48 protein-coding genes, 2 tRNA genes and 3 pseudogenes (1 of these 53 cut by a window edge) are annotated in these 57,671 nt (G+C 59.9%); 21 read left to right on the top strand and 32 right to left on the bottom strand.

From position 1 onward, the window contains the following. The first annotated feature begins 50 nt into the window (after positions 1 to 50). The 3 genes from BLIJ_RS08655 to BLIJ_RS08665 are packed head-to-tail and all read left to right on the top strand — an operon-like array spanning position 51 to position 1,534. Entirely contained in the window at positions 51 to 257 is a 207-nt protein-coding gene (locus BLIJ_RS08655) for a hypothetical protein (protein ID WP_014484998.1), read from the top strand. Positions 258 to 285: 28 nt separating this feature from the next. Next, positions 286 to 1,131, top strand: coding sequence for a VirB6/TrbL-like conjugal transfer protein, CD1112 family (locus BLIJ_RS08660; RefSeq protein WP_012577976.1), 846 nt, complete (start codon positions 286 to 288; stop codon positions 1,129 to 1,131). A gap of 28 nt (positions 1,132 to 1,159) precedes the next feature. Then, entirely contained in the window at positions 1,160 to 1,534 is a 375-nt protein-coding gene (locus BLIJ_RS08665; protein ID WP_012577977.1) for a PrgI family protein, read from the top strand. On the opposite strand, the gene istB is transcribed toward BLIJ_RS08665, so the two are convergent. The 3 genes and pseudogenes from istB to BLIJ_RS08680 all read right to left on the bottom strand — a co-directional run. Then, complete coding sequence (gene istB / locus BLIJ_RS08670; protein WP_041982007.1) at positions 1,506 to 2,267, bottom strand: IS21-like element helper ATPase IstB; 762 nt, start codon at positions 2,265 to 2,267, stop codon at positions 1,506 to 1,508. The genes BLIJ_RS08665 and istB overlap by 29 nt on opposite strands. Continuing rightward, positions 2,264 to 3,722: pseudogene (gene istA, locus BLIJ_RS08675) on the bottom strand (IS21 family transposase). Before istA ends, istB begins: the two are co-directional and overlap by 4 nt. Positions 3,723 to 3,869: 147 nt before the next feature. Beyond that, positions 3,870 to 4,388 (bottom strand): annotated as a pseudogene (locus BLIJ_RS08680) (tyrosine-type recombinase/integrase); the annotation flags it as partial. A gap of 384 nt (positions 4,389 to 4,772) precedes the next feature. Here BLIJ_RS08680 and BLIJ_RS08685 point away from each other — a divergent pair. Together BLIJ_RS08685 and BLIJ_RS08690 are read left to right on the top strand one after the other, a co-directional pair. Continuing rightward, positions 4,773 to 5,435 carry a TetR/AcrR family transcriptional regulator gene (locus tag BLIJ_RS08685; protein WP_012577980.1) on the top strand — a complete coding sequence of 221 codons (663 nt, stop codon included), beginning with the start codon at positions 4,773 to 4,775 and terminating at the stop codon, positions 5,433 to 5,435. A 156-nt stretch (positions 5,436 to 5,591) separates the two neighbouring features. Then, positions 5,592 to 6,863: an MFS transporter gene (locus tag BLIJ_RS08690; RefSeq protein WP_012577981.1), complete on the top strand. Its 1,272-nt coding sequence runs from the start codon at positions 5,592 to 5,594 to the stop codon at positions 6,861 to 6,863. Positions 6,864 to 7,046: 183 nt separating this feature from the next. On the opposite strand, the gene BLIJ_RS08695 is transcribed toward BLIJ_RS08690, so the two are convergent. Next, the gene (locus BLIJ_RS08695; protein WP_014485001.1) at positions 7,047 to 7,196 is read right to left on the bottom strand and encodes a helix-turn-helix domain-containing protein; all 150 of its coding nucleotides are present in this window, start codon (positions 7,194 to 7,196) and stop codon (positions 7,047 to 7,049) included. A 319-nt stretch (positions 7,197 to 7,515) separates the two neighbouring features. After that, positions 7,516 to 8,772 (bottom strand): HipA family kinase, encoded by a 1,257-nt coding sequence (locus BLIJ_RS08700; protein WP_003829116.1) that lies wholly within the window; start codon positions 8,770 to 8,772, stop codon positions 7,516 to 7,518. Between the two features lie 173 nt (positions 8,773 to 8,945). Here BLIJ_RS08700 and BLIJ_RS08705 point away from each other — a divergent pair, with 173 nt between their 5' ends. Further along, entirely contained in the window at positions 8,946 to 9,191 is a 246-nt protein-coding gene (locus tag BLIJ_RS08705) for a type II toxin-antitoxin system RelB/DinJ family antitoxin (protein ID WP_003829112.1), read from the top strand. Further along, a complete protein-coding gene (locus BLIJ_RS08710) occupies positions 9,178 to 9,501 on the top strand; it encodes a type II toxin-antitoxin system PemK/MazF family toxin (RefSeq protein WP_003833460.1) in 324 nt (107 codons plus the stop codon). Before BLIJ_RS08705 ends, BLIJ_RS08710 begins: the two co-directional genes overlap by 14 nt. Positions 9,502 to 9,717: 216 nt before the next feature. On the opposite strand, the gene BLIJ_RS13750 is transcribed toward BLIJ_RS08710, so the two are convergent. After that, positions 9,718 to 10,332 (bottom strand): cupin domain-containing protein, encoded by a 615-nt coding sequence (locus BLIJ_RS13750; protein WP_012577983.1) that lies wholly within the window; start codon positions 10,330 to 10,332, stop codon positions 9,718 to 9,720. A 93-nt stretch (positions 10,333 to 10,425) separates the two neighbouring features. After that, positions 10,426 to 11,295 carry a class I SAM-dependent methyltransferase gene (locus BLIJ_RS08720; protein WP_003829104.1) on the bottom strand — a complete coding sequence of 290 codons (870 nt, stop codon included), beginning with the start codon at positions 11,293 to 11,295 and terminating at the stop codon, positions 10,426 to 10,428. A gap of 237 nt (positions 11,296 to 11,532) precedes the next feature. Between BLIJ_RS08720 and BLIJ_RS08725 the strand changes: the two genes are divergently transcribed. The 3 genes and pseudogenes from BLIJ_RS08725 to BLIJ_RS08735 form a co-directional block, all read left to right on the top strand. Further along, a complete protein-coding gene (locus tag BLIJ_RS08725; RefSeq protein WP_012577984.1) occupies positions 11,533 to 11,898 on the top strand; it encodes a YccF domain-containing protein in 366 nt (121 codons plus the stop codon). A 529-nt stretch (positions 11,899 to 12,427) separates the two neighbouring features. Then, positions 12,428 to 13,693 (top strand): Fic family protein, encoded by a 1,266-nt coding sequence (locus BLIJ_RS08730; protein ID WP_012577985.1) that lies wholly within the window; start codon positions 12,428 to 12,430, stop codon positions 13,691 to 13,693. A 469-nt stretch (positions 13,694 to 14,162) separates the two neighbouring features. Next, a pseudogene (locus BLIJ_RS08735) lies at positions 14,163 to 14,461 on the top strand (IS256 family transposase); the annotation flags it as partial. 95 nt (positions 14,462 to 14,556) lie between these two features. Here BLIJ_RS08735 and BLIJ_RS08740 read toward each other — a convergent pair. From BLIJ_RS08740 to BLIJ_RS08750, 3 genes are read right to left on the bottom strand one after another with little or no spacing between them, the layout of a single operon-like run. After that, positions 14,557 to 16,800: an ATP-binding cassette domain-containing protein gene (locus BLIJ_RS08740; RefSeq protein WP_012577987.1), complete on the bottom strand. Its 2,244-nt coding sequence runs from the start codon at positions 16,798 to 16,800 to the stop codon at positions 14,557 to 14,559. A gap of 4 nt (positions 16,801 to 16,804) precedes the next feature. Beyond that, positions 16,805 to 18,187: an MATE family efflux transporter gene (locus BLIJ_RS08745; protein WP_012577988.1), complete on the bottom strand. Its 1,383-nt coding sequence runs from the start codon at positions 18,185 to 18,187 to the stop codon at positions 16,805 to 16,807. A 24-nt stretch (positions 18,188 to 18,211) separates the two neighbouring features. After that, positions 18,212 to 18,499 carry a hypothetical protein gene (locus BLIJ_RS08750; RefSeq protein ID WP_231837825.1) on the bottom strand — a complete coding sequence of 96 codons (288 nt, stop codon included), beginning with the start codon at positions 18,497 to 18,499 and terminating at the stop codon, positions 18,212 to 18,214. Positions 18,500 to 18,574: 75 nt separating this feature from the next. On the opposite strand from BLIJ_RS08750, the gene BLIJ_RS13755 reads away from it, so the two are divergent. After that, positions 18,575 to 18,817, top strand: a complete 243-nt coding sequence (locus BLIJ_RS13755; RefSeq protein ID WP_012577989.1) for a TfoX/Sxy family DNA transformation protein — start codon at positions 18,575 to 18,577, stop codon at positions 18,815 to 18,817. Positions 18,818 to 18,859: 42 nt separating this feature from the next. After that, entirely contained in the window at positions 18,860 to 19,720 is an 861-nt protein-coding gene (locus tag BLIJ_RS08755) for an AraC family transcriptional regulator (RefSeq protein WP_003833466.1), read from the top strand. Positions 19,721 to 19,900: 180 nt separating this feature from the next. On the opposite strand, the gene ychF is transcribed toward BLIJ_RS08755, so the two are convergent. The 3 genes from ychF to BLIJ_RS08770 all read right to left on the bottom strand — a co-directional run bounded on the left by ychF (position 19,901) and on the right by BLIJ_RS08770 (position 23,496). Further along, positions 19,901 to 21,001, bottom strand: coding sequence for a redox-regulated ATPase YchF (gene ychF / locus BLIJ_RS08760; RefSeq protein ID WP_014485005.1), 1,101 nt, complete (start codon positions 20,999 to 21,001; stop codon positions 19,901 to 19,903). Positions 21,002 to 21,134: 133 nt separating this feature from the next. Next, a complete protein-coding gene (gene proC, locus BLIJ_RS08765; RefSeq protein WP_012577991.1) occupies positions 21,135 to 21,956 on the bottom strand; it encodes a pyrroline-5-carboxylate reductase in 822 nt (273 codons plus the stop codon). 61 nt (positions 21,957 to 22,017) lie between these two features. After that, positions 22,018 to 23,496, bottom strand: a complete 1,479-nt coding sequence (locus BLIJ_RS08770; RefSeq protein WP_012577992.1) for an alpha/beta fold hydrolase — start codon at positions 23,494 to 23,496, stop codon at positions 22,018 to 22,020. Positions 23,497 to 23,595: 99 nt separating this feature from the next. Between BLIJ_RS08770 and BLIJ_RS08775 the strand changes: the two genes are divergently transcribed. Both BLIJ_RS08775 and BLIJ_RS08780 read left to right on the top strand, forming a co-directional pair. Beyond that, entirely contained in the window at positions 23,596 to 25,983 is a 2,388-nt protein-coding gene (locus BLIJ_RS08775) for a sensor histidine kinase (protein WP_014485007.1), read from the top strand. Between the two features lie 83 nt (positions 25,984 to 26,066). Next, positions 26,067 to 26,927, top strand: a complete 861-nt coding sequence (locus tag BLIJ_RS08780) for a response regulator transcription factor (RefSeq protein ID WP_041982012.1) — start codon at positions 26,067 to 26,069, stop codon at positions 26,925 to 26,927. 35 nt (positions 26,928 to 26,962) lie between these two features. Here BLIJ_RS08780 and BLIJ_RS08785 read toward each other — a convergent pair whose 3' ends face one another. From BLIJ_RS08785 to BLIJ_RS08795, 3 genes are all read right to left on the bottom strand, one after another. After that, positions 26,963 to 29,818, bottom strand: a complete 2,856-nt coding sequence (locus BLIJ_RS08785; protein WP_012577995.1) for an ABC transporter permease — start codon at positions 29,816 to 29,818, stop codon at positions 26,963 to 26,965. A 28-nt stretch (positions 29,819 to 29,846) separates the two neighbouring features. Continuing rightward, positions 29,847 to 30,761 (bottom strand): ABC transporter ATP-binding protein, encoded by a 915-nt coding sequence (locus BLIJ_RS08790; protein ID WP_012577996.1) that lies wholly within the window; start codon positions 30,759 to 30,761, stop codon positions 29,847 to 29,849. Positions 30,762 to 31,240: 479 nt separating this feature from the next. After that, positions 31,241 to 32,557: an O-acetylhomoserine aminocarboxypropyltransferase/cysteine synthase family protein gene (locus BLIJ_RS08795; RefSeq protein WP_012577997.1), complete on the bottom strand. Its 1,317-nt coding sequence runs from the start codon at positions 32,555 to 32,557 to the stop codon at positions 31,241 to 31,243. A 475-nt stretch (positions 32,558 to 33,032) separates the two neighbouring features. Here BLIJ_RS08795 and BLIJ_RS08800 point away from each other — a divergent pair, with 475 nt between their 5' ends. The 7 genes from BLIJ_RS08800 (at position 33,033) to BLIJ_RS08830 (ending at position 41,673) form a co-directional block, all read left to right on the top strand. After that, positions 33,033 to 33,905 carry a pyridoxamine kinase gene (locus BLIJ_RS08800; RefSeq protein WP_012577998.1) on the top strand — a complete coding sequence of 291 codons (873 nt, stop codon included), beginning with the start codon at positions 33,033 to 33,035 and terminating at the stop codon, positions 33,903 to 33,905. Positions 33,906 to 34,140: 235 nt separating this feature from the next. After that, positions 34,141 to 34,644: a YraN family protein gene (locus BLIJ_RS08805; RefSeq protein ID WP_012471916.1), complete on the top strand. Its 504-nt coding sequence runs from the start codon at positions 34,141 to 34,143 to the stop codon at positions 34,642 to 34,644. A 54-nt stretch (positions 34,645 to 34,698) separates the two neighbouring features. After that, positions 34,699 to 36,234 carry a YifB family Mg chelatase-like AAA ATPase gene (locus tag BLIJ_RS08810; protein ID WP_012577999.1) on the top strand — a complete coding sequence of 512 codons (1,536 nt, stop codon included), beginning with the start codon at positions 34,699 to 34,701 and terminating at the stop codon, positions 36,232 to 36,234. Beyond that, the gene (locus BLIJ_RS08815; RefSeq protein ID WP_012578000.1) at positions 36,231 to 37,931 is read left to right on the top strand and encodes a DNA-processing protein DprA; all 1,701 of its coding nucleotides are present in this window, start codon (positions 36,231 to 36,233) and stop codon (positions 37,929 to 37,931) included. The genes BLIJ_RS08810 and BLIJ_RS08815 overlap by 4 nt, the downstream gene beginning before the upstream one ends. A 56-nt stretch (positions 37,932 to 37,987) precedes the next feature. Then, positions 37,988 to 39,853 carry an FAD-dependent oxidoreductase gene (locus BLIJ_RS08820; protein WP_014485009.1) on the top strand — a complete coding sequence of 622 codons (1,866 nt, stop codon included), beginning with the start codon at positions 37,988 to 37,990 and terminating at the stop codon, positions 39,851 to 39,853. A gap of 95 nt (positions 39,854 to 39,948) precedes the next feature. Further along, positions 39,949 to 40,914 carry a succinate dehydrogenase/fumarate reductase iron-sulfur subunit gene (locus BLIJ_RS08825; RefSeq protein WP_012578002.1) on the top strand — a complete coding sequence of 322 codons (966 nt, stop codon included), beginning with the start codon at positions 39,949 to 39,951 and terminating at the stop codon, positions 40,912 to 40,914. Positions 40,915 to 41,007: 93 nt separating this feature from the next. Beyond that, on the top strand, positions 41,008 to 41,673 hold the full coding sequence (locus tag BLIJ_RS08830) for an O-methyltransferase (RefSeq protein ID WP_012578003.1): 666 nt from the start codon (positions 41,008 to 41,010) through the stop codon (positions 41,671 to 41,673). A gap of 45 nt (positions 41,674 to 41,718) precedes the next feature. On the opposite strand, the gene BLIJ_RS08835 is transcribed toward BLIJ_RS08830, so the two are convergent. The 16 genes from BLIJ_RS08835 to BLIJ_RS08910 all read right to left on the bottom strand — a co-directional run. Then, a complete protein-coding gene (locus BLIJ_RS08835; protein WP_014485010.1) occupies positions 41,719 to 42,660 on the bottom strand; it encodes an LOG family protein in 942 nt (313 codons plus the stop codon). 110 nt (positions 42,661 to 42,770) lie between these two features. After that, complete coding sequence (locus BLIJ_RS08840; RefSeq protein ID WP_012578005.1) at positions 42,771 to 44,207, bottom strand: Na+/H+ antiporter NhaA; 1,437 nt, start codon at positions 44,205 to 44,207, stop codon at positions 42,771 to 42,773. 178 nt (positions 44,208 to 44,385) lie between these two features. Continuing rightward, positions 44,386 to 44,459, bottom strand: a tRNA-Arg gene (locus BLIJ_RS08845). Positions 44,460 to 44,488: 29 nt separating this feature from the next. Continuing rightward, positions 44,489 to 44,562: transfer RNA gene (locus BLIJ_RS08850), tRNA-Arg, on the bottom strand. A gap of 156 nt (positions 44,563 to 44,718) precedes the next feature. Beyond that, on the bottom strand, positions 44,719 to 46,098 hold the full coding sequence (gene clpX / locus BLIJ_RS08855; protein WP_012578006.1) for an ATP-dependent Clp protease ATP-binding subunit ClpX: 1,380 nt from the start codon (positions 46,096 to 46,098) through the stop codon (positions 44,719 to 44,721). 121 nt (positions 46,099 to 46,219) lie between these two features. Then, entirely contained in the window at positions 46,220 to 46,921 is a 702-nt protein-coding gene (locus BLIJ_RS08860; protein ID WP_012578007.1) for an ATP-dependent Clp protease proteolytic subunit, read from the bottom strand. Positions 46,922 to 46,926: 5 nt separating this feature from the next. Continuing rightward, complete coding sequence (locus BLIJ_RS08865) at positions 46,927 to 47,550, bottom strand: ATP-dependent Clp protease proteolytic subunit (protein ID WP_012578008.1); 624 nt, start codon at positions 47,548 to 47,550, stop codon at positions 46,927 to 46,929. Between the two features lie 205 nt (positions 47,551 to 47,755). Next, positions 47,756 to 48,136, bottom strand: coding sequence for a hypothetical protein (locus tag BLIJ_RS08870; protein WP_012578009.1), 381 nt, complete (start codon positions 48,134 to 48,136; stop codon positions 47,756 to 47,758). 55 nt (positions 48,137 to 48,191) lie between these two features. Continuing rightward, positions 48,192 to 49,658 carry a chloride channel protein gene (locus tag BLIJ_RS08875; protein ID WP_012578010.1) on the bottom strand — a complete coding sequence of 489 codons (1,467 nt, stop codon included), beginning with the start codon at positions 49,656 to 49,658 and terminating at the stop codon, positions 48,192 to 48,194. 184 nt (positions 49,659 to 49,842) lie between these two features. Beyond that, positions 49,843 to 51,222 carry a trigger factor gene (gene tig / locus BLIJ_RS08880; RefSeq protein WP_012578011.1) on the bottom strand — a complete coding sequence of 460 codons (1,380 nt, stop codon included), beginning with the start codon at positions 51,220 to 51,222 and terminating at the stop codon, positions 49,843 to 49,845. A gap of 54 nt (positions 51,223 to 51,276) precedes the next feature. Then, a complete protein-coding gene (locus BLIJ_RS08885) occupies positions 51,277 to 52,578 on the bottom strand; it encodes an HRDC domain-containing protein (RefSeq protein ID WP_012578012.1) in 1,302 nt (433 codons plus the stop codon). Further along, on the bottom strand, positions 52,575 to 53,213 hold the full coding sequence (locus BLIJ_RS08890) for a DUF3000 family protein (RefSeq protein ID WP_012578013.1): 639 nt from the start codon (positions 53,211 to 53,213) through the stop codon (positions 52,575 to 52,577). The genes BLIJ_RS08885 and BLIJ_RS08890 overlap by 4 nt, the downstream gene beginning before the upstream one ends. 62 nt (positions 53,214 to 53,275) lie before the next feature. After that, entirely contained in the window at positions 53,276 to 54,157 is an 882-nt protein-coding gene (pflA, locus tag BLIJ_RS08895; RefSeq protein ID WP_012578014.1) for a pyruvate formate-lyase-activating protein, read from the bottom strand. A gap of 109 nt (positions 54,158 to 54,266) precedes the next feature. Next, positions 54,267 to 56,642 carry a formate C-acetyltransferase gene (gene pflB / locus BLIJ_RS08900; protein ID WP_014485011.1) on the bottom strand — a complete coding sequence of 792 codons (2,376 nt, stop codon included), beginning with the start codon at positions 56,640 to 56,642 and terminating at the stop codon, positions 54,267 to 54,269. Between the two features lie 277 nt (positions 56,643 to 56,919). Next, positions 56,920 to 57,144 carry a hypothetical protein gene (locus BLIJ_RS08905; RefSeq protein WP_012578016.1) on the bottom strand — a complete coding sequence of 75 codons (225 nt, stop codon included), beginning with the start codon at positions 57,142 to 57,144 and terminating at the stop codon, positions 56,920 to 56,922. Between the two features lie 52 nt (positions 57,145 to 57,196). Beyond that, positions 57,197 to 57,671, bottom strand: the final stretch of a protein-coding gene (locus tag BLIJ_RS08910) for an NAD+ synthase (protein ID WP_012578017.1). It continues 1,223 nt past the right edge of the window; the window shows 475 of its 1,698 coding nt (coding positions 1,224-1,698); the start codon falls outside the window, past its right edge; it ends in the stop codon at positions 57,197 to 57,199.

Raw genomic sequence — 57,671 nt, forward strand, 5'->3', positions numbered from 1 at the left:
GCGTGGGCATGGCGGTGGGCCGTGCCGTTCCTGTGCGGAGGAGTGCGGCTGTGGATTTGATGAACCAGGTGCTGGAGTTGTTCGTGAAGTTCGCGACGATCGGCGGCGGCCTGTGGCTGGTGTGGGGCGCGGTGACATTCGGTGGCGGTTTGAAGGATCATAACGGGCCGCAGACGCAGTCGGGTCTGTGGCAGATCGTGGGCGGCGGCATGATCATCGCGGCGGCGCAGATCTTCAGCGCCGTGGCGATGGGCTGAGCCGGTTTGAGGCATCGGGGATCCCGGCATGGAGGATTTCATCGTTGCGATGCTCAACATGATCGGGGGCGGCGGTGCCGGTTCGATAGCCACTGGCATGCTGTCGCAGGGGCCAGAGACGTGGAATCCGGCGCTTTACCAGTTGGCCGTGAACGTGCATGACGTGGCGGTCAAGCCGTTGACCTCGGTGGTTCTGGCGGTGGTGTTCACCTTGGAGTTGGCGCGTAATTCCACGCGCATCGAGTCCGACCGCGAGTTGGGCGTGAAGATTGTGGCGGGCACGTTGTTCAAGGTCGCGCTGGTATTTCTGGCGGTTCAGAATGCGGGATTGTTCCTGCGTGCGTTCGATTCGGCCACCCAATTCCTCATGCAGGGTGCTTCCTCGCAATTGTCGTTCGATACGGCCGGCGATGGCGGTCAGCTGGGCGATCTGATGCGGGAACAGGTCAAGGACGCCGGCATGATGGGGCAGGCGGCGCTGTTCTTTCTGTTGGCGATTCCGTGGCTGGTCTCGCAGCTCGCGGCGGTGGTGTTCACCGTGGTGCTGTACATCAGGTTCATCGAATTGTATACCCTGACCGCGTTCCAGTCGTTGCCGTTCGCCTTGCTGGTGCATGAGGACACCAGGCCGGTGGGTGTGGGCTATTTCAAGGCCTATGCGCGCACGTCGCTCAACGCGGTGTGCGTGTTCGTGTGCCTGGTGTTCTATCAGCGCATCGTGATCGACGCGGTGCGTCTGCCCGAGGGCGATGGGTCGGGGATGGTGTCGTGGGTGACGGGCAATTTCGGCAACCTGCTGATGGCGGGCATCCTGTTGTTCTTCGTGATCGCGGTCTCCCAACGTGTCAGCCGCGCGATCGCGGGCGGCGAGTGAGCGCGATAGGGATTCAAGGAGGAGCTTGATGGCGTTGCAGATGCGCGTGTATGCGGAGATCGCCAGCGTGGAGGCGAAGGTCATGTGGGGCATGGGATGGCGGCAGTTGGCCGCCTCGGCGCTCATGCTCGTTCTGGGAGGCGGCGAGGTCGCCATGTTCTTCCTGATGCTGGACCAGCCCGACCTGGGCTCGTACTTGTTGTTCGTGGTGTGTCTGCCGCCGGCGTTGTGGGGCTGGTGGCGTCCCAAGGGCCTGAAGCCGGAACGCTATCTGGGCTGCATGCTCCGCCTGTTTTTAGTCAAGTCGGTGTTTCGTGTTTCGTCACTAATTTTTTTCGGTTTTCGGCATGAGGAGTGCCGGCCGGTGGTTTGTTTTACTGGTTGTCCGTCTTGCCGAACATGAGGGCTTGGCTGACGCGTCGGCTGGGGCTGGTGAATTCGATGAGGCGTCCGTGGTGGACGATGCGGTCGATGATCGCGGCGGCGAGTTTGTCGTCGGCGAAGATCGTCCCCCATTTGCTGAACTCGATGTTCGTGGTGAAGATGATGCTGCGACGTTCGTAGCTGCCGGCGATGATCTGGTAGAGGAGACGGGCCCCGTCGAGGCGCACGGGCGCGTAGCCGAACTCGTCGAGGATGATCAGGTCGGCACGGGCGAGGTCCCTGAGCAGGCTGTCGAGGGCGCCGTCGCGTTTGGCCTTGCCGAGCTGGAGCACGAGCTCCGCGGTCTGCCGGAACCTCACGCTCCTGCCTTGCTCGATGGCGAGCATGCCCAGGGCGGTGGCCAGGTGGGTCTTTCCGCGTCCCGTCTTGCCGTAGAACACGAGGTCCTGCGCCTTGGCCGCGAAATCGAGGCCGGTCAGCTGCTCCTTGGTATATCCGTCGGGCAGGCGCACGTTCGCGAAGTCGTAGCCGTCGAGGCTTTTGGGCACCGGGAACCGGGCCTGGCGCATGAGCCTTGCCCGTTTGGAGGCCTCCCTGTTGGCCAGTTCCGTGGCGAGCATGCGGTCGATGGCGTCCAGTTGGCGGGGCGTGGCCCATTCGAGCGTTTCGTCGATGGTGGCCTTGGAGATGAACAGGCTCCTCGCCCGCTCGCGCAGCGGGCCGGGGTCGGTCCGTCCGTTCTTCTGGTTCACTCGTCCTCCTTGGTGTAGGCGATGTCGTATTCGCTCAGGTCCACGGGGTCGTCGTAGGCCACGGGTCCCAGGCCCGAGGCGTGGCGTGCCGCGGCCAGACATACCCCGGCCCGGTCCGTGCCTCCGGTGGATTCGAGGATCACCGGGCATGCCGGCCACGGCCGCCCGCCAGCCGCTCTCGCCGTCGGCGTGCAGCAGGGCACGCAGGCTGTCGCGCCGCGTGGCCTCGTCCTGCGCGTCGATCCATTCGCGAAGCGGGTCGGGCATCGCGTCGCGCACCCGGCTGTTGCGCCAGGCCGCCGGCCGGTCGCACAACAGCCCGAGCTGGCTCGACGGGTCGCCGCTGTCGGTCGGCTTGTCCCCGTAGGACCTCGGATGCGTGACCACGCGTTTGCCTTCGGCATCGAGGATCTCCACCTCCAGGGCCCTCAGGCCGACGATCATCTCATGGCCGGCGTGTTCGGGCCCGGCCGCGTACCGGTGGCGGCCCTGGACGGTGATGTTGCCGTATTTGTCGGCCTTCATCCTCGTCCACGTGACCACGTCGAACGGCTTGGCGGGCAGGGGCAGCAGCGCCTTTCGGTCCTCGTCGAACAGGCCGGTCTGGCTCTCGCCCTTCCTGTAGTGGTCCTTGTCCCCCAGTTCGAGGCAGCGGCCGGGCAGGCGCAGGTTGAAGCTGTCGAGGTTCCATACGCCGGGCACCGGCACGAACAGCCTGCGGCGCACGGCCCCGACCCGGGCCTCGACGCCGCCCTTCTCGTGTCCCGAGTACGGGTTGCAGAACGTGTACTCGAACCCGTAGTGCGCCTGGAACGCCTGGAACAGGCGGGTCAGGCGGATCCTGTCGAACCATTTGCGTCCGACGCCGGCGGCGTTGTCATACACGATGCGTTCGGGCACCCCGCCCAGCCATTCGAATAGGTTCCTGAGGGCCTGGCACGTGCACTCCGCGTTCTCCCCGGGCATCAGCTGGCTCGGCCCGATGTTCGAGTACGGGAAATCCAACACGAAATGCCGCATTCGCGTCACGACGCCCCGGTAGCGCACGTCGACCTGGCCGAAGTCCGCCTGGCATTCGCCCGGATGCCACGACAGGTCCAGGAAACCGGCCTCCCGCTCCGCCGCGGCCTCGCGCCTGAGCCGCGCCACGGTCCGGGTCACCGTCGACAACGACACCCCGGCCCCGTACTCGTCGCGCAACCGCTCATGGATGCGGGTCGCGGTATGCCGCTGCTTGCGCCAGGTCTCCCGGTCCTCGGCGAGCATGCCCTCGATCATGGGCAGCCACTCGTCGATCACCGAACCACGACGTCGCCTCACGGGCGGCCTGGCCGATAGGTCGTCGACCCTCAGATACTTGCGCACGGTCGGCTCGCTGACCCTCTCGCTGCGCGCTATCGAGGCGATGGACTCACCGTTCCTGCGACGCGAACGGATAGACTGTATTTGGGGCATGCTGATCATTGCCTTTCCGGACCTTTCCCGAATGGAACTAGAAGCACCATCAGGCTAAGGCCCACGGGTGGTCGGCATGCCTTTCCGCCTAAACCCGAAAAACCTTCGTGACTAAAACCTCAACTTCCTATTGAACAAAAACACCGGTGTCGGCTCCACGCGCGGCGGCCGCACCTTCCTGCACGGGTCCACCGGTATCAGCTCCTCCAGTTCGGCGTCGTCCAGCACCATCTTCAGGCTGACGAAATGGTCCTTCAGCGTGGAGGGGGCGAGCCGCTCCCCCAGCACGCGCATGCAACTGCGGACATGCTCCGGAGTCAGGTCCGCGAGGCGCACGTGGCCGATGACCTGGCAGCAGGCATGCAGGCGGCCGGCCCGCGTCCGATAGGTGGTGGGCTTGACGCGAAGCCGGTAGTCCTCCAGCCAGCGTTCCACGTAGTCGTTGAGGTACGGGGATTTGGCGCCGGGCATGAGGCCGGTGCGTTCGAGCTCGGCGATCTTGGCGTCGAAACGTTCCCTGGCTTCGGCCTTGGTGCGCCCCTTGGCCTGGATCATGCGGCGTTTGCCGGTGGCGGGGTCCTTGCCGAGGTCCTTGCGGAAGTGCCAGACGCCGTTCGCGTCCCTGAACACGCTTCCGGCTCCAGGCGTGCGTCGTTTGGCTGCCATGTCGGCTCCCTTCTGTCGGGAGCGCCCTTTCGAGTGTGTCTCCGGATGCGGTCCCGCAAGGGTACTCTAAAGGTACTCAAACGGTGTCACAAACGGCCCGATACGTGGCAGAAACGGCCATTTTCCGCGCGTTCAAAAAACACGAAAAACGGCGTTTCCAGCGTTCCGGATAACCTGAAACCGTTGGAATCACGCCGTTTTCGCCATACTCAACAAGCTCAGTGGCTTATATTGAACTTGAACTCGGCGTCTTACCGGTCTTCTTCGTCCCGCCTTGCCGCGGATATTCAATCGCATCGCAGGGGTGACTTCCTCGATCATTTGACAGACCGACCGACGGTCTGTATGCTTGACGAGGACATGAACGAAAGGCAGGCCATCCGCATGGCGCACGATATACATTCCGGAGACACCGAACGACGAATCCTCGATTCCGCCCGCAGGCTCTTCGCTGAAAAGGGCTACGAGAAGACGTCCATCCAGGACATCCTGAACGACCTGGGACTGTCCAAGGGCGGGCTCTACCACCACTTCAAATCGAAGGAGGCGATTCTCGACCAGCTGAACGCCGACGAGTGGGCCGTAACCGCGCGTCTTCTCGACAAACTCATCGAGCGCAAGGACATGAGTGCGCTTGAGAAGCTGCGCGCGCTCATCGTTTCCGCTGTGGACGCCCCCGATCATCTGGACCTGGTCCGTTCCCAGCTGGCGCTGCTCAAGGATCCTGCGTTCTTTACGGCGAACATGCGCTTCTGGTCGACGAGACTGCCGGAGTCCTTCCGCTCGCTCATCGATATGGGCGTGCAGGACGGCTCCATTCCCACGGCATACCCCGAGGAGGCGGCGCAACTGCTCTCGCTCCTCGGCAACTACTGGCTCATGCCCTGCTTCTACCCCGCCGATCATGCCGGCATGGAACACCGCATCCGCTGCCTCGCCACGATGCTCGACGCCATCGGCGTGCCAGTGTTCGACGAGACGCTCATCCTGCGGACGACCGAAGAGCTCACGGCCCTGACGCCGGAAGAGGATACAGCGTCCGCATAGGAGACGCGCCCGGGTGCGCCGCATCTTGCGCATCCTGATGCCACAGATGTCGAAGCGCTTCCGCGCCCTTTTCCTTGGGCGTATTGTTATCACAATAACAGACCGACGGTCGGTTTGTATAAATGGCCGTGGCCAATCACAAGAAAGGAATCCACGATGACGAACGCATACGAATGCACGCCCCAACCACAAAGAAGCCAAGCCGCTGATCCTCTTCGCACACGCGACTTCCGCCTGCTCGTCGCGGGTCTCGGCATATCGCTCTTCGCCAACCTTATGCTGCGGTTTGCCATGTCCATGTGGGTGCTTGACGAGACCGGCTCGGCGGCGGCGTTCGCCTCCATTCTTACTGCAAGTATCCTGCCCACGATTCTGCTCTCGCCCCTTGGCGGCGTGATGGCGGATCGTACGAACCGTCGGACCGTCATGGTGGCGCTTGACGCGCTTTCCGCCGTGACGGTGCTCGTCTGCGCGGCGATCTTTTCGGCCGCCGGTTTCAATCTGGCGGCGATAGCCGTGATGCAGGTGGTGCTCGCCGTGCTTGACGCGATGGAGACGCCTACGGTGCAGGCGGCGCTGCCGCAGATGTTCCGCTCCCATGGCGAGGATGTGATGCGTCGCGCGATGGCCGTGGTGAACGTAGTGAACCAGACGAGCACGCTCGTTCCCGCCGTGCTCGGCGGCGTGCTGTACGCGGCGGTTGGTGCGATGCCCATGATGGGAATCACGATCGTGGGGTTCGGTGCGGCCGCCGTCGTGGAGTGTTTCATCCAGCTCGGCGCTCCCGACCGCGGCGACGCCGGCCGCGTCACCGCGGTTGACGACCTGCGCGCGGCCGGACGTTTCCTCACCCGCGAACGTCCTCATGTGCTGCATCTGGTGTTGATCTGCGCCGCGCTCAACTTCCTGGTGACGGGGTATGCGGAGGTCGGCTTCCCCTACATGGCGCGTACCGTACTGGGGTTCGGCTCCACGGCGTACGGCATTGCATATGGTCTCGTGGGAGCATCCGGACTGCTCGGCGCGCTCGTCGGTGGGCGGATCGCGAGGTCGCTGTCCATGCGGCGATTCCCGATGGCGATCGCCGCCTTCTCGCTCACCATCCTGCCCCAAGCGCTCGCCATGACGATTCCCGCAGGTGGAGTGATGCGACTCGCGGTGCTCACGGCGAGCACCTGCGGAACCATGATCGCCATCACCCTCGCGAACCTCATCGCCGTGCCGGCGATCCAGATGGGCTGCCCCGAGAACATGACCGGCAAGGTGATGTCGCTCGCGCTCTCCGCGAGCATGTGCGCCCAGCCCCTCGGACAGATCGCATACGGCTGGGCGTACAGCGTCTACCCGGCGGGCGCGGTCCTGGCGGTGACGTTCGCCCTGGCCACCGCGATGCTGCCGCCAGTCGCGCACGTAACGCGGCGGTTCTAGGACGGGATTCCATCACCTTCGCTCTGGACAGCTGAGACATCAAAACCATGTGTGGATACGTGAACGGCCGCCATCAATCATGGTGATGTTGGCCGTTCACGTCATCCCCGTACCGTAGATATGAAAACGACCACTGTAATCGCACGTACGACGATGGTGGTCATTGGATCAATCGCCCCGGCGTCAGGCCTCCACGAGCGGGCGGATGTCGTCCAAGGTGCTGGGGTCGAAGGTCAGCAGATCGTGGTCGGCCTGAAGGTTCGCCCAGAACTCGGGCGTGGTGTCGAGCGCCTGGCCGAGCCGCCATGCCGAGCCGCCATGCCGAGCCGCCATGCCATGGTGTGGTGATGCGCCGCCTGCCGTTGACGATCTCGCCGATCGGCGACATCGGCGTGCTTTGCCGTACCCGTCGAGGCGGGTGCGGACCTGCCAGACGTCCCAGATATGGTATGCGCCGATGAGCGAAGCAATCGGACTTTGATTCGGAAACGGCCTTCATACCGCACTTGTCCATCACACAACCGGACTGGAACATGAACAGGCACGCAGTCACGGTTGCATAATAGGATTCAAGTCAATAGCAGCCTTCCACGCCTCCTCACAGTGCGCAACCCGGAAGGTCCTTTCTATTGGCGAACTCGACCGGTTTGGTCTATCGCAACAGTCGTTCGTTGAGGATGACAGGAGCGTGTTCGATTGACGGCTGCAACGCATCGAGCTGGTCGGACAGCTTCGACTCGTCGACCACCGGCAGTTCGAGCAGGGATCGTGCGGCCGCGTGCAGGTAGTCGTTCAACGCCTCGATGCGGCCCGGCTCCAGCGGGTAAGCCGGGTCGTTCTCCAAGGTGACGTCCAACGTTTTGCGCAACATCTCATGCTGCGCGCTGCCCATGATGGCCGCGCACTGGTCGCGGAACGTCATACGAGAATTTGCCGGCTGACGTTCGGACAGTACCTGCGGAATCCACGCGCCGCCCTCCCAGTCGGCGCGCATGTCGTTCTTGAACAGCGACATGTTATGGTCGAACAACGGCGCCGGACCCAGAATCCGGCCGGTACGGTTGTCGCGCAGGAACCCGTGGTTGTTGGCGTGACGGTCCTGATTGACGATGAGCGCGTCGAACACTAGCATCGTGCGCATCGCCTCGAACGATTCCTCGGACACGGCGCGTGCGGCGGCGAGGCTCTCCGGAAACGACGCCAGCTGCGTCGCCGCATAGAACGGCACGAACGACACGTCCTTTGAGTTCATCGAACCGCACACCGACGCGAGCTTGCCCTTCCAACGGGCGATGCGGTAGTCGACCGCATTCACACCGAGCCTGCGCGCCAGCTGCGAGGCGAGATACTCGGAATACGGTTCCAAACCGGCGTTCGCATACCATTCGGAACCCGCCTTCCACAGTTCCAGCCCACGTTCCGTATGCCGCCACGCCTTCGGGAACTGGCCGTCCGTCGTCCACTCGCTCGACAGGCCGATCGCATGCTTCTCGCTCGACGTATACCCCGTGTAGGCCACGATGGCGAGCGTCTCGTCCAACGGATTGTCATACAGGTTGATGTCCGCGAACTTGAGGTTCTCACCGTCGCGTTCCGCCCAGAACGAATCGTTGACCGACAGCCCCTTGCACAGGTCGATGATCCCCAGCGTATCCGCAATGCTCAACCCCGCCTGCGCAAGAACCTGCGTGGCGAACTCACGATTCTTCGGAATCGTGCGCCGCTCCAGCCACGTCGTCAGCTTCGCATTATCCGGCTCCGGAGCCAACGGAAACGGCAGCAACGCGCGCTTCGACTCATCGAACCAGCGGACATGCGCCTCGATCTTGCCCGCCAGCAGGCCCTCGCCATACGACGCATCGAACCGGAGCAGCGGATCATCATAGAGCCGCAGCACGTAACTCGTCATATCCGGCCCCTCCAATCACAAGCCCGCTCCAAAGTCATATCGGGCGATTCACATATGAAGAACAACTGTCTACAGTATAGACAAGGGCCTTGGAACGCGGGGGCTTCACTCTGAAGTCAAGTATTTGATACAATTTGGTGCAAAAAGATAGTAAATAGCAATAAGGAGTGGCTATGAGCATGCAGATTGCCACGCGAGTTGATGACGAGCAGGCTGCGTTGTTTAAGGAGACGACCAGGCAGCTGGGTACCACCCCGGCCGATGCCCTGCGTATGTTCATCAGCGCGTTCAATGATTACCGTGGGTTCCCCTATGAGGTGCGTTTGCCACGAAATGACGTGGAGCCGTTTGCGTCCGAGCGGGACGCTACTGAGTATGCCAGTCGTCTCGCCTTGAGGATGTCCGATGAAACGAGGTGAGATTCGGACGTTGCAGGCCGATGGCTACGCCAGCAAGCCACGGCCGGTTGTCATCGTGCAGAGCGATGCCGTCGATCGGTTCGATTCCGTCATCACTTGTCTGCTGACCTCATACGATTCCTCCGACATCGACACGCGGGTCCGATTGGAACCAAGTCCGGAGAACGGCCTGAACAAAGTGAGTTACGTGATGACGGACAAGATCGTCACCGTCGACCGCAAACTGCTGGGATACCAAGTCGGCGTGGTTGATGATGCAGCCATGGCGAATATCGGCCGTCAGCTCATGCGGGTTCTAGGTTTGCTGTGACGTTTGGGATGGCTGGCGGGCGTGCGTCTACTTGTGACATCGTTTATGCACCCTTGAGGCCGTATGATGATGGCGTCGAATTCAAGCTCTCCCCAACGTCTAAGAAATGGCTTCCTTCATATTACGGTCATACGACCAACACCATATGAAGGAAGCCATTATGAATGGTCTAACGGCAATCAGCTTCTCATACGTGATTGCCAGTCATTCACCGAATCAGCCGCGGTTGTCGAACATCTGCAGCAGCATCTTGCTGGGTTCGACGGCATAGACGGTGTGCGGCAGACGGGCGCTCAGGTAGACGATGCCGCCGGCCGTAAGCTCGACTTCACGGCCTTCGCCGCCGACGCGCAGCTTGCCTTCCAGCACCTGGATGATCACGGGCATGGCCGCGGTGTGCTCGCTCAGTGCCTGGTCCTTGTCGAAGCCGAACAGCACGGCGCGCAGGCCGTCCTCGCGCAGCACCGTACGGGAGACAGTGGCCTCCTCCTGAATATCGATCAACGAGGCCAAGTCTTCGATGAATCCAAGATGCGGCTCGGTCGAAATGGCGTGGCCTTCGGCGTCGTGGGCGTCGTGCTTGCAGGCGCAGTGCTTGGCCTCACCCGCTTCAGCGGCCGCGGCTTCGCCATGCTTGCAGTGGCACTCCTTCTTCGCGCCCGGCTCCGCGGCCGCGCCCTCGGCGTGCTCGTGCTTGCAGGCGCAGTGGTGTTCGCCGTTGGCGGCAGCCGCTTCGGCTGCCGCGGCGGCTTCCCTACGCTGCTTGCACTTGCAATGCTGCTCGTCGCGTCCTGCCTTGCATGCGGTCTGCTGCTCGTTCTCATCGGCCATGATGTTCTCCTATTCGTCGCGCGTACCTCACATACGCGTCATCGCTTTTGGTCGTTTCCCATTATCCGGCCATCGTGGGCCGGCACACCGCTGTTACGCTTCGGGCTTGCGTACCACGAACGCGATACCGGTAAGTTCGTTGCTGTACTTGTCGAAGGTGTGCTTCATGTTGAGCACGCGGGCGCGGATGTCCTTGTTGCCCAGAACGTTGCGCAGGATGCGCAGCACACCGCCGATACCTTCATCGGCGATATTGCGCTTCATGTCCAGCAAGGCCATCGGCTCCTTGCCTCTCCACAGCACCTCGAAGCCTTCGGCTTCCAACAGCTCGCGCCATTCCTGCTCGGTGAGCGGGCGCGCGTTCACCTTGATGCTGCGAGCCAGGGCCTTGCGCACCTCATCCTTGACGGATTCGTCCAGGTTGTCCGGCTGCAGGCCGAGTTCGTGAATCGAGTAGGTGCCGCCGGCGCGCAGTAGTCGGAAGGCCTCGCCGATAATCGCCTGCTTGCCACGCTCGGTCTGCATGGTAAGCATGGCTTCGCCGATCACCACGTCGGCGCTGTTGGATTCCAGACCGGTGTCGGCGGCGTCGCGCTGCACGCAGCTTGCCGGAATCGTGGCCTTCTCACTGGTGAGTTTGGAGATGATGTCCACGACCTGCGGATCGCGGTCCACGCCACGGTAGCTCTTGGGGTCGCGCTCGAGAATCGCCCTAGTGGTCAGGCCCAGTCCCGGGGCGAATTCGACGACATCCTTGCCGGCGATGTCCGCGTTGGCGAGCATGCGTTCGGTGAGTTTCTTGCCGCCGGGGCGCAGCACGTGCTTACCGATGCGGGCCAGAAGCCAATGGCCCTGCAGGTGCGCGGGGTCTCGGTCGGACTGCGGCAGGGGCAGCTCGCGGTTGGTGGCGGGTTTGGTGGCAGTGGACTGAAATGCCTGAGAAGGCTGCGGTGTAGTGGTCATGTGTCGTGATGCTATAGTCCACAGCCCGCCCGCACAAGGGTTTTTCGCTAGAAATCAGCCGAATGTGAGAATGCTCACCCGAGTAGGCGCCTGAGCATGCGGCTCAGGGACGATTCAGGGGATGCTCAGGGGTCCCGTCACCGATTCCCCACATATCGCCCGCGTTCGCCTAATAGAATGGAATCCAGCATTCGATTCGGTATCCGGCGCAATGCCGGCAAACGTGAGGAACTTACGATGAGGGTCATCGGCAATATTCTGTGGATCATTCTGGGCGGACTGGCAATCGCCATCAGCTGGACACTGATCGGACTGTTTCTGTGCATCACCATTATCGGTATTCCACTAGGAGTTCAGGCGTTCAAAATGGCGGGCCTTACCTTGACACCGTTCGGCAAAACCGTGCAATACGGTGGCGGCGTTGGCTCCACGCTGGCCAATATCCTCTGGGTGGTGCTGGTCGGCTGGTGGATGGCACTCGGCTATCTGGGTGCAGGCGTGCTCAACTGCATCACCATCATCGGCATTCCGTTCGGCATCCAGTCGTTCAAAATGGCCAAGCTTGCGCTCTGGCCGTTCGGCGCACAGATCTACAGTCTGTAACAATTGTTTCTGCAGTAAGTCCGGTGCAACGCATTATCATCGTGCGTTGCACCGGACTTTTTTATATACAACGGGCATTTCACACACCGCGTGATTTGACGGATTTGGATGCAATGCCTTATAGTGCGCGAACCATGATTCAACACATCGCATTAAGCAGCAACGGCGTGAACGAACACGCCATCTGATCAGTACACCTCTCATTGACGCATAGCTGAATCATTGCCGGTGATATCGAGCGACTCATTCGCACCATGCCTCATAAACGCACCTGTACGAGCATGTGTTCTTGGCATCGTCGCAACTCAATGCACCGCATACCATCACATATTCAGAAAGAACAACAGGTCATGAAGTATTTCACTACTGACACGCATTTCGGGCACTACCATATGTCACTCACATGCAGTCATGCGCACAACTATATTTTTGTATTATCCATGATTTTATAGTTGTTTATTGACTCATTTCCTTCTCTATCTTATACTTTTTATAATTAAGGATGCTCTTTGGGAAGTGAGTCTCTCTCATGGATATGAAGTATAGAAGTTTGGCAAGGCTGTTCCATGCCGACAGGTCAGTCGATTCCTTCAATAACCATGCGGCACTCGCACGGCAGCGGCTTGAGGCAGATTCCACATTCAGGACCGGGGTCATCACGCCATTGGGCGAGCTGTTCTCCGCCACGCCACGCGAGACGACCCTGCTCATGGAAAATATACTTCTCGCCGAAAGGCGCATATCACGGCTATGGAACCTGATTCCCGGCGTCATGCGCTGGGACTACATACGGCATTCCATCAGTGAGGAACTGTTCGCCACCAACGAGATGGAAGGCGTGCGCAGCACCCGCAAGGAAACCCAGGACGCCGTGGACGCGGCCGACAAGGCAAGGAGGGACGGCGACGACTCCAAGGCGCGGTTCAGCGAATTTGCCAAGCTGTACCTGAACCTCACGGACAAGGACTCCGCGTTGCCGGCGGGCATCGCCGACATCCGCGACATCTATGACCAGGTCGTGCTCGACGAAATCGATGAGAGCGATCAGCCGGACGGCGACCTGTTCCGGAAAGGCGATGTGGAAATACAGGGGCCGCACGGCCTCGCGATCCATAACGGAGTCAAAGGCGAAGGCAACATCGGCGCACTCCTCACCGATATGATCCATCTCGCGACCTCCGACGAGATTCCCCGGCTGCAGTCGGCCATCATGTCGCACTTCCTGTTCGAATACGTCCACCCGTTCTACGACGGCAACGGCAGAACCGGCCGGTATCTCCTGGCCCTGTACCTGAACCATGACCTGACTATGCCCACCGTGCTATCCCTGTCCCGCACCATCGCGGAGAACAAGAACGCCTACTACAAAGCATTCATGGAGGCGGAGGACAAGCTGAACTGCGGCGAACTCACGCTCTTCGTGAACACCATCCTCGGATTCATCCAACAAGCCCAGGATGAGCTGATTGACGAACTCAGTATCAAGGTCGATCAGCTCGACAAAGGTCGGATACTCTGTACACAGCTTGAAAAGAGGCATGCCCTATCGCGCAATGCCGTCTCGGTGCTCTATGGCGTGATTCAGGAAGAGCTGTTCGACTCGTCCAAATCCATGTCGTTGGACGAAGTGGCCCATCACATCGGACTATCCAAACAGAGCGCAAGGAAATACGTGGAAGAGCTCTTGGCCGCGGGGCTGGTCGTACAGACCGGAAAACGTCCGCTGAAAATACAGGTGGCGAAATCATTGAGGAATGTTCTCGCCACAGGAGCCGACGAGAACGCGGAAGCCTAAATGAAGAAAGGTGGACGCAAACATCTCAACGAGGCCCATACTACGTGGAAAAGTCCGGGCAGCCAACACTGCTCGGACCTCTCTTTCATCGCTTTCCTCAGTCGCCTTCAGCGATAACTTCCCTCGCCGAGGGGAAGCCACGGAAAAAACTTTCTTTCTGAACATCATCACTACGACGACGGCATACATCATCCATTGCATTGGGAATAAGCCGTCACCGAATACAGAATCTAATGAGCTCGGATCACTCATTCACGAGCACCAGAATTCGTTTCATGAATTACCACGTTTGTGTCTTTGAAAGGCATGCGGCCGAATCCAATTCGAATCGCAACTCGTGAATATACAGGCGGCGGCACCGATGCCTCTCACATCACCGGGAAACGATGACGACACCGGGAAAACCATCAGCCCACACTGCGGAAAAACACTGCCGAACCCGCCCAACAAATATTGAAGCAGTACACACCACGTGCAGGCCAACATCCTCGAACTGACCGGCAGGCGGCCCCGCCTGGAGGCCGGCAGACGGCTGCGCGCGATTGCCGCCGCCCTGGCACGCGTCAAGGACCGGGACTCCGCCACGGCGTGGCTCGTCTCCTACAGCCGGTGGGAGCAGGACTTTGCCTCGTTCCTCGACGAGAAGAGCGAATACGCCGACGGCAGCGTGAACGGCATGCACCAAAGGCTCGTCAAGGCGCGGCGCATGATCCCAGGCGCATCCGGGAGGGCCAGCCGTTCGCGTTCCTCGACGAGGGGCTCGCGGCCAACGCGATGACCGACGAACGACTCGAGCGCCGGACACACATTTTGGCCTATAACCCTTAATTTTCTAATCAGGAGCAGGGAGAACAGGAATTCGCCTATGAAATACTGGATGCACGCAGACAGTCCGCTGTCAGTGTCTTTGCATTTTGAAGCATCTCCTCCGGTGTCCCTGTAAATACCACTTCTCCCCCGTTCTTCCCTCCATCGGGGCCGATGTCAATAATCCAGTCCGCCTGCTTCATCACGTCCAGGTTATGCTCAATCACTACCAGCGTATTTCCGCTGGATACAATCCCATCAAACAGATTCAACAAATTATCTACATCGGACCTGTGAAGGCCTGTGGTCGGCTCATCCATGACAATGATGCTACTGCTCTTCCCCAGGTTCTTTGCCAGCTTAATCCGCTGCCGCTCTCCCCCGGACAGGGTGCTAAGGGGCTGCCCCAGCGGCAGATAGGATAATCCCACCTGCTGCATTACGCTCAGGCGTTTCCTGATCCTGGTATCCTCAAATAATTCCAGTGCCTGGGAAGCGGTAAGCCCCAGCAATTGGACAATATTCCTCCCCTTGTAGGTACAGGCAAGGGCCTCCCTGTTATACCGCACACCGCCGCATGCCTCGCATTCTGTAACAATCGGGTCCATAAAGGCAAGTTCCGTAACGAGAACACCTTTGCCGCCGCAGATTGGGCAGGCTCCGGCGGAATTAAAACTGAACAGGCTTTCCGGCTGATTGTTCTCCCGTGCCAGAAGTTTTCGTATCTCATCAAAGAAGCCCAGGTAGGAAGCTGGTGTAGAGCGGCTGGTAGCTGTAATCGGCCCCTGGTCCACCATCACCACTTCATTCTCATATGCTCTCGCAAATACCTGGGAAATGAGGGTACTCTTTCCCGAACCAGCCACACCAGTCACCACCGTCATGACTCCCAGAGGGATGTCCACATCCACATGCTTTAGGTTATGAAGGCAGGCATCCCTTACCGGCAGGCTGCCCGTGGCTTTACGTGGCGTATGTTTTATGGGGAACAACTTTTGCATGGATTTTCCCGTCAGGGTATCTGCCCTAAGTAGTTCCGGATAGCTTCCCTCAAACACGACTTCACCGCCGTTTTGTCCTGCCGCAGGCCCCACGTCAATGACATGGTCTGCAATGGAGATTACGTCTTTATCGTGTTCCACCACAAGGACTGTATTTCCTTTATCCCGAAGCTTCTTGAGAAGATGATTCATACGGTAGACATCCCGTGGATGCATCCCGGCACTGGGTTCGTCAAAGATGTAGGTCATCCCGGTCAGGCTGCTTCCCATATACCGGACCAGCTTCAGCCTCTGGGCCTCCCCGCCGGACAAGGAGGGTGTTTCCCGGTTCAGATGCAGATAAGGGAGTCCAATCTCGATCATCCGGTCCAATCCCTCCAGGATGGTATGAACCAGCAGACCCACTGTCTGGTCCGTGATCTGTGTCAGGACTTCCCGCAGGAGAGTCAGCTCCATCTCGCACATGTCTGCAATAGAATACCCGTTTATTCTACAGTTCAAAGCCGCCTCATTCAGCCTTCTTCCATGACAGTCGCTACATTCTATTTCCGTAATCAGCTTTTTTGACTTCTCTTTGGTGTGTCTGCTTTTGCTGCTGATATCCCGGTTTAAGAGGGCCTTCGTATACTTATGGTACAGTCCAGTTACTTTCGGGTTCTCCGGCTCTCCCCTACCATCACGGGCACCATAGACAAGAAGGTTGTATTCCTCTTTTGTGTAATCCCGGATGGGTTTATCAAGGTCGAACAGCCCTGACTCAGCATACTGCTTCCAATACCAGGATCCTGGACGGTACAGGGAATCCTTCACACAGCCCTGGTTCCAGGATTTATTCCGGTCCAGGACTGCTTCCATATCCACTTTTGTAACTTTCCCGAGACCGGAACAGGTCTTGCACATCCCGTTGGGGTCATTAAAAGAGAAATAAGACGCAGTTCCCACAAAGGGCTGCCCAATCCTGGAAAACAACAGCCGCAGGCTGGCATACAGTCCGCTGATGGTCCCTACTGTGGAGCGTGCATTTCCCCCTAAGGAGGACTGGTCCACCACAACGGACGGTGTCAGATTGTCAATGCGCTCCACTGCCGGTCTGGGGTATTTGGGAAGCCTGGACCGCACAAATGCCGGGTAGGTTAAGTTCATCTGCCGCTGGGATTCCGCTGCAATCGTGTCAAAGACAATACTGGATTTCCCGGACCCGGACACCCCGGTAAATACTGTGATTTTTTCCTTCGGGATTCTGAATGTGACGTGTTTCAAGTTATTCTGGGTAAGCCCATGCACCATAATGTCTGCCATATGATCACACTCCTTTTCTCTTTTTCCTGCTGTCATATCCAACCAAACCTGCTGCAATCAGAGCCGTAAGGATGTCTGCGGTGGGACCTGCGTACAGAATCCCGTCCATTCCCCAGATACCCGAGAAAATATGGATGAGCGGTACCATCAGCAGAAGTGGCCGGAGGATGGAAAGCAGCATCGCTTTCACTGCCTGTCCGGCTGCCAGATAATACTGGGCTGACACCACCTGAAATCCAGTAAACGCCAGTCCGGACGGAAAAATGCGCATACACTTGATACCAAATGCCATAGATGCTGGCTCATTCATCCCAAAAATCTGCAGAATCTCCGCCGGGAATAACTCACAGATAAGCCAGCCAATCACAGAAACCACCGTAGCTGCGCCAACCGCCTTTTTATAGGTTTCTTTGACCCGGTGTTCGAAACCAGCGCCTTTGTTAAATCCGATGATGGGCTGCATCCCAAGTGCAATCCCCACACAGATAGAAACCACTACAGAACTGATCCGAAGCACAATCCCAAGACTGCTAAGTGCCGCTTCGCTGCCAACGCCTGCCATTTCACAGCTCACCACCGCTTTGTTCAGTTCAATCTGCAGAATTGCTGCCGCCACCTGAATCATGCAGGATGGAAGCCCAAACGCAAATATCTGACCGCAGATGGGTAATGTAGGGCAGATATTTTTTTTTCTTAGCCGGATATGCCCTTTCTTTAAAAAGTAAACCAACAGTATGACCGCGGACATGATCTGCGAGGTTACGGTAGCGATTGCTGCACCTTTCACTCCCCAGTTAAAAACAAATATATAGATTGGATCCAAAACCAGGTTGATTACCGCTCCGACCAGGAAGCATCCCATAGCCAGGATGGGGCTGCCACACGCTCTGGCCATACTGGACAGGGCAATAGCTGCCATACTAAAGGGTGCCCCAAGTAAAATGATGGGGGCATAATCCAGCACATAGGACAGTGAGCCCTGCGCCCCCTTTGTAGCCCCAAAAGCTAGTGCCAGCGGTTTCAGGAAAGTAAGGCATATAACGGTGAACAGAATACCTATGGCAACAGACAGAGTGAATACCGTTCCAAGGGTTTTTTCGGCTTCTGCTTCTTTTCCTGCCCCTAAGTTCATGGACGTATAGACACTGCCGCCAATCCCCAGCAGGGTGGCGATGGATAAAAGAATCGTGACGAAAGGAAAAGTAACCGTGGTTGCAGCAATGCCAAGATATCCCACCCCACGCCCAATGAATATCTGGTCTACGATGTTGTAAAGTGCATCCACCAGCATGGATAAGACAGATGGGATTGCAAATTTTATGAGCAGCCTGCCGAGAGGTTCGGCTGCAAGAGGGTTTCCCCTCACTGTTTTAATAGTCTTGTCCATCTCTTTTTCTCCTTTGGTTTTTCATCATTTACGCTGGATTAGCGTATCAAAGGAGCGCAAATCATTCATGATACTTTTTGCGGTTTTTTCATCCGAAGGCCTGACGGCAAACCATGCCTCCTGAATCGGCGTCTCCATGCCCCCGCCTTCTATAGGGTATACCTCGATATCCGGCAGCTCTGCATAAAAAAGGCCTGATGATGGCAGAACTTCTAAATGCAGATACCGGAACATATTATCGGAAGTCACATGGCAGCATGGATCTGCTGTTACCATGCACCAGGTGGCTTCAGATATCCGAAACTCTTCCATTCCTGGGGGCATTGCTTGGTTTAAATAGAACTGATATAATGTGGATAGGAAAACTGTGAACATCTGGGAGGCAATATGAAGAATTTATCGGAATTACCTAACATAGGAAACGCTGTAGCTAATCAATTAAAACAAGTTGGTATTTTAGATGAAGACGATTTGAAATCCATAGGAGCAGAACAAGCATGGTTGAAAATACAGCAAATTGATAAAACAGCGTGTATCAATAAACTCTACGCATTAGAGGGTGCAATCTTAGGCATAAAAAAAAACTTTGTTGCCAAACGAAAGAAAAGAAGCATTAAGAGAATTTTATAACAGATATAAAAAGTAATAGTAAAAACGGATGGAGGTGCCTGTTTGAAACGATATCCCCCTTTAGAAAGGGCCATTACCTATATCGAAGCACATCTAAATGAATATATCGGTCTGAATGAAGTATCAAGAGAAACCGGCTACTCCTACTACTACATGACCCGCCTGTTTTCTTCTGTTTTAGGTGAATCCGTGGGACACTATATCAACCGTCGGAGGCTTTACAATGCGTCCGAAAAACTGATTCATTCCGACCAGAAGGTCATTGATATTGCACTTGACTGTGGTTATGAATCGTCAGAGGCGTTCAGCAGGGCCTTTAAAGCTGTTTTTGGATACAGTCCTGTAGCTTACCGGAAAGCCGGACTTGATTTGGTGATAAAAGCAAAAAAAGAACTGGCGCCGGAAGATGTGTGCCATATTGCCAATCATATTTCACACGCTCCCAAGATCATCCTGCTAGGTGAGACAGAAGTAGCTGGGCTTCGGGGGACTACTTCCCTGTCCGACAATCAGCTGCCCGGACTGTGGGAACAGTTCCATGGTCTTAACAAAGATTTTTTCACCACATCTGCGGGATATGGCATCTGTGAAACGCAGAAGACGGCTTATACAAAAGACGGCGACGCGTTATATTCCGTCATGATCGGCGGTCCGGTGAAGGATTTTGATTGCCTGCCGCTGGAACTGGCAAAAAAGACGCTGCGTGCAGGAAGATACGCTGTTTTCACCCACCGGGGCACACTTGGAAACTTATATAAAACATATCAGTATATCTTCGGAACATGGTTGCAGACCACTAGGGAAGAACTGGATGACAGGGAAGATTTTGAAGTTTATGAGCATGAAATTCTATCCTTTGATGATCCAGATAATGAAGTTAAAATTTTTATTCCTATCAAATGACAGGACACCATTTTGCGCACGGGCGCTGACGGTGTTTTACATATCACCGGGTATTTAGGGTGTGTTTACACTATCTAGGTTTTGTGTGATAATTATCGTATGTGTACGCCAGATATCACACAAAACCTAGATAATGTAAACACACCCTAGAATTCCCAGATTTTCAGCACTACCAAACGGTCACTTCTTAGACGTTGGGGAGAACTTGAACTCCACAATATCTCCGTCGGCCATGACGTAGTCGCGGCCTTCCTGACGGAGCTTGCCTTCCTCCTTGATCTTGGCCATGGAGCCGTCGGCGGCCACGAAATCGTCGTAGGAGACGATGTCAGCCTTGATGAAGCCCTTTTCGAAGTCGGTGTGAATCACGCCGGCGGCCTGCGGGGCGGTCCAGCCCTTGTGGATCTGCCAAGCGCGCACTTCCTTGACGCCTGCGGTCAGGAAGGTCTGCAAGCCGAGGATGTCGAAGCCGACGCGGGCCAACTGGTCAAGACCGGACTCACTCAAGCCAGCGTCGGCCAGCATTTCGCGGGCGTCCGCCTCGTCGAGCTCGGTCAGGTCTGCCTCGAACTGAGCGTTGAGGAACACGGCCGGAGCCGGGGCCACGGATGCGGCGAGCTTTGCCTGCAGGTTCTTGTTGGCCAGCTCGTTGTCGTCCACGTTGAACACGTAGATGAACGGCTTGGCGGTCATCAGATGCAGGTCGTAGACGGAATCCTTGTCGAAGCGGCCTTCGCGTGCGGCCTTGTCGAGCGTCTCGCCGGCTTCAAGGATGGTCTTTGCCTGCTTGACAGCGTCCATGTAGGCCGGCTCGATCTTCTTGCCGCGCAGATCCTTCTCCAGCTTGGGCAGCGCGTTTTCGATGGTCTGCAGGTCGGCGAGGATCAGCTCGGTGTTGATGGTGTCGATGTCGTCGGCCGGATCCACCTTGCCGTTGACGTGGACGATGTCGTCGTCCTCGAAGGCGCGCACGACCTCGCAAATCGCGTCCGCCTCGCGGATGTTGGCCAGGAACTTGTTGCCCAGGCCTTCGCCCTCGGAGGCGCCCTTGACGATGCCGGCGATGTCTACGAAGGTCACCGTGGCGGGCACGACCTTTTCGGTGTGGACCAGCTTGGCCAGTACCGGCAGGCGCTTGTCCGGCAACGGTACGATGCCAGTGTTCGGTTCGATGGTGGCGAACGGGTAGTTTTCAGCCAGCACGTTGTTGCGGGTCAGTGCGTTGAACATGGTGGACTTGCCGACGTTGGGCAGTCCGACGATTCCGATAGTAAGAGACATGATTCCAAGTCTAGGGAGAAGCTGGACACCTTGAACCTGCATGTGGTGAACCGGCCATATGCAAAGGCCTCCGAGCATACGGTTCGAAGGCTTTGACTGTGATATGCGAATATACGCGAACTCTGATTGGCAGTCAGCCGACGATGGCGTCTACGGCGTCGATGACCGAGCCGCGGAACCCGTCCTTTTCAAGCTGGGCGACGCCCTTGATGGTGGTACCACCGGGCGAGCAGACGGCGTCCTTCATGGCACCGGGATGGGTTTCAGTGGCCATGTAGAGCGCGCCGACACCTTCGACCATCTTGGCGGCGAGCCGGTAGGCGGTGGCTCGCTGCAGACCGTACTGCACGCCGGCGTCGCCCAAGGCCTCGATGTACATGTCAGTGAAGGCGGGCGCACAGCCAGCCACCACCATGGCGATGTTCATATGCGCGGTGTCCACGCGCTCGATGAGGCTGATGGGGCCGAATAGCTGCTCGAAGGTTTCGGTTTCGTCGTCGGTCAGGGTGTTGACGGATTCGGTGACGAGCACGCCCTTGCCCACGGCCATCGGAGTGTTCGGAATGGTGCACTGGATATGGATGTCCGGGGAGTCGACGGATTCGCCGTCTTCGGTGGCGAACAGGTCCTGGTACTTCTTGAGATTCCAGCCGGCGGCGATGGAGACGACGATCTTGCCCGGCCTGGCAAGTTCGTCGGCCAGCGGCTTGACGACGGCGGCGATCTGGTAGGGCTTGATGGCGATGATGACCACGTCGGCGGCCGTCACCACTTCCAGCGCATTGCGCAACGGGCGCACGCCAAGTTCGGCGGTGGTCTTCTCAAGCTTGTCGTAGTGGGCGGCACAGGCGACCATCTGGCCGCCGGTGACCACGCCCGCGTCGACGACGCCTTGGGCGATGGCCTGGGCCATGTTGCCATATCCGATAAAACCGATGGTGAGGTTCTGAGTCATACGTTTTCCTTTCGTGCATGTATACAGAGCTCCCTCATCAGAGGGAGCTTGCTTCCTTGAGTCAGAACAATGCTTCAAGATCGCCCCGGTTGAGGGCTTCGTCATAGAGATGCTTGAAGACGAGCGGGCCGTGCAGACCATCATGCTCGAATTCGTTGGTGGTCCAGTAGTGGCTGTTACCCACGCGGCTCAAGGTGTCGAGCTGCAGGCCGGAATCGACGTACATATCGTCGAAATAGACGGCGGCCTGCAACGGCACCTCATTGCGGGCCAGCTGTTCTTCGTCATAGATCACGCCGAAGTGCGTGTCTTCCATGAGCAGGTCCATGGCCGGCCTGAACGGGCGTAACGCAGACTCCTGTTCGAACATCCACGGGAACATGGCCTCGCCGGTGAAGTTGAGCGGACGCGCAACGGCATCGAATTCGGGCTTGCCATCGCGCACGCGCTGGGCGGCCCAGCGAATGGGCTCGTCAAGCTCGCCGTTGGCGTAGATGAATTCCTGCAACGGCCAATACAGCGGGCGCGACGACGTGGCGGCCATCACCTTGGACAGGAATTCGTCGGACAGCGGCGATCCGTCACGCACGGTGCCGTCGCCGTCGAGGAAGGCGTCGTCGAGAATCCAGTGGACGCGCTCGAAGCTGGGTTTCATGCCGAAGTCACCGCCAAGGCACTGGAACCGTTCGACGGTGAGTGGGTCGCCGTTCGGCAGCAGCGGGAAGCCGTGGGCGGCCATGCCGGCGATCACGCCAAGTCGATGCTCCACATCGGTACCAGCCATCGGATTCAGTACGGAATCGGTGAGTTTGCCAACGAATTCGGCGACTTCCGCAGTAGTCGGCAGCTTGTCGGCGATGGCGGCCACGCGCTCCTTGTCCTGTGGGTAGCGCTCGTAGAACTGAGTCGTCTTGCGCACCATGCGCGGGAAGGTATGCTCGTACACTTCAGCGGCGTCGGCCGGCACGTGCGGGATGCCGCCGGTGGTGAAGCTGGCGATTACGCCGGCCGGGAACAGGGACAGTGTGGTCAGGGTCAGGAAGCCGCCGTAGCTTTGGCCCATCGTCACCCACTTGCGGCCACCGAATTCGGTCAGGCGCAGATGTTCGAAGTCACGCACGATGGAATCGGCAAGGAACTTCTTCAGGTAGTCGGCCTGGGCTCGGGCGCCTGCCACGGCATCATCGTCGTGCGCGGCGGCGATGCGGGCCATGGCGTGCGTGTCCACGCGCGAGGAGCGGCCGGTGCCGCGCTGGTCGGGCAGGATCACCCGGAAGTGCCTGATGGCCTCCTCGATCCATCCGTCGGAGGTCGGGCTGTTGAGGCGCGGGCCGGCACCGCCGGGACCGCCTTGCAGGAAGATCAGCAGGGGCAGGTCGTCATGCACGTGTTCGGGCGCGGTGACCACGCGATAGAACAGTTTGATGGTTTCCCCGTCGAATGCCCGTCCGGGCTCGTGGCCGGTCCAGTCGAGCGGAACATCGATGGAATGGTCCTCTATGGCCAGTCCGGGCACGTGGTATTTGCTCAGCATTGTCATGGTTCAAGACTCTAGTCCACAAACTCTAGTCCACAAATCCTCCTGAAGAGTGATACCGGTTCGTCTCCGGACACGCTAGCCTTGTGCGTTATGGAGATGATGGCGCGCGTGAGGGCATGGTGCGCACGGGAGTCGACCCGCACACTGCTATGGGACACGTTGCTCGCCGCGGCGCTGATCGCCGGTTGCGTGCCGTTCAACGCCTCCACCAACCCTGATGCCGGCATATTGTTTCCCGCAACTCAGGCGTCGATGACGCTGTGGTCGCTGCCGGTCTTCGTGCCGCTGATGCTGCGCAGGTATCGCCCGGAGCCGGCGGCCTGGCTGTTCGTGGCGCTGACCATCACGCATCTTGTGTTCGGCCCGGCGATCACGTATTTCGATTTCTACGCCCTGATCATGGTGTATTCGGTGATTCTGTACGGCAATCCCCGACATTCCTGGCGGTTCATCGTCACGGCGTTCGTCATGGGACTGGTCGCGGCGACGGTCTGGTCGGTGTCTTTCAACGTGGGTCCGCTGTTCGCCGGACCTTCCTCCGGTTCGCGCGTCATCCGCGACGGCTGGCTGGCCGATGCCATCACGATGCCCGCATGCCCGGCGGTCACCGGCGTCGTGGGGGCAAACGGCGCCGTCAACTGCGGGGCCAAGATGCTCGCTGACTTCGGCATGGAGGCGGCGTTCATCGAATCGAGCGTGCTGAGCGTCATCATCATGGCCTTGTGGCAGCGAGCGCGCAACGCCACGCTGGCGGCCATGCGCGAGCGCAACGCCTCCATTGTGGCGAAAGAGGCCGAGGAGACGCGCATCGCGGCGTTGGCCGAACGCGCACGCATCGCCCGTGATATGCATGACGTGGTGGCACATACGCTCTCCACGATTATTGTGCAGTCGGATGGCGGCCGGTATGCGGGTGCGCATGATCTGGCCATCGCCAAGCACACGATGGGTACGATTCGGCATGAGGCCGAACGCGCGCAGCATGATATGCAGCGTCTGTTCAATGTGTTCGGTGCGAGTGGCAGTGCCGGATATGCCGACATCGATTCGCTGTTTGATGGTCATCTGGTGGTGTCCCGGCATATGACCGGCAAAGCGCAACCTGACCGGCTGTCCGCCGACGCGGAAACCGCCGTGTTCCGTCTTGTGCAGGAAGCGCTGACCAATACGCGCAAACATGCGGGCGAGGGCGCTAAAGCCACCATCGATGAAATCTGGTCAAACGATGTGCTGTCGATTACCATATCCGATAACGGCCGTGGCGCGGCGTCTGCAGCAGACGGTCATAAGCCCGGATACGGATTGGTTGGTATGCATGAACGCATTGAGTCGTTGGGTGGCAGCGTGCAGGCCGGCCCAGGGCCGAATGGTGGCTTTATTGTGGCGGCTACGATTCCGCTCTCCCCTGCCGCCCCACAGTCTGGCACCGATACGGAGGATCCGGTGCTAACCGTTATCTCGCGTATACGAGGATTGATGGATCGGGCGCGCCCCAAAGTACTCGACCAAGGAGATACGCGTGAGTCGAACTGGGTGGGTCGATTTGCGCAGTGGACCGAGCGGCACTATCTTCTGATGGACGTTATCGCCACTATCGTGCTGATTGCGCTATTTGATTCCGCCACGTATGGCGATTTGCAAATGATCGGCAATGCCCCGTATTCGCCGAACCGCGTGCCGACTATAACGCTGACGATTATTATGCTTTCACCTTTGGCGTTCCGCCGCCGCTTCCCAGAGGGCAGCGCGCTGGCGATGGCGGTGCTGTCTGCTGTGCAACTGTTGTTCTTGCCATCGATCTTGACCATCAATATGTATGCGATGGTATCCGTGTATTCGGCGGTATTGTATGGACGAGAGTCCGCTTGGCGCTGGGTGAGCGTGGCGCTGGCAGCCGATTCGTGGCTTGCGGGCATCAAGGTGATGGCTGGGTGGAATGGATACAGTCAGCTGTTCCATCTGTTTTTGCCCGATGGTAGTTCCATGCTCTCAAAATGGAGGCTGGTTTTGTCCGGCTTGCTGCCGGGCGTGGGAATCATGTTGGTCGGTTTTGCCTGCATTGCGATGGCTCGATGGAGCCGTTCGCGTGGCGCAAACGCTCTGGTGCTGTTGCAACGCGAGGAGGCGCTGCGAGCCGAGCAGGAGCGGCAAAAGGTGCTGGCGGCCAACTTAGAGCGCAACCGTATTAGTGCGGCGATGCAAACCGAAGTACTGACCACGCTGGAATCGGTGATCGCGCAGGCTGATGAGGGACTGGTGATGCTCAACGCCGAACCTGCGCCTGATAGTATGCAGATTGCAGAGGCTTTTGCCGCGATTGGCGCTCGGGGGCGTGCCGCATTGGCTCGTATGCGTCAGCTGTTGAAAGTGTTGCGTGAAACCGGGTTCAGCGACGAGACCCATGAGGGTGTGCAGCCGGATATGCAGTTGCGACCGGCGGCTTCGTTGGATAGTCAGATGCAACACGCGGGAACGTTACCCCGATGAGAGCCTTGCCCAATAAGAACTCAGGGAACAATCAGGGTGTTTATGGAGCGGCGCTCCGATAGGAAACGGATACAGTGGAGAGCATGAACGAGAGCAGAAGCATTCGCGTGATTATTGCGGACGACCAGGAGCTGGTGCGTGCCGGTTTTGCCATGGTCATTGGTTCGCAGCCGGATATGGAGGTGGTCGGGCAGGCGTCCGACGGCGCCCAAGCCGTGGCGTTGGCGGAATCCTTGCATCCCGACGTGGTGCTGATGGATGTGCGCATGCCCGGCATGGACGGCATTGAGGCCACGAGCCGTATTACCTCGCTCTCCGCCGCGCCGGGCGACGCGACCGTCTCGGCCGAATCGGCTGACGACCGGCCGACGCGCGTAATCATTCTGACGACGTTCGATTTGGACGAGTATGTGATGGCGGCCATCAATGCCGGTGCCTCGGGCTTCCTGCTCAAGGACACCGAACCGGAAACGTTGCTCAATTCGATTCGTACTGTATTCCAAGGCAATGCGATTATCGCGCCTTCCGCCACCAAGCGACTCATCGAAAAGATGATGCAGGACGGTTACGCGCAGCATGGTTCGCTGACCGGCGATGTCGCGCGCTCCGGTGCCGTGTACAGTTCCGCCGTCGGCGTCTCTGGCGGTGCGGCCGGCAACGGTGCCGGCTCGATGACCGGCATCCCCTCCCCTGCCGGAGCCGCTTCCGACGGTTCCAATACGTCACGCCCAGCATACACCGATCCCGAACTGGATCTGCTTACCGACCGTGAACGCGAGGTGCTGGTGGAGATCGCCCATGGTCTGAGCAATCAGGAGATCGCGGACAAGCTCTTTATCTCTCTTCCCACCGTCAAAACCCACGTGGCGCATATCCTCGCCAAAATCAACGCCCGTGACCGCGTACAGGCTGTAGTCTTCGCGTACGATAACGGGCTGGTGTAACAAAAAAGCTCCCTCTGATGAGGGAGCTTATTGCTCTACGCTTCGGCCAAGGCTTCAACTGGTGGCGTTTTGACGGCTCGGCGGGCGGGTGCCACGCTGGCGAGGAGAGCGGCGAGCGCGGCGACGCCGAGCACCACACCGTTGGTGGCCCATTCGAACGGGAACACGGTGTCGCCATACAAACTAAACACCATGTAGGATCCGAGCCAGCCGAACAGGGTACCCAATACCACTCCCACCACGCCGGAGACGAGCGAAAGCAGCAACGCTTCCACCGCCAGCGAGCGCCGCAGTTGGCCGCGCGTCATGCCGATGGCACGCAAGGTGGCGGATTCGCGTGTGCGTTCGATCACCGACAGACTCAGCGTGTTCGCTACGCCGACCAAGGCGATGAGCACAGCCACCGCAATCAAACCGACCAACAATGCCATCATGCCGTTGATCATGGTCTCCCATTGCGTACGTTCGGCCACCGGACCGGTCACGGTAACACCAGCACTAGCGGAGAACACATTCTGCACGTTGGTGAATACGTCGTTCAGCGCAACACCCGCGCCTTCGGCGTCAATACGCATAAGCATGATATGCCCGTCGGCCTTGATTCCACCGTTGGTGAAGTGGCTGGCGGCCACGAAGGCGACCGCGGCGTAGTTGGAGGCAATGCGGCGATAGTCCACCTTCCGCGGTTTGAGCGTCAGCGTCTGTGTGCCGCCGGATTGTCCATTGCCGTTTTCGGCGCTGCCGTTCGCATCATTACCGGACGGACCATTGGTGGCATCGGCTTGTGCTTCGGCCGCTCCAGCCGTGAACGTAACGCTCTTGTCCAGCGGAATATCCTTGCCTGTAGCGGCGGAATACTTGGGCATCAGTACGGAATCGCCATCAATGGTCACACCGGACAAATCGGAGCGCACCACCTTGCGCAGCGCGTCGACGCCATCCACGCCCACGACCAGCACACTCAGACTCTTGCCGTCGGCATCCTTCATGGTCATCATGCGGGTCGGCGCGTAGATACTGCTCTGAACGCCCTTGACTTTGGCTGCCTCGCTGGCCTGTTTGCCAGTCATATCGGTGCCAGCGGCAATCATGTCGACGCTGTAGCGCGTGGTCAGCGCCTCGTTCATGGTTTGCTTGGCACTGGCGGCACCGGTGGCGATGGTGGAGACCAGCGTCACGCCGATAAGCAGTGCGGCACCGGTGGCGGCCACGCGGCGCGGGTTCTTCTGAATGTTCGCATGTGCCACTTTGGCGGACGGACCGGCCAGTGCAACCAGCGCGCCCACGCCGCGCATGAGCACCGGCAGCCAGAACGTGGCGGAAAGCACCAGTCCAAGGAAGATCAATGCACATCCGATGATGGCGGCGAGCAGCACCAGCGGATACTGCTTGTCGGCCATTGAATCACGTCCGGCGATTTTCTCGGACATCTGCCATACAGAGAATGCGCACAGTGCCACGCCGGCCGCAATCAGCAGCATGGAAATCACGGCGCGGACCACACCGGCCCGTCGCGTGTCGGTCAGTTCGATGGGTCGCAACGCTTCCAGCGGGGTGACGGCGGTAGCGGAACGCGCGGAGCCTAGCGAGGCAATCACCGTCATAATGATGCCGAATGCCACCGGTACGGTGAACGCCGGGCGGGACAGCACCAGTCGCATGTTCATGTCGGTGGCCTGCATGATGCCGGACCGGCACAGCGCTTCCATAAGGGCGATGCCGAGGCCCACGCCCAGCACGGAGGCGATCAGTCCCAGCACGCCGGCTTCGAACAGCACACCGGCATACAACTGTTTCTTGTTCGCGCCGATGGTACGCAGCAGCGCGAGCGTGCGGCGGCGTTGCGCCACGAGGACGCGGAAGGTGTTGGCGATGACCAGCGAGGCCACCAGCATGGCGAGTATGCCGAAACTCAACAGGAATATGGTGGTGATGCTGGTTTCGCCCGCGCTCATGCTCGCGATGGATCGTTCGGCGTATGAGGCTCGGGACTGGACGCTGAAATGCTTGGGGAGCAGGGCGTTGATCTGTGCGACCGCGGCCGTCGCGGCCGCATCGCCCGCACCATCGATGTCGAGGTAGATCATGCTGGCGGGCAGTTCGTTGAAATCGTCGCCGCCTCCCATCGCGGCGATCACGTTGTCGGAGAGCACGGAGGCGCCGCCGTAGTAGGGGTAGGCACCGTTCGGATCGTCGGTCAGGCCGACCACGCGCACGGTCATGCCGGAGTCGGCGGCCGTGTCGGTGCCGTCGGATGGGGCGGACGCGCCGGACGCGGCATCGGAATCACCGTCGTGCGAGCTCGCGCCATCGGCGTTCTGGGCCGACTCATCACCAGCGTCACCGGTATTACCGGCCGAATCGCCGGTCTTGCCCGCATACTGCGCCGCCTGCGAGTTGACGGTCACACGGTCCCCTACCTTGACGCCGAGCTGGTCGGCCACGGACTTGGTCAGGGCGATCTCGTTGCTGTCCGCCGGCTGGTCTCCTTGCGTGATGGTGACCGGCAGCAGCGTGCGTTTTGTGGCGGTGGTGATGACGTAGCTGTTGGCATGCTTGTTGCCACGGGTTACGGTCACAGGACCCGCGTAGCCGGCACGTGCGTCCTTGACGCCTTTGGTGGCGCGGATGCGGTCAAGCTGGAAGTCGTTAACCGTGCGCGTGTAGATGTAGTCCTGGTCCTTATCGGTCAGGTCCTTGCCGCTATCCGGGCTGATCACGTAGTTCGCGCCGCCGAGCTGGGCGGTGTTCTGGGCGGCAAGCGCATCGTTCATCGCGTTGCCGAATAGGAAGGTAGCGGCGATGAACGCAGCGCCGATCAGGATGGCGATGCCTGCCGGAATTAGCATCCTGGCGCTTTTCTTCATAAGTTTCAGAGTGATGGAAAACATGGGGGTGTCCTGTCTCTCGCTTTCCGGCTCAGCGAGCGTGCTGTACGACGGCGCGGGCATGGCGCATGGTGCCGGTTCTCCCAGCTGGGGGCAATGGAGCGTCGGTGATAGGCAGGTTGGGCACATCCTTTACGCCGGCAAGACGGGCGAGCGTGTCGGCGCGTGTGCTGGTGACGGCAGTGCGCGCGGCACGTTCGCGTTCGGACATAAGCAGCTCGTTCATCGTTTCGGCAGTGGGATTCGCTTCGTCGGCCACGATCTGTCCGTCGGCGAATACGATGGCACGGTCGGCGTAGGAGGCGGCCACCGCATCGTGTGTGACCATGACGATGGTTTGGCCAAGCTCGTTGACCGAACGCTTCAGGAAGCTGAGCACTTCGGCGCTGGAAACGGAGTCGAGGTTGCCGGTCGGCTCGTCAGCGAACACCAGCTTCGGCTTGGTAATCAGCGCGCGGGCGATGGCCACGCGCTGCTGCTGGCCACCGGACAGTTCATTCGGTCGGTGGTTCAGGCGCTGCTTCAGTCCCAGGGTATCGACGAGCAGGTCGAACCAGGCGTGGTCGGGCTTGTCTCCGGCGAGAGTCAGTGGCATGAGGATGTTCTGTTCGGCGGTGAACATGGGCAACAGGTTGAAGCTTTGGAAGATGAAGCCGATCTTGTGGCGACGTAGCAAGGTGAGCTGCTTGTCGTCCATGCGGGTCAGGTCTGCCCCGCCGAAAAGAATATGCCCGGATGTGGCGGAGTCGAGGCCGGCGAGCGTGTGCATAAGCGTGGATTTGCCGGAGCCGGAAGGGCCCATGATGGCGGTGAATTTGCCGCGTTCGAAACTCACGTTCACGCCGCGCAGGGCATGGACCATATTGCTGCCGGTGCCGTAGTTCTTGACCAAGTCGACGGCCTGAATAGCGATGCCGCGCGATGCGGCCGGGTTCTGCACGTTCATAATGTCTCTCCATATTTGGCCGGGCCTTATGCCCGGATGACGATTCCAACTTATGAAGAAATAACGGCGCGCCCCATCGTGCGCCAGACTGAATTGGGCGGTCGGCCACGCGCCGGCCCTCATCCTTGAGGATTATGTCGTCTCAGGTCTCACACTATTCATGCCTCTGCGCAAACAGTGTGAGGCCAACCGAATATAAAACGAACAACGACATCCGACAATCGGCGAAATATCGCGGATTGTCAACATGTGTGATTGGGTGATGATGTGCGTTTGCCTCACACATTTTTTTGGCGACGGTCATTTTTGTGTGAGGCATACAGACGCAAGAAAGCCCGCACTGCATGACGTCAGTGCGAGCTTCCTACTCCTTGGGTCAAGCGATCAGGCGGAAGGCACCCCATGCGGCTCGATGATTCGCGATGCACCCCATTAGCATCGCGCCCCTTCTCATCGGGCTGTCAACCTTTCTGTCGACCTCACTTGGCCAAGCCGGAAGCGCGAAGGGCTTCGAAGCCGCCCTTCAGGTCATCGAGGATGTCCTCGATGTTCTCGGTGCCGATGGACAGGCGGATGGTGCCCTGGTGAATGCCCTGGTCCTCGAGCTCTTCCAAGGTCTCCTGGGAGTGCGTGGTGGAAGCCGGGTGGATGACGAGGGACTTTGCGTCGGCCACATTGGCAAGCAGAGAGAACAGGTGCAGATTGTCGATGAAGACGCGAGCCGCATCCTTTCCGCCCTTGATATCGAAGGTGAAGATGGAGCCTGCTCCGTTCGGGAAGTACTTCTCGTACAGGTCGTGATCCGGACGGCCCGGGATGGACGGGTGGGAAACGGACTCGACTTCCGGCACGGTCTGCAGGTACTCGACGACCTTCAGCGCGTTCTGGACGTGGCGCTCAACACGCAGGGACAGGGTTTCGGTGCCCTGCAGCAGCAGGAAGGCGGCGAACGGGGACAGGGTGGCACCGGTATCGCGCAGCAGGATGGCGCGGATACGGGTCACGAAGGCGGTGCCGCCGAGAGCCTCGTAGAAGTTCAGGCCATGGTAGGAGGGGTCCGGCTCGGTCAGGGTCGGGAACTTGCCCGGAACCGCATTCCAGTCGAAGTTGCCGCCTTCAACAATCACACCACCCAAAGTGGTGCCGTGGCCGCCGATGAACTTGGTGGCGGATTCAACCACCACGTCGGCGCCGTGCTCCAGCGGGCGGAACAGGTACGGGGTGGCGAAGGTGTTGTCCACGATCACCGGCAGGTTGTGCTTGTGGGCGATTTCGGAGATTGCCTCGAAATCCGGCAGATCAGCGTTCGGGTTGCCGAAGGTCTCGAAGTAGACGAGCTTGGTGTTCTCCTGAATGGCATCCTCGAACTCCTGCGGGTTCTCGGCGGAGACGAAGGTGGTGGTGATGCCGTCGCGCGGCAGGGTGTGGCGCAGCAGGTTGAAGGTGCCGCCGTAGATGTTCTTGGCGGCGACGATGTGATCACCGGACTGGGTGATGTTGCGCACCGCGTATTCCACGGCGGCTGCACCGGAGGCGACGGCAAGGCCTGCGGTACCACCTTCAAGGGCGGCGATGCGGTCCTCAAAGACACCCTGGGTGGTGTTGGTCAGACGGCCGTAGATGTTGCCCGGGTCGGCAAGGCCGAATCGGGCCTCGGCATGATCGAAGTTGTGGAAGACGTAGGAGGTGGTGGCGTAGATCGGCACTGCGCGGGAATCGGTGGCCGGGTCGGCCTGCTCCTGGCCCACATGCAGCTGCAGGGTTTCAAAACGGTACTTCTTGTTGTTCTCGACCATGGGTATTTCTCCTTGGTTATGCTAGGTCGCGAGGATTTTTCCTTGCCGCCCGCCTGCCGTGTTCGGGTGGTTGGCGAGGTGTTGGTTATGAAGTTACGACGCTTGGGCCGCGCGACGCAAGCCGAACGTTATCGGGCTTGCCTATAGGGGCTTATAAAGCCTTGGAATCATTGACGTGAGAAACTGTCAAGAGTCACGGAAAAGTCGTTGAAATTATCGCGACACGCCGGGCCGCGCGCATGCGCTTTCACGTTCGACTGCGGTCACGGTGATATCGCTACCATGCCTTTCGCGCATGGCTCAAGTGTCCGTGATGATTGCTTGTTCCACCCGTCACCAAGACGGTTTGCCCGCTCGGCGATGACGTCTGTTTCATTTTTCCGCCGCCCGGTTACATGGTTTACATGACGAACGACTACAGTCAAACATCGCCAATGAATTATTCCGCCAACATGGTGAAGGGGTTCGAACAGACATGACCGATGTAACACTGTATGACCGTGATCCGAGCTATATTCCGCGCGTGGCCGCCGTGCACGACATGTGCGGCTACGGCAAGTGCTCACTGACCGCCGCGATTCCGATTCTCTCGGCCGCAGGCTGCGATGTGTGCCCGGTGCCGACCGCCCTGTTCTCGGCGCACACGCGCTATGCAGTGTTCACGTTCCACGACACCACGGATATTCTCTCCGGTTACTTGGATGCCTGGCAGAAGGAAGACGTGGAACTGGATGGCGTGTATTCAGGCTTCCTCGGCTCCCCCGATCAGGTGGCGATCATTCAGCGTCTCTACCGTGAATATCCGAACGCGCTGCGTCTGGTTGACCCGGTGATGGGAGACGCCGGCGAAATGTACCCCACGTATACACCGGAGCTGTGCGAGGCAATGGGCGCTCTGGCCGATGGTGCCGACGTGTTGATGCCGAACCTCACCGAAGCGAGTATTCTCACCAAGCGTGACTATCCTGGCCAGAATATTGATGAGGCCACGGTTAACGAGCTGCTTGGTGCTCTGCTGAAGTTGGGTGCCAAGAACGTGGTGTTGAAGGGCATCGACCATGGCGATGGCAAAATCGTCAACTATGTGGCCAGCGCTTCCACCGGTGTTGCCGGCAAGATCGAGCTGGCTCATGAAAAGCTGCCATACATGATTCATGGCACGGGTGACGCCTTCGCATCTGCCCTGTGCGGCGCGGTGATGGCCGGCCGCGGCTTGGCCAAGTCGGCCGAAATCGCCGGCGAGTTCGTGCGACACGCCATGGTCAGCACCCGTGACCAGCCGCATTTCGAGGATCGTGGCGTCAGCTTCGAACTGAACCTTGGCGAACTCACCGATTTGGTGAAGTGACCGCACCTTGGCTCCCCTCTCCGCTCACTGGGTCTGACGTATTCAGCGAACAACTCGGCGGGTTGTTTGTCATCACAGGTAAGTCGGCTGGGGAGCCTTGGTAAACCTTCTGAACTAATGGTGGATAACCGGGTTTTCATCCACACGTTATCCACAACACGCCAAACCGCGTCATAGTATCCACATTTGCCGGTTGCGCTTGTGCTCTTACATAAGTAACCCGCACAGTGGAATCATGAACGCTCTACCACCTACCCAGCCGACGACGAAGTCCGGCATCGACGCCGGTCTTGCCTTTCACCAGCCCATGCTGGCTTCACCTGATCCGCAGGCAACGCTGCCTTCGGAACGGATTGCGGCCACGATGGGCGACCGCAATCTGACGCCCAAACAGTTCGGGGCGCTCGGCGAGCAGTATGCCGCCGCGTGGCTGGAGGAACACGGTTGGACGACCTTGAGCCGCAATTGGCATACCCGTTACGGCGAATTGGACATCGTGATGCTCAATCCCGAGTACACGGTGGTGTTCGTCGAAGTGAAATCACGCCGGTCCATGCATTACGGATATCCGCAAGAGGCCATCACGCCGGCGAAACAGCACAATCTCAGGAAAGCCGCCTGCGATTGGCTGCTTGACCGGCGTAATCGTGTGCCGCATACGGCAGTCCGTTTCGATGTCGTCACCATCGTGCTTCGGGTGGGCAGACCGCTCGTGCATCACATCGAAAACGCCTTCTGAATTCGTCCCCAAAAAAACAGCCACGTTGCGAAACACATTGCGAAAGGAGTAGACATGGCTATCGGCAGCACTCTCTCAGTCGGACTGATCGGCCTTAAGGCCTTCATCGTCCAAGTGCAGGCTTTCATCAGCCCTGGCTTGCCATACTTCAGCATCATCGGATTGCCGGATGCATCGTTGTCCGAAGCCCGCGAGCGCGTGAAATCGGCGTGTCAAGCCACTGGATTCGGTTGGCCGCAAACCCGCGTGACCGTGAACATGAGCCCTGCGGCCATGCCCAAACGTGGTTCGTCGCATGATCTGGCCATCGCGGCCAGCGTCCTATGCGCGGCGGGTTCCATAGGGCATGATTGCTTGGAAGATACCATTGTGCTCGGCGAAGTGAATCTTGACGGCTCGGTGCTGCCGATTCATGGGCTGCTCCCGATCATGCTGCATGCCGAGGAACGTGGCGTGCGCAAAATGATTGTTCCCCATCGCAATCTTGACGAGGCTTCGATGGTGGATGGACTGGATGTAGTGGGCGTGAGGCATGTGGGTGAGCTCATCGAACTGATGGGCGGCGATGCCACCTATACGATTACTGATACACCGGTTGCCGACGAGACCACCATGGATCAATCGCCCACAAGCCATCCCAACGATTGTGGCGATATGAACGAGGTTCTGGGGCAGGAACATGCCAAATGGGCGCTGCAAGTGGCGGCGGCAGGCGGACATAATCTCATCATGACCGGCCCGCCAGGCAGCGGCAAAACCATGCTGGCCTCACGTATGCCCGGCATCATGTGCCCGTTGAACGAGGCGGAACAACTGGAGGTGGCATCGATTCGGTCGCTGTGCGGCATACTGCCTCAGTACGGCATCACCGACATGCCGCCGTTCGAGGCACCGCACCACACCGCCAGCACGGCGGCCTTGGTGGGTGGTGGCAGCGGCATCGCCGTTCCCGGCGCGATCACGCGCGCGCATCGAGGCATTCTGTTCCTGGACGAGGCACCGGAATTCAGCGCACGCGCCCTGCAGACGTTGCGCGAACCATTGGAATCCGGGTATGTGGCGCTTTCCCGTTCAAAAGGCAGCACCTATTACCCGGCCTCATTCCAACTCATCATGGCGGCCAACCCCTGCCCGTGCGGATACTATTACGGCACCGGCGAACGTTGCGCTTGCCGGGAAAAAGACCGTATACGTTATTTCTCGCGATTGTCCGGACCGATATTGGATCGTGTGGATATTCAGATGGCGGTGCCACCGGTCTCGCGCATTGCCGTGCAAAGCGAGCCAATCGGCGAGTCCAGTGCCGGAATACAAGCTCGTGTGATTCGCGCCCGTCAAGTGGCCAAAGACCGGTTCAGACAGTATGGATGGGTGTGCAACGCGCAAGCTTCGGGCAAATGGCTGCACGCCAATACGTCGCTGAAAGCGATGGAATTGGTCAATCGGGCCCTGTCCAATCATCAACTCACATTGCGCGGGGCCGATCGCGCCATGCGTCTGTCTTGGACGCTCGCCGATCTGGCCGGCCGCGTATCCCCCACCGAGCAGGACGTCCATCAGGGCATCGAAATGAGAACGAGGATGACATGAGTAACGCTACTGATATCCGACAATCTGGCGGCACCGCAGGCAGTGTGGATCACACCGATACGGGCCTCGCTGTTTCGCGCACCATTCCCATGCCTCCCACGGATACGTTATACCGCGCCGCGCTCACGTTCTGTCTTGATGGGGCGGATGTGATGATGTACGCCACGCTCAAAGGCGCGGAAAGCGCCGAATCCCTCTGGCACGCGTTGGCGCAATCCCATCCAAGCCAGCCATCTGAAATCTGCGGCCCGGCGCTGTCACGTATTGACCGCATGTTCGTGGACGGCCTCACTCGATGGGGCCGCAAGGCGTCGGCGAACGCGATGCGCTCCTTCCGCAATGCACTGGCCGGCTGGCATAACCGCATGATGGACCTGCCCTCGCAAGACATCATCCAACTGGCTGACTGGTTCACTATGGATGGCACGCAATGGATTATCGGCCCTGGCCATCCATGTTGGCCCTCGCAGTTGGCCGACCTGTCCATTCGCTCCGATTGGGCGCCACCGCTGTGTTTGTGGATCAAAGGCGATCCACGCGCATTGACCAGTTGCGCCAAACCGGTCGGCATCGTCGGTTCACGGGACGTGACCGAATATGGCCGGTATGTGGCGCACACCGTAGCCGAACAGGCAGCCGTTGCCGGGCATCTGGTCGTGTCCGGAGGCGCGATGGGAACGGATGCGGCGGCACATTGGGGAGCGTTGAATGCGCTGCACGGCAGAATGCCCGCCAATGTGGGCAGAACCGTTGCCGTATTCGCCGGCGGGCTCAACCATATCGGACCGATGCGTAACCGCACGCTGTTCGAACGTATCGAGGCACAGGGTGGTGCACTGATCAGTGAACTGTGTCCAGGGACGATTCCCGAAGCCCGTCGTTTTCTACTCCGCAACCGCATTATCGCGGCCATGTCTTCCACATTGATTGTGACGCAAGCCCGGTTGCGTTCCGGAGCGCTCAACACCGCGGGATGGGCATGTGAATTGCTGCGCGAAGTGTATGCGGTTCCCGGTGACATCAATCAGCCTTGCAACGCCGGGTGCAATAAGATGATCGGCGACCACCGAGCGATGATTCTGTGTGCCGCCACATCCACCGAGGATATATGCCATGAACGGCACAAACCCGTTATGGGAGCATGCCCAGGCATATCGAAATCCACAGGTCAGGACTCGTCCGAAAACGAGGAGGCCATGGAAGTGCCGGCAACGACTCCGTTATCGCCAGCATCCTCGGAATCATCGGCGTCACAGGAGTCGTCACAAGATCCAGGCCATTCGAAACGTCTTAAGACCAAGCATACTCAGCCTACACTCGTTCAATCCAAGGATGGGCCGGCGAGCGCAACCGCCGGGACCGGTGCCAACAAGAGCAAGGGTGAAGAGCTGCCCTCGTCGCATCAGATGCCGGATCTTCGTGTCAAGCCGAAGCCCGATCCCGAGAAGGAAGCCCAACAACGTATCATTATCGCCAAGCTGCCGGAAATGGAGCGCACATTAGTGGCATTGATTCGTGAATGCCGTAAACGACATCTCATCGTCACTCCGGACGCACTATTGCGTGTGGCGCGAGAGACGGTACCCGACGAGATTCCCAATATCGGCACCATACTTGAGCTACTCGGCGCATTGGAGCTGAAGGGAGTGATCGAGCGGGATGCCGGCATACTCAAGCTGAGCAGCCGTGTCGGCTAATCGGCTTCCATGACACGGCTCGAAGACTGTTCGGCGGGTGTGCGAGAATCGAACCCATGAGTCCGAAACGTTTGGAAGATATGTATGATGCGGTGATCGTCGGCGCCGGAGCGGCCGGCCTGTCGGCGGCGTTGGGACTGCTGCGCTCCCCCAAAATCACCGAGCTCAAGGAACAAGGCGTGGACCCGAAGATCCTCGTGGTCTCCAAACTGCAGCCGCTGCGTTCGCACACCGGTTCGGCCGAGGGCGGCATCGCCGCGAGCCTGGGCAATGTGGAGTCCGATGACTGGCACTGGCATTACTACGACACCATCAAGGGCGGCGACTGGCTCGTCGACCAGGACGCGGCCAAACTGCTCGCCGAATACGCGCCGCAGACCGTGATCAACCTGGAGCGTCAGGGCGTGGCCTTCTCCCGTACCGATGACGGGCATATCGCCCAGCGCCGGTTCGGCGGCCACACGCGCGAGTTCGGCGGTGCCCCGGTCAAGCGCGCCGCCTATGCGGCCGACCGCATCGGCCACCAGATTCTGCACGCCTTGTGGCAGCAGTGCGTGGCGGCAGGCGTCGAGTTCGCCGAGGAATGGTATGTGACCGATCTGGTGCTCGCCGACGACGGCAAGCAGGCGGCCGGCATCGTGGCATTTGACACGCATTCGGGCAAGATTCAGGCCATCCACGCGCGCAACGTGCTGCTTGCCACCGGTGGCGCGGGCCGACTGTTCCATACCACATCGAATTCCTGGGACCTGACCGGCGACGGCATGGCATTGGCCTTGGCCGCCGGCCTGCAGCTGGAGGACATCGAATTTGTGCAATTCCACCCCACCGGACTCGCGCACACCGGCATCCTGCTGTCCGAGGCGGCCCGCGCCGAAGGCGGCATCCTGAGGAACGCCGACGGTGAGCCGTTTATGGAACGCTACGCCCCAGAGCATAGGGATCTGGCCGCGCGAGACGTGGTCTCCCGCTCCATCATGGCGGAGATCGACGCCGGCCGCGGCGTCGCCGACCCGAAGGACCCGGATGGTCCGAAGGACTGCGTCTGGCTGGACATGACCGGCATCGACCCCGAACGTATGAAGGAAGTGCTACCGCAGGTGGTCGAAACCATCGAGCAGTACGCGAACCTCGATCCGGCCAAGGACCTGGTGCCTATCAAGCCCACTGCGCATTACACGATGGGCGGCATCCCCATCACCACCAATGGCGAGGTGTACCGTTGGGCCGACGGTGCCGTGCAGGTAGTCGATGGACTGTTCTCCGCTGGCGAATGCTCTTGTGTCTCCGTACATGGTGCGAATCGTCTGGGCGGCAATTCTCTGCTCGACGCCTGCCTGTTCGGTACACGTGCTGGTCAGACGATGGCCGCACGCATCGTCGAGAACCCGGTTGACTCCCCTATGGCCGAAGATTCGGCCGATGACATGCTGACCGATGCCGCCGATCAGGCTGCCGATTCCCGCAAGGCAGAGCTTGACGAACTGCTCGCCGGACCGATGGACGATTCAGACGATGGCGGGCCCACCGCCAATCCTTATCAGCTCATAGCCCAACTCGGATCAGTGATGGAGCAGGCTCTGGCCGTACGTTGCACCGCTCAGACCATCGATACGGCGTTGACTCAGATCAACAACGACATCACACCGGTTGCCGATACCTTGCGGGCCCATGACAAGACCGCCGCTTTCAATCAGGAGGTCACCGCCATCTGGGAAGTCCGTCATCTAATCGAACTGGCCGAGGCCATGCTGCACGCTTCCGAATCCCGTCAGGAATCCCGCGGATCCATGCAACGCCTTGATTTCCCCGAACGCGACGATGAGCATTTCCTTGCTCACTCGATGGTCGCCGATGATGGTCCGGCAAGTTTCAAGCCGGTGCACATCACCGACTATCCACCCAAGAAGCGCGAGTACTGATCCGCTGGTGGTAATACCAAGCCGCCTAGGGCTTGTGGCACAATAGGTTGGCTGATTATTGGACTTGACATCCCACTGTTTCATGGAGGCAGAACATGGCTGAGGCGAGCAACACGACGGTTACCCTGCAAGTGCATCGTTTCACGCCGCGACCCGAGCGCGCCGAACGTGCACGCGGCGGCAGCCCGTTCGCCAAGAAAAACTCCCCGTTCGGCGGCGGCTCGGATTCGGCGGCACGCCGTCGTCCGCGCGGCAAGCAGTGGGTGCAGGAATACACGATTCCCGCGCGCCCCTCGGACACCGTGCTCGACTGCCTGCTGACCATCAAACGCACCGTCGACCCGACGCTGGCCTTCCGCTATTCGTGCGGTCACGGCATGTGCGGTTCGGACGCCGTGGCCATCAACGGCACCCCCACCCTGCTGTGCACGGCCACCATCCGCGATTGGGCCAAGCAGCCCGGCGCCATCCCCGAAGTCGATGACGAAGGGTTCCGGCACACCGGCACCGAGTCCGAAGAATCCGACGATTCCGCGGAAAACGACGCAAACGCGGCAGCCGACCAGGACTCGGCCGCAAACGGCTCGCTGGGAGTCATCGAACTGGCATCCCTGCCCGGCTTCCCGCCGCAGCGCGACCTCATCGCCGACATCGACCCGATGCTCAACCAAATAAGGAAGCTCACCCCATATCTTCAGGCGGACGGCGTGCTCGCCACCACCGCCGAAGGCAAGGTGGACGTGTTCGAATACCTGCAGAACCCCGAACAACTCGCCAAATACGAGCTGCTGAGCAACTGCATCGCCTGCGGCGTGTGCGAAGGCGCCTGCCCGGTGTACGCCGGCGGCGACGCTTTCATCGGCCCGGCCGCGCTGATTTGGGCCTCCCGTTTCGTCAACGATTCTCGCGACACCAAGGCCATGGAGCGTATGGACGCCATCGACACCGCCGACGGCGTGGCCGCCTGCCAGTCCGTGCGCGCCTGCTCCCGCCACTGCCCGCGCGGCATCGATGTGGGCGAGGAGATGTGGCAGATCGTGGCCAAGGTCCGCGAGCGCTAAGCCGCGCCGCGGCTGGCTGCGGCGATCGTCTAAGCACATGCGTCGATGCATCCGCCGGGTGCCCGCACGAGAGAAGACATGAAGGAACGAATTATGGACAGAACGCAGTACACCAACCTCGCCAAGGCATGGGAATTCACCGAGGAACACGCGCGCGAACGTGAATCCGATGCGTTGACCGACGCCCGTACGGCCGCCGACGAGTCCGGCCAGTTGCAGGGTTCGGCGGCGCAGGCCCGTCTGCTGGGCATGCTGGTGCACATCACCGGCGCCGCTTCGGTCATCGCCGTGGGCACCGGCTCGCTGGTGGAAACCTTGCAGCTCGCCCATGCGCTGGATAGCAAGGGCCTGCTGACTGCGGTCGATTCCACCGCTCAGGGCATCGCGCTGATTCGCAAGGCGTTCGCCGAGCTACAGGATGAGACCGACACCACGTTGCGTGCGGTGAATGCTCCGGCCAGCGTGTTTCTGCCGCGCCTCAACGCCAATGATTACGATCTGATCGTGGTGGCGGGCGACGCCGAGAACTATGCCGCCACGTTCGCCCAGGCCTCCCGTCTGCTGCGCGCGCACGGCGTGATCGTGTTCACCGATGTGCTGGTGTTGGAGGACGGTCAGGGCGGCGTGATCAATCCGGCCGACCGCAGCGACAAGGCCATCGCCATGCGTGAATTGCTCGCCACCGTCGAAGATGACGAAGGTTTCGAGTCCACGCTCACCCCTGACGGCACCGGCCTGCTCATCGCCTACAAAAAGTAACTCTGTCCTTGGCTCCCCTCGGAGAGGGGAGCCACTCTATCTCGCTTATCTCACGATTGCGCTGACGGCCACGTCCACGGCTTCGTCGGCGTCGTCGGTTACGGTGACCAGTTTCGGGTCGATCGTCGAGATCATGCCGTGCTCGGCCACCGGACCGTTGAGCCAGTCAAAGAGCCCCTGCCAGTATTCCTTGCCGTAGAGCACCACCGGAATATTCGCCACCTTGTGGGTCTGGACCAAGGTCAGCAGCTCGAACATCTCATCCAGTGTGCCGAAGCCGCCCGGGCACACAATCACGCCCGAGGAATACTTGACGAACATGGTCTTCCGCACAAAGAAGTACCGGAAGCTCATGCCGAGGTTCACCCACTGGTTCACCCCCTGCTCGTGCGGCAATTCGATGCCGAGTCCCACGGATTTGCCGCCGGCCAGTGCCGCTCCCCTATTCGCGGCTTCCATGATGCCGGGACCACCGCCGGTGATGACGGCGATGTTGCGCTTGGCTATCTGGCTACCCATGCGCCGTGCCGCCTTGTAGATCGATTCGGTGCGCTGGGTGCGTGCGGAGCCGAAAATTGAGACTGCAGGTCCGAGCTCGGCGAGCGCCCCGAAGCCGTCCACGAATTCCGATTGGATGCGCAGCACACGCCATGGGTCCATGTGCAGCCAGTCGGTGTCCCGGTCGGGTTTCAGCAGGTTGGCGGTGGTGTTGTCCGAGGGAATCATCTGGCCGCGTAGAATCACCGGGCCGCGATGATAGGTGTCGCCCAGCGGCGAAGCCTCCTCCAAGTCGACCGGGTTCACCGGTGTGGCCGCAGCCTCAGTTGCCGTCTCAGCCTCCAACGTTGCCGTATCATTCGCAGCTGTGGCTTCCAGTGGTTCCATATCGTCCACGACTGCGGGCTGGGACGCGGCCTCGGCTGGATTCTTTGCTTCAACGGCCTTTTTGCCGCCGTTCTTCTTGGATTTCTTCTGCTTCTTTGCCATCCAATGTCCTCCTGTACGGTGCTATCGACTCTTCGCATTCTAGCGCCTGAAGCTCTGCGTACGTTTTCCGCGAAACAAGGCCAACAACGGAGTAGGGACCGTCTTAGCCATCAGTGGCGGAAGTCGATTTCCACACTGGCGGTGCCGTCGGCGAGGGTGCCGGGGTGTTCCGTGGGCGTGGTGGGCTTTGTGGTGCGGCTTGGCTGCCCGGTGCCATTGCCATCAATCGATTCGCCGGCTTCGGCATCGGCCAACGCCTCGGCGGCGGCAGCCTGCGCGGCTGCGGCCTTCTCGAATCTCTTGGACTGACGGCTCAGCAGCACACCGGAAATCGCGGCGGCGATCAGGGAGGCCACCAGCACGCCGAAGCGCGCCTCAGCGGAAAGTTCCGCGTTCTTGTACGCCAGCGAGGCGATGAGGAAGGACACAGTGAAGCCAATGCCGCAGGCGACGGCAGCGGGAATCATGTCGCGCACGCGCAGCCCCTTGGCCATCTTGAGCCCGCCCACATGCGTGGCCAGCCATGCGGTGGTGATGATGCCCAGAGGTTTGCCGACCACCAAAGCCACAATCAGTGCAATGACCAACGGCGAAGCCAACAACAGCGGGCTCACCGACTCGAAGTGCACGCCGGTGGCGAACAGGGCGAAGATGGGCAGGGCCAGCAGTGCGGAGAATGGCTGAAGCTTGTTGGCATAGCGTTCGGCACGCGGTGAAAGTTCGCCGTGCATTTCACGGGAGGGGGTCAGCAGGCCAACCAGCACGCCGGCCAGTGTGGGATGCACGCCTGCCTCGAACATCATGATCCAAGCGAGGACGCCGACGATGCCGACCGCGATCCACGGCACTTTTTTCAGTCGTACGAGGTATGCCCAGATGACGGCGCACACGACGATGCCGATGAACCAATACCAGGCGTTGATCGAGGAGAAGAATACGGCGATCAAAATAATGGCCAGCAGGTCATCGACGGTGGCAAGCGTCATCAGGAACGCGCGGATCGAACCGGGTAGGGCCTTGGCAAACAGGGCGAGCACGGCCAGTGAGAACGCGATATCCGTGGCGGTGGGCACTGCCCAGCCGTGCGACATCTCCGAGAACGGGATGCTGCTGCCGGTGGTGGTCAGAATCAGCGTGCCGGGTTCACCAGGCCCGATCTGAGAGAACAATGCCGTGACGGCCAGGAACAGGATGGGCGGGGCGATCATGCCGCCCACCGCGCACAGCATCGGCACGGCGGCCGCTTTCGGATTGGCGAGCGAGCCGGTGGTGAGTTCCTGCTTCAGTTCGAGGCCCACGGTCAGGAAGAAGATGGTAAGCAGACCATCCTGGGCCCAATGGCCAATCGGCAGGTCGAGATTGGTGTAGGGGATGAACAGATGCGTTTCCGCTACGGTCTCGAACGCATGCGCGGTGGCGGGCAGGTTCGCGAGCACCAGGCCGGTGAGCGCGAAGCCGAGCATGATGAGTCCGGAAATACGGTCTGAGGCGGCGATTCGCCTGATGGTGGACCAAAGTCCCTTCTTCGCGCCGGCGGTCGTGGCCATCGCGTCTCCTTGCTGTACTCTCTTGGATGAACCGTATGTAATAGTACGGAATATCTCAGGACGTTCCGCTCCGGGCTGAGTCGCGAAGGGCAACCTTACCCCACCCTTGTGTGGCCGACTCAAACGGGCCAATACAATTGGAAAAGCCTCGGAAGCATTTCGCTTTCGAGGCTTACTGTGCGCCAGACAGGATTCGAACCTGCGACCTGCTGATCCGTAGTCAGCTGCTCTAATCCGCTGGGCTACTGGCGCATACCACTGTTGTCCCCGTGGTTCGGGAGTGCGCCAGACAGGATTCGAACCTGCGACCTGCTGATCCGTAGTCAGCTGCTCTAATCCGCTGGGCTACTGGCGCATGTTGTCTTTTCAGACAACTCGATATATAATACACGCCGTTCAGATGAATGCAACTCGGCGTGTTGCGGCGAGTCGCACCATCCTAATCGCCACCGCAACGGCGTATTTACTGGCCTCACGCCGCATGTGTACGGACTCGGTCAAGCAAAACCGACTACGCAACTTTGAGGCGTCCCTGCGGCACATCCACGGCTTCGCGCAGGAGTTTGGGCGTACTGGAACCCTCTACGGACGCCTTGTCCACAATCACCTGCTTCACATCATCCAAACTCGGCAACTGGAACATCGTGTCCTGCAACGTACGTTCGATAATCGAACGCAACCCGCGTGCGCCGGTCCCCTGCTTGATGGCGATATCAGCAATCGCCCGAATGGCCTGTTCGGTGAACTGCAGGTCGACGCCGTCGACGGCGAACAGCTTACGGTACTGCTTGATCAGCGCGTTGGCTGGCTGGGTGAGAATCGCCGTCAGATCGTCTACGGTAAGTTCCTTCAGCACACTGGTGACCGGCAAACGTCCGATGAACTCAGGCAACAGCCCGAACTCGGCCAGATCATCGGCATTGACCTGTTCGAGCAATTCCTCGTCTTTCATGTCGGCGTCGTGCCAATTCGCGCCGAAGCCGGTCTCTCGACGGCCCAATCGCTTGCGAACAATATCCGTCAGTCCCACGAACGCACCGCCGCAGATGAATAGGATGCCGCGTGTGTCCATCTGCGCAGTGTCCTGCTCCTTATGCTTGCGCGTGCCCTCCAACGGCACGGAGGCGATGGTGCCTTCCAAAATCTTCAGCAACGCCTGCTGAACGCCCTCACCGGACACGTCACGGGTGATGGAGGTGTTCTCACCTGATTTGCGCGCGATCTTATCGATTTCGTCAATGTAGATGATGCCGTGCTGGGCTCGGCTTACGTCGCCATCCGCGGCTTGGAGAAGACGTTGGAGCACGGTTTCCACATCGTCGCCTACATAGCCGGCCTCGGTCAGGGTGGTGGCGTCGGTGATGACGAATGGCACGTTCATTACGCGGGCCAACGCCTGTGCAAGATAGGTTTTGCCCACACCGGTGGGGCCGAGCAACAGAATGTTTGATTTGGCGACCTCAACGTCAGCCAAAGGGTCACTGTTGCGGCGGGTAGCACGCGTCTGGGCGGGAGCGGATTGCTTGGCTTGTTCGCCGGTCTGGCCACTGTGCCCGTTATTCCCGTCGAGCTGTTCAGCGGACTCCTGAAGCTCCATATTGACGCGCTTGTAATGGTTGTATACGGCTACGGACAATGCGCGCTTGGCATTCTCCTGACCGATGACGTAGCGGTTGAGATAATCGAAGATCTGGGCGGGCTTGGGCAGGCTCAGCGAATTGACCTCGGCATCTTTGACACGCTCCTCGGAGATGATGTCCACGCACAGGGCGATGCATTCATCGCAGATGGAGGCGTTGGGACCGGCCACCAGTTTTCTGACCTGACGTTCGGTTTTGCCGCAGAACGTGCAACGGGGTACGTCCTCGTTGTAGCTCACCACACGTCCCATGATTCTCCTTTGCCGACTGCGCCGCACCGTCGAACCGCCACGCTGCGCATTATCATTGTCATCCTTGAAATACAATACCCCCGGTCGTTGCCGACCGAGGGTATTGCAATGTCCGGAAGTTTTACTGGCGGTGTTCCAGCACCTCGTCCACGATGCCGTATTCCTTGGCTTCAGGAGCGGTCAGGAAAGTGTCCACTTCGATGTCGCGGCGAATCTTCTCGACGTCCTGGCCGGTGTGCTTGGCGAGGGTCTCCTCCAGCCATTCGCGCATACGCAGCATTTCCTTGGCCTGAATCTCGATCTCCGTGGCCTTGCCGAAGCCTTGGTCGATGGCCGGCTGGTGGATGAGCACACGGGCGTTCGGCAGCATCAGGCGCTTGCCCTCGGTGCCGGAGGCCAGCAGAATGGCGGCGGCGGAGGCGGCCTGGCCGAGACACACGGTCTGCACGTCGGGCTTGATGTACTGCATGGTGTCGTAGATGGCGGTCATGGCCGTCATCGAACCGCCGGGTGAATTGATGTACATCATCACGTCACGGTTCGGATCTTGGGATTCGAGGACCAGCAGCTGGGCCATCACGTCGTCGGCGGAGGCGTCGTCCACCTGCACGCCGAGGAAGATGATGCGGTCCTCGAACAGGCGGGAGTAGGCGTCCTGGGTCTTCATGCCATACGGGGTCTTCTCCACGAACTGCGGCATGATGTAACGGTTGGTCGGCGCGGGCTGGGCTGCGCGGGCGGCGTCCGGCATGAAACCGGCTACGCCCTGACGGCCGGCCAAGCGGTCGGCACGGGCGGCGAACTTTGCTTCTTCACTTGCCATGAGTCTCACTCCCCCTGCTGGTTGTTGCCGATGGTGTCCGGCGTGGTCACGAGCTTGTCCACGAAGCCATAGTCGAGGGCTTCCTGGGCGGTGAACCAGTGGTCGTATTCGTTGTCGCGGTAGATTTCCTCGAGGGTGTGGCCGGTCTGTTCGGCGGTCAGCTCGCTCATGGTCTTCTTCATGTCCATGATGAGCTCGGCGTTGATGCACACGTCAGTGGCGGTGCCGCCAATGCCGCCGGAGGGCTGGTGCATGAGCACACGGGCGTGCGAGGTCAGGTAACGCTTGCCCTTGGTGCCGGAGCTCAGCAGGAACTGGCCCATGGAGGCGCACATGCCCAGACCCACGGTCGCCACGTCCGGCTCGATGAGCTGCATGGTGTCGTAGATGGCCATACCGGCGGTGATGGAGCCGCCCGGCGAATTGATGTACAGCCAGATATCCTTCTTCGGGTCTTCGGCGGCCAGCATCAGCAGCTGAGCGCAGATGCGGTTGGCCATATCGTCCTTGACCTCTTCACCCATCCAGATGATGCGGTCTTTGAGCAGACGGTTGAAAATCGGGTCGACGGGGCCGGCCGGGACGTCATCGCCCGCCATGACCGGCAAGGTCGCAAAGGTATTGCTCACCTTGATTCTCCTTCTAATTACTCGAACATTGTTCAGACTACCGCCTTGAAGCGACTGAAGTCGGCTTTTCGCGTGCTTTTTGGCGGGTAGCGTAGGATATCTCTCCCTCCGTCTCGACTTTGTCGAGCCACCTCCCTCGTCTTTTGTTGACTTCTCTCCCTCCATCTCGACTTCGGCGAGACACCTCCCTCATCAGTGGGAGGTTTTATTCAAGGGTATCGAGGACGTCATCAATGAGGAGACGGGTCTGGGAGGCGGCATCGTCGCCCAGACGCGGGAAGCGACGGGCGGCATTGGCGGGGCTGGCACCGGCGGCTCGCGCTACGTTGGACTTGCTGACACCATGGGCCACGGCTTTTTCCGCGAGCCGATCGACCAGTGAATCGGCGACTTGGCGCATCTGTTCGGCCACCCATAATTGGGCCATATCCGCAGGTAAGTCGTAGTCTTCGGCCACATCGCTGGCTGCCTCCTGAATGGCGGCCCATAACACCATGAATGGCTTTCGATAGTAGTCAATCTGCTCAGTGAGCGGCTCGGCGGCAAGCAATTCAAGTGCCGAGCGAATTTCTGTATTTTCTGACATAGCTTTCTTTACCTCGGCTCCCCTCAGAGAGGGGAGCCAGAATATATGTATCTACTTACTTACGACTCAGCAACCACTTTGATATCAACGACGACGTGGCCACGGCCATGCCGACCGGCACAAAGAAGCTAATCGGCGCTTCGCTCAGCTCCATCACTAAGCACATGGCCATAAGCGGTGCCTGCTGTGAAGCCGAAAGCAACGAAGCCGCACCAATCAAGGCACACGCGGTTACCGAATCGGTCGGAAACATCAGTATCCATACGAGGCCGAGCATCGCACCCAGCGTAGAACCTAATGCGATGCCGGGCTGCAGCACACCGCCCGATGCACCGGAGCGAATGGTCATCAGCGTCACCAGCGCTTTGGTGACAAAGGTGAGTGCCAACACACCCAGCAACATCCAGATATTGGACTGGGACAGCGGGAAACCGGCGTTCATCCCGGATCCAGAAGAGCCGCTCCCACCCTGAAGCATGGCCCAGAACGAGGCCATTCCAGAGCCCGATCCCCCGCCAGAGGCCGAATCGGATACATTACCGCCGCCCGTAAGCAAGTTCCATGGAGAGGCGGCCGATGAAGATGCCGACTGCATGGCACCAGCAGTGCCAGCGGTTTCAGGAATGAACGTGCTGAATCCAAGTTGCGCTGCGGCACGGCCGTTGCCCATCACCTGCGGCACAACAATCGCCACCAAACCGGTGATGAAACCAGCCAGCGGCATCTGCCACAGAATGGCCTTACCGGTCGGCTTGTGCGCTTCCGCCCATTGCGAACCTTTTCGGAACAACGCGCCGCCCACTCCACATGCCGCACCGCAGATCAGAGCGAACAGCATTAACGTTGGCGTGGATTCCGGTTGCATGGCGGTAATGTCGTAGAACAGGCAATGCCCTTTGATCGCAACCGCCACGAATGCGGCAATGGCAGACATGCCCAGTCCAAAGGCAACCTTTTCGATCGTCACATCCACCAATAGGATTTCGACGGCGAAGAACATGCCGGCCAGTGGCGCGTCATAGACGCCTCCTAGACCGGCACCGGCAGCCACTGCCACCACCATGCGCCGGTCGATGCCGTCAACGCCCTCGATATGGAACAGGTCGCAGAAACGTTGCGCGATCATGGTGCCGAGTTCGCGTGGGGCGACTTCTCGGCCGATCGAGGCGCCGGAGCCGACGATGAAAATCTGCAACACCACATGCACAATGGTCTGCCAGAAAGGCATTCGCTCCCCTGCCACGGCCTTCTTGACTGAAGATACCGCAGTCGTTTTGCGGCGTAACAGATACCAGATAATGCCCGCGATGCCGAGTCCCACGGTCACCGATATCGCACGGCGTGCAGCGGGCACGCCGAATGGACCAGACAATTCTGGGCCTTCGATGTAGCCGAGCAGCACATGTTCAACGCCGTAGAGCAACAGGGTCAGCAGACCTGCTCCCACACCGATGAGCACGCCGAGCACAATGGTCGCCGCAGCGAGCCAACCAAGGCGTTTGATAGTAACCGTTGGCTGCATGTCAACCTCCGCACCCTATGCAACGAGTATGCCTTGGGAACTCCCCCTCAGTCTCGCTACGCTCGACAGCTCCCCTCAAAGAGGGGAGCCAAAGAAATAGTCCTTTTGCCAGAATATGAAGAGCCCGGAACCGTGAAACACGACTCCGGGCTCAAACAATCACGCTAACGCGATGAGGCTATGCTCACTCAGCATCCTTGGCGTCATCCTTGGCGGACAGTTCGTCGGCCACGGCGGCAGCAGCGGAAGCGGCCTCGACGGACTCGGACTCTTCGTCCTCAGCGGCCTCGCCCAGGAAGCCGGAGAGGTCCACAACCTCGCCATCAGCGGTGAACTTGACGGCGCGCATGCCGGCGAGCAGACCCTTGGAGCGGGCGACTTCCTGCACAGCGGAGCCAAGCTGGCCGTTCTTGATGATGGCCTGGATGAAGTTGTTCGGGTCCATGCCGTACTGCTGGGCGATGGAAGCGAGGAAGTTGAACACGTCGGACTGGGACACCTGAACGTCCAGCTTCTCGGCCAGAGCGTCGAGCACCATCTGATCGCGCAGATCCTTCTCCACGGTCTCCTCGGCCTGAGCCTTCTGCTCCTTGGTGGCCTTCTCCGGGTCCGGGGTCAGGCCCTTGAGCTGCTCTTCGACCATGTTGGCCTTGACGCCCTTCGGCACCGGGATCTCGAGGCCTTCCTGCAGCTTGGCGATGAAGGCATCGCGGGCCTCGGTGGCCTGACGGCCTTCGGCGTCCTGAGCGGCAGCCTTGCGGATGTCGGCCTTGAGCTCGTCCAGGGTGTCGAACTCGGAAGCTTCGGAAGCGAACTCATCGTCCAGCTCCGGCAGTTCCTCAGCCTTGACGGAGTTGACCTTGACCTTCACGGTGGCCTTCTGACCCTCGTGCTCGCCGGCTTCCAGCGTGCCTTCGAAGGTGGTCTCCTCGCCGGCGGACAGGCCGTCAAGGGCCTCGTCCAGACCGTCGAGCATGGTGTTGGAGCCGAGCTCGTAGCTCACGCCTTCCTGGGAGTCGACGGTCTCGCCGTCAATCTCAGCAGTCAGGTCGATGTTGGCGAAGTCGCCCTTGGCGGCCGGGCGGTCCACGCCGACCAAGGTGCCGAAGCGCTGACGCAGGGTCTCGAGGCGCTTGTCGACGTCCTCATCCTTGACTTCCGGCTTGGAGATGGCGATCTCAAGACCGTCGATTTCCGGCAGTTCGATGTCAGGACGACGCTCGACGGTGGCGGTGAACTTCAGCTTGGTCTCGTCGTTGGCGGACTGCGGAACATCCTGCACGTCGAACTCCGGCTGAGCCATCGGACGAATCTTCTTCTCATCCAGGGCCTTGGAGTACAGCTCCGGGACCGCGTCGTTCACGGCCTCACCGGCGACGGCGGCGAAACCGATGCGCTGGTCGATGATCTTGCCGGGAACGTGGCCCTTACGGAAGCCGGGAACGTTCACCTGCTTGGCGATTTCCTTACGGGCCGCATCCAGATACGGGTTGAGCTCTTCCGGTTCAACAGTGACGGTGAGCTTCACCTTGGTGGGCTCGAGGTTACGAACGCTGATCTTCACGCTAATGACTCCTCAAAAGTCGTTATTTCTTACAGTTCTGCCGTAAGGCAACCTCTACATGATAACGCCACTTACGGACGGTGCAATGAGTTTCACCTGCCAGTTCCTTGCGCCCTGCTCGATCAGGAACGCCTCGACGTCCACTTCCACCGGGTCTTCCACCCAGCACAGGTTGCGTAGGGCCTGTGGCTTGATGATCATCTCGGCCGGCGTGCGGGTGTCTTCGGCGATGCGGTTGATCACACGCCGTACCCGTTGCAGACGGTCATAACGCTCCGGATGGCGCTGTTGCCACAGTCGCATGGATCGGGGCGCGTTCACCACACCGTTTTCGCCCTGTTCGGGGGCAGGCATGGTAGGCCATTGGGTGGGCTTCAGGGCCATGGCTCGGTCGATGGCCTGCTTCCAGACCTTCGGTTTGACTGTACGCTGAATCGGCGCGTACCGCTCGAACATTTTGTCCTGCTCGGTACCGGTATGGATGCGCACACGCTCGTTCAGGGATCGGAGCGCGCGGAATTGGGCGGCATTGTGCGGCTTGTTGGTCGCGGCCTCGATGATTGACGAATCGGTCAATAACAGGCTGGGGGCAATATCGTATTGCCGGGCGAGCCGGTCGCGCTCCTCCCATAGGGATTTGGCGATGGCCAAGCCCCTTGGATCACGACTCAGCTGGGTGATGCGCGAGATACGCAGCCAAGGAATCGGATGCAGTTTGCGCGGGGCAAGGCCCGCAACCAAAGCGTGAGAAAACTCTTCAGCGGCCCACTCATCCTTGCCTGCGGCTTTCAGGTCACGACGCATCAAGGTTTCGAGTTCGATAAGCACCTCCACGTCGAGCGCAGCATAGTTGCGCCAGTCGCGCGGCAGCGGACGGTAGGACCAATCGGCGGCGGAATGCTCTTTGGCCAGCGTGATGCCGAGGTAATGTTCGGTGACGGCGGCCAGACCGAAGCGGTGCAGGCCGAGCAATCGCGCCGCTATTTCCGTGTCGAACAAGGCCTTGGGTTTGAGTCCGATTTCGGCGAATCCAGGCAAGTCCATCAGAGAATCATGCAGAATCCACGTAGCGTCGCCCACGGCGTCATTGAATTCATTCCAGTCAGCTCCGGCCCGTGTCAGGGCGACGGGATCAAGCAAGGCGATGCCCGCGCCTTCACGTTTGAACTGAATCAGCCAATCCTCATGTCCATAGCGGAATCCAGACGCACGTTCGGCGTCGGCGGCCAGCGAGCCCGTCGCCTCGGCCAGCGCATCGCAGGCACGATGATAGCCATCCAGCGTCGAAGTGACATCGGGCACTCCCCCGCGAGGCTCTTTCAGCAGTCGGGGTTCGGTGTCACGGACGTCACTCAACTGGCGTCATCCTCCTCAAAACGGATGGTGGATCTGATGAATGCGGCCCACGAGCGGATTTGTGCGCCGGCGTCCATAGTACCGTCCGGTCCGGTCCCGTCAAGCGGGGTCCATGAGACGCGAATCTCACACCCGGCGCTGGTGGAGCCAGACATCGAACCAAAAGCCGTGTTTTGGGTCACGGTGACTGTGCCGGATACCGAATCCGGCTCGATGCCGTCGAAATAGTCGCACATGTCATCCCAGTACATGCCGGGGGTCAGAGAATCGTTTTCGGCGGTTTCCAGCGGCAGCCGCGCGAACGCCACGCAACGCCAGTTGGAATCCCAGTCAATGCGCAGCTCATGAGCATAAAGCATCATGATCCAGCCTGTGGCGATTCGTGATTCGGCATCGTTGCCAAGACCGGCGGAAAAGGCATCGCCGAGGGCACACTCTCCCGCTTCGAATTCCACGCCGATACCATAATCGGCCAAGGTGGAAGGCACGGGAATCTCCCGATAGCGCACGTCATGGATGCGCTTCATGGTGCTGACGGATTCGACAGCTGCCCATACTTCATCCGGCACACCCTGAGGGCGTACGGGGCGTCCGTCATTGGACGCTCCCATAGGAAATGCGTAGATGTCGGCCATATCTCTAGGGTATGGGCGAACGGGCCGAATCGTGGTATTTACGCGCGGTTCGGCCCTGCAATTTAAAACACGGTGAAGCCGTGGTCCTTGAACTGGTTGGCCACCCGTTCGCGAGTGGCGGCGTTGGGTCCCTTCTGGTTCTCCAGCGGGTATGGGATGCGCAGTTCGTGCCACTTCGGCCGGCCCAGCTGGTGGAATCCCAGCACGTCGACGTGTTCGATGGCGTCGCCGAAGGTCTCGCAGATCCGCGCCACGTTTTCGACGTTCTCCTCGGAGTCGGTCAACCCCGGGACCAGCACGAAACGCACCCAGATCTTCTTGCCGGCCTTGGCCAACCGCTGCCCGAAGTCGATGGTGGGCTGCAGGGTGCCGCCGGTGACCTCGTGATAGGTCCGTTCGTCACCGGATTTGACGTCGAGCAGGCATAGGTCGATGTCCTCGAGCATCTCGTCGGTGTAGCTCGTGTTGAGGAAGCCGGACGTATCGAGGCAGGTGTGCACGCCCATCTCCCGGGCGGCGTGGAACACGCGCGAGACGAAGGCGGGCTGCATCATGGATTCGCCGCCGGAGAAGGTGATACCGCCATGCGTGGCCTTGAACAGGTCCTTGTAACGATCGACCTTCTTGATCATGGCGTCAAGGTAGACGGGCTTGCCGTCGCGCATCTTCCAAGTGTCCGGGTTCTGGCAGTACTGGCAGCGCAGCGGGCAGCCGGACATGAATACGGTCATGCGGGTGCCCGGTCCATCCACGGAGGTGTTGATGTCCCAAGAGTGGACGAAGCCGATATCGCCGGATTTCAGGGCGGAAAGGCGGTCACGTCGGTCGAGTCCGATTGGGGATTCAAAGCCGGAAAGGCCGCCCATCAAAGTCTGCGAGGCATAGGTCTTCGATTCCTTGAGCATATGCCTGGTCGTGGTGCGGAACGTGGGTGTTGCGGGCATAGTTGTCCTCCTGTTCCAAATGATGCGAAAGTCTGTGGAAAATAAGGAAGGGGTGGAGCCGTGCCCCACCCCTTCAGTTAGTCATTGCCGCGGTTCGCGGGGTTGGTCATCAGTCGACGACGGCGCCCTGGTGGAAGGTACGGGAGATGACGTCGAGCTGCTGCTCCTTGGTGAGCTTGACGAAGTTCACCGCGTAGCCGGAGACGCGCACGGTCAGGTGCGGGTACTTTTCGGGGTGCTCGACGGCGTCCTCCATGGTCTCGCGGCGCAGAACGTTGATGTTCGCGTGGTAGAGGCCGTGGCCGTTGCCCGCGTCCAGGATGCCGACCAGGTTGCCGATGCGCTCGGCTTCATCGCGGCCCAGGCCATCGGGGGTGATGGTGTTGGTCAGCGAGATGCCGTCGAGCGCGTCGTTGTAGTCGATCTTGCCGACGGAGAACATGGACGGCAACATGCCGTGCGAGTCCATGCCGTTCTCCGGGTTGGCGCCCGGGGCGTACGGGGTGCCCTTCTTGTGGCGGGACGGGAAGGAACCGGTGTTCTTGCCGTACTCCACGTTGGAGGTGATGGTCAGGATGGACTGGGTCGGGACGGCGCCACGGTAGACGGGCAGGCGCTTGACCTGGCCCATCACGGTGGAGACGACCCACTTGGCGATGTCGTCGGCGCGGTCGTCGTCGTTGCCGTAGACCGGGAACTCGCCCTCGGTGCGGTAGCCGACGACCAGATCGTCGTCGGCGCCTTCGACGTACTCGTACTCGTGGCCTTCGAGGTTCTTGGCTTCCTTGTTGGTGATCGGGTACACCTTGGCGTACTTGATGGCGGACAGGGAGTCGGCGGCGATGGACAGACCGGACATGCCGCAACCGAGGGTGCGGTACACCTCCTTGTCGTGCAGGGCCATCTCGATGGACTCGTAGGCGTACTTATCGTGCATGTAGTGGATGATGTTCAGCGCTTCGACGTAGGTTTCGGACAGCCACTCGAGCGCCTTCTCGTAGTTGTTCTTGACCTTCTCGTAGTCCAAGGTGCCGTCGGCTTCCGGGGCGATCGGGTCGATGACGCCCTTGTCGATGACCTGCATGCCGGTCATCTCGTCGCGGCCGCCGTTGATGGCGTACAGCAGGGCCTTGGCGGAGTTCACTCGGGCGGCGAAGAACTGCATCTGCTTGCCCACACGCATCGGGGAGACGCAGCAGGCGATGGCGGCGTCATCGCCCCAGTGGTTGCGGATCTCCTTGTCGGACTCGTACTGGATGGCGGAGGTGTCGATGGAGATCTTGGCGCAGAAGCGCTTGTAGCCTTCCGGCAGCTTCGGATCCCAGAAGATGGTGATGTTCGGCTCGGGGCCGGGCCCGAGGTGTTCGAGGGTCAGCGTGTTGAGCAGACGGAAGGAGGTCTTGGTGACCAGCGGACGGCCGTCGTCGCCGAAACCGGCGTCGGACCAGGTCGCCCAGTACGGGTCGCCGGAGAAGATGTTGTCGTAGTCCTTGGTACGCAGGAAGCGCACGATGCGCAGCTTCATGACGATGTTGTCGATGAGCTCCTGGGCGTCGGTCTCGGTGATCTTGCCGGCCTTGAGGTCGCGCTCGATGAAGCAGTCGAGGAAGGCGGAGTTGCGGCCGAACGACATGGCGGCGCCGTCCTGGGACTTGATGGAGGCCAGGTAGCCCATGTAGGTCCACTGCACGGCTTCCTTGGCGGTCTGGGCCGGACGGGTCAGATCCAGGCCGTACTCGTTGCCGAGGGTGATGAGCTGCTTGAGGGCCTTGATCTGCTCGTCGTGCTCCTCGCGGAAGCGGATCCAGTGCTCGATCTCCGGCTCGGTGAAGTCGTTGCGGTACGGGATGGAGTCCTTATCGCGCTTCTTGAAGGCGATCAGCTTGTTGACGCCGTACAGGGCGACGCGGCGGTAGTCGCCGATGATGCGGCCTCGGCCGTAGGCGTCCGGCAGGCCGGTGAGGATCTTGTTGTGGCGGGCGATCTTGATGGCCTTGGTGTAGACGCCGAAGACGCCGTCGTTGTGCGTCTTGCGGTACTTGGTGAAGATCTTCTTGATCTCCGGATCGGGCTCCTTGCCGGCTTCCTTGATGGCCTGCTCGACCATGCGCCAGCCGCCGTTCGGCATCATGGCGCGCTTGCAGGGCACGTCGGTCTGCAGGCCGACGATCACGTCGTCGATTTCCGGAGATTCGATGTAGCCGGCCGGGAAGGCGTCGATGCCTGCCGGGGTGTGGGTGTCAACGTCGTAGACGCGCTGCTTGCGCTCCACGGCCAGATAGTTGTCGTCGAGGTACTTCCACAGATGCTTGGTCTTCTCGGTGGCAGGCGCCAGGAAGCTCTCGTCGCCCTCGTACGGGGTGTAGTTCTTCTGGATGAAGTCTCGAACGTCGATATCCTTCTGCCAGTTGCCCTCGGTGAAGCCAGCCCACGCCTTGGCGTCGAGCTCCTCCTGGGAGACAGCTGCATTTTCCACTGCGGTCATGTCACTCCTTACATGGGGTTGTAGGTTTCGCATCCTCACGGAACCCTTGGTTCACAAGTGTAGTTGGCACTTGCTTGAGAAAAGCCGAAATTGGGGGTGAGCTATCTCACATTGTTTTTGCGAACGCTACCATTCCAATGGTTTCTAGGTATTGATGGGACTATTGCACATCTCCAGATATGGGAAACCGCTCATACTGTGATGTTCGTATGAGCTGTTTGATGAGCAGCTCGGTCTTGAGCTTGACAGCAGAACCGTATCCGCCAGTTTTCGACCGTCAATCCTCGGGGTGAGCCTGTGCGGGTTTCGCGCCGTAGTTCTTCCAGCGCCGGTTCTCCTCCTCCCATCTGGCATTGCGGTCCACCACGATGTCCCACGCATGTTCGGCGTCTTCCTTGGTCTTGTACGGACCCATGCGCTGTTCGACCGGTGAGACCATGCCCAGCTCGGCCTGCTTCTTGACGGTGTTGAAATACCACTGCTTCTTGTTATCGTCTGTCATTGGTACCTCCTCAACGGTATTACTTGCTCCCGCTGGCGGGAGCAATATATGTTTATTCCCTGAATGCGTTGGTGACGGGCAGTCGGCGGTCACGTCCGAACGCGAGGGCCGTGACCTTGGGACCCAGCGGGTATTGGCGGCGCTTCCATTCAGCGCGGTCCACCAATCGCATCACGGTGTCTACGGTGGCCTGGTCAAAGCCGTCGGCTAACAGGTCGGCACGGCCGTGCGCGTGCTCGATGTATGCGGCGAGCACCTTGTCGAGCAGCGCGTATTCGGGCAGGGAGTCGGAGTCCTTCTGCCCGGGGCGCAACTCGGCCGAGGGAGCCTTCTCGATGGATGAGACCGGAATCATCACGCCGTCCTTGAGCGGGACGCCGGTGTTGCCGTCCTCGTTGCCCACGATCTTGAGCCCACCGATGCCGACGCCCGCGGCCGCGGCCTTGTTACGCCAACGGCTGATCTCCCAGACGCGGGTCTTGAGCAGGTCCTTGATGGGTGCGTAACCGCCTACCGCATCGCCGTAG

Origin of the sequence: Bifidobacterium longum subsp. infantis ATCC 15697 = JCM 1222 = DSM 20088, assembly GCF_000269965.1 — a bacterium.
Taxonomy (GTDB): domain Bacteria; phylum Actinomycetota; class Actinomycetes; order Actinomycetales; family Bifidobacteriaceae; genus Bifidobacterium; species Bifidobacterium infantis.

Bases quoted from the DNA above. Each gene is read 5' to 3' on its own strand.
- BLIJ_RS08665 (WP_012577977.1), top strand. From the start codon at position 1,160: ATGGCGTTGCAGATGCGCGTGTATGCGGAGATCGCCAGCGTGGAGGCG.
- BLIJ_RS08840 (WP_012578005.1), bottom strand. From the start codon at position 44,207: ATGGCCACGACCGCCGGCGCGAAGAAGGGACTTTGGTCCACCATCAGG.
- BLIJ_RS08830 (WP_012578003.1), top strand. From the start codon at position 41,008: ATGGACAGAACGCAGTACACCAACCTCGCCAAGGCATGGGAATTCACC.
- BLIJ_RS08800 (WP_012577998.1), top strand. From the start codon at position 33,033: ATGACCGATGTAACACTGTATGACCGTGATCCGAGCTATATTCCGCGC.
- BLIJ_RS08745 (WP_012577988.1), bottom strand. From the start codon at position 18,187: ATGGACAAGACTATTAAAACAGTGAGGGGAAACCCTCTTGCAGCCGAA.
- BLIJ_RS08820 (WP_014485009.1), top strand. From the start codon at position 37,988: ATGAGTCCGAAACGTTTGGAAGATATGTATGATGCGGTGATCGTCGGC.
- BLIJ_RS08815 (WP_012578000.1), top strand. From the start codon at position 36,231: ATGAGTAACGCTACTGATATCCGACAATCTGGCGGCACCGCAGGCAGT.
- BLIJ_RS08810 (WP_012577999.1), top strand. From the start codon at position 34,699: ATGGCTATCGGCAGCACTCTCTCAGTCGGACTGATCGGCCTTAAGGCC.
- BLIJ_RS08695 (WP_014485001.1), bottom strand. From the start codon at position 7,196: ATGGCGGCTCGGCATGGCGGCTCGGCATGGCGGCTCGGCCAGGCGCTC.
- BLIJ_RS08890 (WP_012578013.1), bottom strand. From the start codon at position 53,213: ATGGCCGACATCTACGCATTTCCTATGGGAGCGTCCAATGACGGACGC.
- BLIJ_RS08740 (WP_012577987.1), bottom strand. From the start codon at position 16,800: ATGGCAGACATTATGGTGCATGGGCTTACCCAGAATAACTTGAAACAC.
- BLIJ_RS08860 (WP_012578007.1), bottom strand. From the start codon at position 46,921: ATGGCAAGTGAAGAAGCAAAGTTCGCCGCCCGTGCCGACCGCTTGGCC.
- BLIJ_RS08835 (WP_014485010.1), bottom strand. From the start codon at position 42,660: ATGGCAAAGAAGCAGAAGAAATCCAAGAAGAACGGCGGCAAAAAGGCC.
- BLIJ_RS08750 (WP_231837825.1), bottom strand. From the start codon at position 18,499: ATGGAAGAGTTTCGGATATCTGAAGCCACCTGGTGCATGGTAACAGCA.
- BLIJ_RS08785 (WP_012577995.1), bottom strand. From the start codon at position 29,818: ATGTTTTCCATCACTCTGAAACTTATGAAGAAAAGCGCCAGGATGCTA.
- pflB (WP_014485011.1), bottom strand. From the start codon at position 56,642: ATGACCGCAGTGGAAAATGCAGCTGTCTCCCAGGAGGAGCTCGACGCC.
- BLIJ_RS08705 (WP_003829112.1), top strand. From the start codon at position 8,946: ATGAGCATGCAGATTGCCACGCGAGTTGATGACGAGCAGGCTGCGTTG.
- BLIJ_RS08795 (WP_012577997.1), bottom strand. From the start codon at position 32,557: ATGGTCGAGAACAACAAGAAGTACCGTTTTGAAACCCTGCAGCTGCAT.
- pflA (WP_012578014.1), bottom strand. From the start codon at position 54,157: ATGCCCGCAACACCCACGTTCCGCACCACGACCAGGCATATGCTCAAG.
- BLIJ_RS08725 (WP_012577984.1), top strand. From the start codon at position 11,533: ATGAGGGTCATCGGCAATATTCTGTGGATCATTCTGGGCGGACTGGCA.
- BLIJ_RS08870 (WP_012578009.1), bottom strand. From the start codon at position 48,136: ATGTCAGAAAATACAGAAATTCGCTCGGCACTTGAATTGCTTGCCGCC.
- BLIJ_RS08660 (WP_012577976.1), top strand. From the start codon at position 286: ATGGAGGATTTCATCGTTGCGATGCTCAACATGATCGGGGGCGGCGGT.
- BLIJ_RS08780 (WP_041982012.1), top strand. From the start codon at position 26,067: ATGAACGAGAGCAGAAGCATTCGCGTGATTATTGCGGACGACCAGGAG.
- BLIJ_RS08685 (WP_012577980.1), top strand. From the start codon at position 4,773: ATGGCGCACGATATACATTCCGGAGACACCGAACGACGAATCCTCGAT.
- ychF (WP_014485005.1), bottom strand. From the start codon at position 21,001: ATGTCTCTTACTATCGGAATCGTCGGACTGCCCAACGTCGGCAAGTCC.
- BLIJ_RS08905 (WP_012578016.1), bottom strand. From the start codon at position 57,144: ATGACAGACGATAACAAGAAGCAGTGGTATTTCAACACCGTCAAGAAG.
- BLIJ_RS08700 (WP_003829116.1), bottom strand. From the start codon at position 8,772: ATGACGAGTTACGTGCTGCGGCTCTATGATGATCCGCTGCTCCGGTTC.
- BLIJ_RS08710 (WP_003833460.1), top strand. From the start codon at position 9,178: ATGAAACGAGGTGAGATTCGGACGTTGCAGGCCGATGGCTACGCCAGC.
- BLIJ_RS08770 (WP_012577992.1), bottom strand. From the start codon at position 23,496: ATGACAATGCTGAGCAAATACCACGTGCCCGGACTGGCCATAGAGGAC.
- BLIJ_RS08825 (WP_012578002.1), top strand. From the start codon at position 39,949: ATGGCTGAGGCGAGCAACACGACGGTTACCCTGCAAGTGCATCGTTTC.
- BLIJ_RS08730 (WP_012577985.1), top strand. From the start codon at position 12,428: ATGGATATGAAGTATAGAAGTTTGGCAAGGCTGTTCCATGCCGACAGG.
- BLIJ_RS13750 (WP_012577983.1), bottom strand. From the start codon at position 10,332: ATGGCCGATGAGAACGAGCAGCAGACCGCATGCAAGGCAGGACGCGAC.
- BLIJ_RS08775 (WP_014485007.1), top strand. From the start codon at position 23,596: ATGGCGCGCGTGAGGGCATGGTGCGCACGGGAGTCGACCCGCACACTG.
- BLIJ_RS13755 (WP_012577989.1), top strand. From the start codon at position 18,575: ATGAAGAATTTATCGGAATTACCTAACATAGGAAACGCTGTAGCTAAT.
- BLIJ_RS08805 (WP_012471916.1), top strand. From the start codon at position 34,141: ATGAACGCTCTACCACCTACCCAGCCGACGACGAAGTCCGGCATCGAC.
- BLIJ_RS08790 (WP_012577996.1), bottom strand. From the start codon at position 30,761: ATGAACGTGCAGAACCCGGCCGCATCGCGCGGCATCGCTATTCAGGCC.
- BLIJ_RS08720 (WP_003829104.1), bottom strand. From the start codon at position 11,295: ATGACCACTACACCGCAGCCTTCTCAGGCATTTCAGTCCACTGCCACC.
- proC (WP_012577991.1), bottom strand. From the start codon at position 21,956: ATGACTCAGAACCTCACCATCGGTTTTATCGGATATGGCAACATGGCC.
- BLIJ_RS08875 (WP_012578010.1), bottom strand. From the start codon at position 49,658: ATGCAGCCAACGGTTACTATCAAACGCCTTGGTTGGCTCGCTGCGGCG.
- BLIJ_RS08690 (WP_012577981.1), top strand. From the start codon at position 5,592: ATGACGAACGCATACGAATGCACGCCCCAACCACAAAGAAGCCAAGCC.
- clpX (WP_012578006.1), bottom strand. From the start codon at position 46,098: ATGGGACGTGTGGTGAGCTACAACGAGGACGTACCCCGTTGCACGTTC.